The organism is Pantoea sp. B566 (assembly GCF_024793925.1).
In the GTDB taxonomy this organism is placed as follows: Bacteria; Pseudomonadota; Gammaproteobacteria; order Enterobacterales; family Enterobacteriaceae; genus Pantoea; species Pantoea ananatis.
Map to the genome: position 1 here is coordinate 4,537,567 of NZ_JANUQL010000003.1, position 57,341 is coordinate 4,594,907.

Annotated in this window: 55 protein-coding genes (2 of these 55 only partly in view); 24 read left to right on the forward strand and 31 right to left on the reverse strand. The window is 54.1% G+C overall.

Annotated features, from left to right (window positions below; all coding sequences use genetic code 11):
- A protein-coding gene (locus tag NYE92_RS22900; RefSeq protein ID WP_013025383.1) for a glycine zipper 2TM domain-containing protein crosses the window boundary here: on the forward strand, positions 1–259 show its final stretch. The gene continues 284 nt to the left of window position 1, outside the view; 259 of the gene's 543 nt are visible here — the last part of the coding sequence; the start codon falls outside the window, past its left edge; its stop codon occupies positions 257–259.
- A gap of 203 nt (positions 260–462) precedes the next feature.
- Here NYE92_RS22900 and NYE92_RS22905 read toward each other — a convergent pair whose 3' ends face one another.
- Positions 463–894 (reverse strand): MarR family winged helix-turn-helix transcriptional regulator, encoded by a 432-nt coding sequence (locus NYE92_RS22905; RefSeq protein ID WP_228526094.1) that lies wholly within the window; start codon positions 892–894, stop codon positions 463–465.
- A gap of 108 nt (positions 895–1,002) precedes the next feature.
- Between NYE92_RS22905 and NYE92_RS22910 the strand changes: the two genes are divergently transcribed.
- The gene (locus NYE92_RS22910; RefSeq protein ID WP_259019478.1) at positions 1,003–1,470 is read left to right on the forward strand and encodes a carboxymuconolactone decarboxylase family protein; all 468 of its coding nucleotides are present in this window, start codon (positions 1,003–1,005) and stop codon (positions 1,468–1,470) included.
- 114 nt (positions 1,471–1,584) lie between these two features.
- On the opposite strand, the gene mfd is transcribed toward NYE92_RS22910, so the two are convergent.
- Together mfd and NYE92_RS22920 are read right to left on the reverse strand one after the other, a co-directional pair.
- Complete coding sequence (gene mfd / locus NYE92_RS22915; protein WP_019105701.1) at positions 1,585–5,034, reverse strand: transcription-repair coupling factor; 3,450 nt, start codon at positions 5,032–5,034, stop codon at positions 1,585–1,587.
- Between the two features lie 23 nt (positions 5,035–5,057).
- Positions 5,058–5,225: a hypothetical protein gene (locus tag NYE92_RS22920; RefSeq protein WP_162471031.1), complete on the reverse strand. Its 168-nt coding sequence runs from the start codon at positions 5,223–5,225 to the stop codon at positions 5,058–5,060.
- 217 nt (positions 5,226–5,442) lie between these two features.
- Here NYE92_RS22920 and lolC point away from each other — a divergent pair, with 217 nt between their 5' ends.
- The 5 genes from lolC to pepT all read left to right on the forward strand — a co-directional run bounded on the left by lolC (position 5,443) and on the right by pepT (position 11,160).
- Entirely contained in the window at positions 5,443–6,642 is a 1,200-nt protein-coding gene (lolC, locus tag NYE92_RS22925) for a lipoprotein-releasing ABC transporter permease subunit LolC (RefSeq protein WP_014593442.1), read from the forward strand.
- Positions 6,635–7,339 (forward strand): lipoprotein-releasing ABC transporter ATP-binding protein LolD, encoded by a 705-nt coding sequence (lolD, locus tag NYE92_RS22930; protein ID WP_014606120.1) that lies wholly within the window; start codon positions 6,635–6,637, stop codon positions 7,337–7,339. The genes lolC and lolD overlap by 8 nt, the downstream gene beginning before the upstream one ends.
- A complete protein-coding gene (gene lolE, locus NYE92_RS22935; RefSeq protein ID WP_014606119.1) occupies positions 7,339–8,583 on the forward strand; it encodes a lipoprotein-releasing ABC transporter permease subunit LolE in 1,245 nt (414 codons plus the stop codon). The genes lolD and lolE overlap by 1 nt, the downstream gene beginning before the upstream one ends.
- A gap of 122 nt (positions 8,584–8,705) precedes the next feature.
- Positions 8,706–9,539, forward strand: a complete 834-nt coding sequence (gene cobB / locus NYE92_RS22940; protein WP_014593445.1) for a Sir2 family NAD+-dependent deacetylase — start codon at positions 8,706–8,708, stop codon at positions 9,537–9,539.
- A gap of 391 nt (positions 9,540–9,930) precedes the next feature.
- Positions 9,931–11,160 (forward strand): peptidase T, encoded by a 1,230-nt coding sequence (gene pepT / locus NYE92_RS22945; RefSeq protein WP_259019479.1) that lies wholly within the window; start codon positions 9,931–9,933, stop codon positions 11,158–11,160.
- A gap of 64 nt (positions 11,161–11,224) precedes the next feature.
- Here the strand turns inward: pepT and NYE92_RS22950 are convergent, their stop codons facing one another.
- The 8 genes from NYE92_RS22950 to rluE all read right to left on the reverse strand — a co-directional run bounded on the left by NYE92_RS22950 (position 11,225) and on the right by rluE (position 19,074).
- Positions 11,225–12,349 (reverse strand): cupin domain-containing protein, encoded by a 1,125-nt coding sequence (locus tag NYE92_RS22950; RefSeq protein ID WP_013025393.1) that lies wholly within the window; start codon positions 12,347–12,349, stop codon positions 11,225–11,227.
- Positions 12,350–12,406: 57 nt separating this feature from the next.
- Positions 12,407–13,873, reverse strand: a complete 1,467-nt coding sequence (gene phoQ / locus NYE92_RS22955; protein ID WP_033765901.1) for a two-component system sensor histidine kinase PhoQ — start codon at positions 13,871–13,873, stop codon at positions 12,407–12,409.
- 2 nt (positions 13,874–13,875) lie between these two features.
- Complete coding sequence (gene phoP, locus NYE92_RS22960; protein WP_013025395.1) at positions 13,876–14,544, reverse strand: two-component system response regulator PhoP; 669 nt, start codon at positions 14,542–14,544, stop codon at positions 13,876–13,878.
- Between the two features lie 107 nt (positions 14,545–14,651).
- A complete protein-coding gene (purB, locus tag NYE92_RS22965) occupies positions 14,652–16,022 on the reverse strand; it encodes an adenylosuccinate lyase (RefSeq protein ID WP_029569867.1) in 1,371 nt (456 codons plus the stop codon).
- 42 nt (positions 16,023–16,064) lie between these two features.
- Positions 16,065–16,706 (reverse strand): high frequency lysogenization protein HflD, encoded by a 642-nt coding sequence (gene hflD, locus NYE92_RS22970; RefSeq protein WP_259019480.1) that lies wholly within the window; start codon positions 16,704–16,706, stop codon positions 16,065–16,067.
- Positions 16,707–16,740: 34 nt separating this feature from the next.
- Positions 16,741–17,853: a tRNA 2-thiouridine(34) synthase MnmA gene (mnmA, locus tag NYE92_RS22975; protein WP_014606115.1), complete on the reverse strand. Its 1,113-nt coding sequence runs from the start codon at positions 17,851–17,853 to the stop codon at positions 16,741–16,743.
- Between the two features lie 39 nt (positions 17,854–17,892).
- Positions 17,893–18,366 (reverse strand): NUDIX domain-containing protein, encoded by a 474-nt coding sequence (locus tag NYE92_RS22980; RefSeq protein WP_019105694.1) that lies wholly within the window; start codon positions 18,364–18,366, stop codon positions 17,893–17,895.
- Positions 18,367–18,414: 48 nt separating this feature from the next.
- Positions 18,415–19,074 carry a 23S rRNA pseudouridine(2457) synthase RluE gene (gene rluE / locus NYE92_RS22985; protein WP_128392231.1) on the reverse strand — a complete coding sequence of 220 codons (660 nt, stop codon included), beginning with the start codon at positions 19,072–19,074 and terminating at the stop codon, positions 18,415–18,417.
- Positions 19,075–19,184: 110 nt separating this feature from the next.
- On the opposite strand from rluE, the gene icd reads away from it, so the two are divergent.
- Both icd and NYE92_RS22995 read left to right on the forward strand, forming a co-directional pair.
- The gene (icd, locus tag NYE92_RS22990; protein WP_013025401.1) at positions 19,185–20,435 is read left to right on the forward strand and encodes an NADP-dependent isocitrate dehydrogenase; all 1,251 of its coding nucleotides are present in this window, start codon (positions 19,185–19,187) and stop codon (positions 20,433–20,435) included.
- A gap of 698 nt (positions 20,436–21,133) precedes the next feature.
- A complete protein-coding gene (locus tag NYE92_RS22995; RefSeq protein WP_259019481.1) occupies positions 21,134–22,213 on the forward strand; it encodes a glycosyltransferase family 9 protein in 1,080 nt (359 codons plus the stop codon).
- A gap of 235 nt (positions 22,214–22,448) precedes the next feature.
- Here the strand turns inward: NYE92_RS22995 and NYE92_RS23000 are convergent, their stop codons facing one another.
- The 7 genes from NYE92_RS23000 to NYE92_RS23030 all read right to left on the reverse strand — a co-directional run bounded on the left by NYE92_RS23000 (position 22,449) and on the right by NYE92_RS23030 (position 29,559).
- Positions 22,449–22,634, reverse strand: coding sequence for a hypothetical protein (locus NYE92_RS23000; RefSeq protein WP_259019482.1), 186 nt, complete (start codon positions 22,632–22,634; stop codon positions 22,449–22,451).
- Positions 22,635–22,793: 159 nt separating this feature from the next.
- Positions 22,794–23,522: a fimbrial assembly chaperone gene (locus NYE92_RS23005; RefSeq protein ID WP_014606112.1), complete on the reverse strand. Its 729-nt coding sequence runs from the start codon at positions 23,520–23,522 to the stop codon at positions 22,794–22,796.
- Positions 23,488–24,783, reverse strand: a complete 1,296-nt coding sequence (gene stbD / locus NYE92_RS23010) for a fimbrial usher protein StbD (RefSeq protein ID WP_029569870.1) — start codon at positions 24,781–24,783, stop codon at positions 23,488–23,490. The genes NYE92_RS23005 and stbD overlap by 35 nt, the downstream gene beginning before the upstream one ends.
- A 37-nt stretch (positions 24,784–24,820) precedes the next feature.
- Positions 24,821–27,382 (reverse strand): fimbrial outer membrane usher protein, encoded by a 2,562-nt coding sequence (locus NYE92_RS23015; RefSeq protein ID WP_409035023.1) that lies wholly within the window; start codon positions 27,380–27,382, stop codon positions 24,821–24,823.
- Positions 27,354–28,115, reverse strand: coding sequence for a fimbria/pilus periplasmic chaperone (locus NYE92_RS23020; RefSeq protein WP_014606109.1), 762 nt, complete (start codon positions 28,113–28,115; stop codon positions 27,354–27,356). Before NYE92_RS23020 ends, NYE92_RS23015 begins: the two co-directional genes overlap by 29 nt.
- 58 nt (positions 28,116–28,173) lie before the next feature.
- A complete protein-coding gene (locus NYE92_RS23025) occupies positions 28,174–28,716 on the reverse strand; it encodes a fimbrial protein (protein ID WP_014593456.1) in 543 nt (180 codons plus the stop codon).
- 21 nt (positions 28,717–28,737) lie between these two features.
- Complete coding sequence (locus NYE92_RS23030; protein WP_029569873.1) at positions 28,738–29,559, reverse strand: hypothetical protein; 822 nt, start codon at positions 29,557–29,559, stop codon at positions 28,738–28,740.
- A gap of 658 nt (positions 29,560–30,217) precedes the next feature.
- Between NYE92_RS23030 and NYE92_RS23035 the strand changes: the two genes are divergently transcribed.
- The 3 genes from NYE92_RS23035 to NYE92_RS23045 all read left to right on the forward strand — a co-directional run bounded on the left by NYE92_RS23035 (position 30,218) and on the right by NYE92_RS23045 (position 32,538).
- Positions 30,218–30,481: a hypothetical protein gene (locus NYE92_RS23035; protein ID WP_019105685.1), complete on the forward strand. Its 264-nt coding sequence runs from the start codon at positions 30,218–30,220 to the stop codon at positions 30,479–30,481.
- Positions 30,482–30,603: 122 nt separating this feature from the next.
- The gene (locus NYE92_RS23040) at positions 30,604–31,806 is read left to right on the forward strand and encodes an FAD-dependent oxidoreductase (protein WP_116197378.1); all 1,203 of its coding nucleotides are present in this window, start codon (positions 30,604–30,606) and stop codon (positions 31,804–31,806) included.
- Between the two features lie 168 nt (positions 31,807–31,974).
- A complete protein-coding gene (locus NYE92_RS23045) occupies positions 31,975–32,538 on the forward strand; it encodes a TetR/AcrR family transcriptional regulator (RefSeq protein ID WP_259019483.1) in 564 nt (187 codons plus the stop codon).
- Between the two features lie 4 nt (positions 32,539–32,542).
- On the opposite strand, the gene NYE92_RS23050 is transcribed toward NYE92_RS23045, so the two are convergent.
- The 4 genes from NYE92_RS23050 to NYE92_RS23065 form a co-directional block, all read right to left on the reverse strand.
- The gene (locus NYE92_RS23050) at positions 32,543–33,121 is read right to left on the reverse strand and encodes a TetR/AcrR family transcriptional regulator (RefSeq protein ID WP_210453695.1); all 579 of its coding nucleotides are present in this window, start codon (positions 33,119–33,121) and stop codon (positions 32,543–32,545) included.
- Between the two features lie 217 nt (positions 33,122–33,338).
- Entirely contained in the window at positions 33,339–34,778 is a 1,440-nt protein-coding gene (locus NYE92_RS23055; RefSeq protein ID WP_259019484.1) for an efflux transporter outer membrane subunit, read from the reverse strand.
- The gene (locus NYE92_RS23060) at positions 34,778–37,939 is read right to left on the reverse strand and encodes an efflux RND transporter permease subunit (RefSeq protein WP_259019485.1); all 3,162 of its coding nucleotides are present in this window, start codon (positions 37,937–37,939) and stop codon (positions 34,778–34,780) included. The genes NYE92_RS23055 and NYE92_RS23060 overlap by 1 nt, the downstream gene beginning before the upstream one ends.
- A 1-nt stretch (position 37,940) precedes the next feature.
- Positions 37,941–39,089, reverse strand: coding sequence for an efflux RND transporter periplasmic adaptor subunit (locus tag NYE92_RS23065; protein ID WP_022623590.1), 1,149 nt, complete (start codon positions 39,087–39,089; stop codon positions 37,941–37,943).
- Between the two features lie 753 nt (positions 39,090–39,842).
- On the opposite strand from NYE92_RS23065, the gene NYE92_RS23070 reads away from it, so the two are divergent.
- The 3 genes from NYE92_RS23070 to NYE92_RS23080 are packed head-to-tail and all read left to right on the forward strand — an operon-like array spanning position 39,843 to position 43,117.
- A complete protein-coding gene (locus tag NYE92_RS23070; RefSeq protein ID WP_014593464.1) occupies positions 39,843–41,117 on the forward strand; it encodes a nucleoside permease in 1,275 nt (424 codons plus the stop codon).
- A gap of 10 nt (positions 41,118–41,127) precedes the next feature.
- Entirely contained in the window at positions 41,128–42,144 is a 1,017-nt protein-coding gene (locus NYE92_RS23075; RefSeq protein WP_014606100.1) for an ADP-ribosylglycohydrolase family protein, read from the forward strand.
- On the forward strand, positions 42,137–43,117 hold the full coding sequence (locus tag NYE92_RS23080) for a PfkB family carbohydrate kinase (protein WP_014593466.1): 981 nt from the start codon (positions 42,137–42,139) through the stop codon (positions 43,115–43,117). Before NYE92_RS23075 ends, NYE92_RS23080 begins: the two co-directional genes overlap by 8 nt.
- Here the strand turns inward: NYE92_RS23080 and NYE92_RS23085 are convergent.
- Complete coding sequence (locus tag NYE92_RS23085) at positions 43,104–43,847, reverse strand: GntR family transcriptional regulator (RefSeq protein ID WP_013025419.1); 744 nt, start codon at positions 43,845–43,847, stop codon at positions 43,104–43,106. The two genes, NYE92_RS23080 and NYE92_RS23085, sit on opposite strands and share 14 nt — an antisense overlap.
- 98 nt (positions 43,848–43,945) lie before the next feature.
- Here NYE92_RS23085 and NYE92_RS23090 point away from each other — a divergent pair, with 98 nt between their 5' ends.
- Positions 43,946–45,232, forward strand: a complete 1,287-nt coding sequence (locus NYE92_RS23090) for an MFS transporter (protein WP_105077739.1) — start codon at positions 43,946–43,948, stop codon at positions 45,230–45,232.
- Positions 45,233–45,267: 35 nt separating this feature from the next.
- Here NYE92_RS23090 and NYE92_RS23095 read toward each other — a convergent pair whose 3' ends face one another.
- From NYE92_RS23095 to NYE92_RS23105, 3 genes are all read right to left on the reverse strand, one after another.
- Positions 45,268–45,516: a YqjD family protein gene (locus NYE92_RS23095; RefSeq protein ID WP_013025421.1), complete on the reverse strand. Its 249-nt coding sequence runs from the start codon at positions 45,514–45,516 to the stop codon at positions 45,268–45,270.
- A gap of 227 nt (positions 45,517–45,743) precedes the next feature.
- Positions 45,744–46,310, reverse strand: a complete 567-nt coding sequence (locus tag NYE92_RS23100; protein ID WP_014606098.1) for a hypothetical protein — start codon at positions 46,308–46,310, stop codon at positions 45,744–45,746.
- A 65-nt stretch (positions 46,311–46,375) separates the two neighbouring features.
- Positions 46,376–46,705, reverse strand: coding sequence for a hypothetical protein (locus NYE92_RS23105; RefSeq protein ID WP_259019486.1), 330 nt, complete (start codon positions 46,703–46,705; stop codon positions 46,376–46,378).
- A 208-nt stretch (positions 46,706–46,913) separates the two neighbouring features.
- Here NYE92_RS23105 and NYE92_RS23110 point away from each other — a divergent pair, with 208 nt between their 5' ends.
- From NYE92_RS23110 to NYE92_RS23120, 3 genes are all read left to right on the forward strand, one after another.
- A complete protein-coding gene (locus NYE92_RS23110; RefSeq protein ID WP_033765874.1) occupies positions 46,914–47,093 on the forward strand; it encodes a hypothetical protein in 180 nt (59 codons plus the stop codon).
- A gap of 188 nt (positions 47,094–47,281) precedes the next feature.
- Positions 47,282–47,665, forward strand: a complete 384-nt coding sequence (locus NYE92_RS23115; protein WP_014606096.1) for a hypothetical protein — start codon at positions 47,282–47,284, stop codon at positions 47,663–47,665.
- Between the two features lie 22 nt (positions 47,666–47,687).
- The gene (locus NYE92_RS23120) at positions 47,688–48,101 is read left to right on the forward strand and encodes a GNAT family N-acetyltransferase (RefSeq protein WP_024470972.1); all 414 of its coding nucleotides are present in this window, start codon (positions 47,688–47,690) and stop codon (positions 48,099–48,101) included.
- Here the strand turns inward: NYE92_RS23120 and NYE92_RS23125 are convergent, their stop codons facing one another.
- Positions 48,102–48,761 (reverse strand): MBL fold metallo-hydrolase, encoded by a 660-nt coding sequence (locus NYE92_RS23125; RefSeq protein ID WP_064373535.1) that lies wholly within the window; start codon positions 48,759–48,761, stop codon positions 48,102–48,104. It abuts the gene before it with no gap.
- Positions 48,762–48,783: 22 nt separating this feature from the next.
- A complete protein-coding gene (gene ldcA, locus NYE92_RS23130) occupies positions 48,784–49,707 on the reverse strand; it encodes a muramoyltetrapeptide carboxypeptidase (protein WP_105079963.1) in 924 nt (307 codons plus the stop codon).
- A gap of 155 nt (positions 49,708–49,862) precedes the next feature.
- Here ldcA and emtA point away from each other — a divergent pair, with 155 nt between their 5' ends.
- Positions 49,863–50,495 (forward strand): membrane-bound lytic murein transglycosylase EmtA, encoded by a 633-nt coding sequence (gene emtA, locus NYE92_RS23135; RefSeq protein WP_014606092.1) that lies wholly within the window; start codon positions 49,863–49,865, stop codon positions 50,493–50,495.
- A 50-nt stretch (positions 50,496–50,545) separates the two neighbouring features.
- On the opposite strand, the gene NYE92_RS23140 is transcribed toward emtA, so the two are convergent.
- A complete protein-coding gene (locus NYE92_RS23140; RefSeq protein WP_064373539.1) occupies positions 50,546–51,493 on the reverse strand; it encodes a sugar-binding transcriptional regulator in 948 nt (315 codons plus the stop codon).
- 300 nt (positions 51,494–51,793) lie between these two features.
- Between NYE92_RS23140 and NYE92_RS23145 the strand changes: the two genes are divergently transcribed.
- From NYE92_RS23145 to NYE92_RS23155, 3 genes are read left to right on the forward strand one after another with little or no spacing between them, the layout of a single operon-like run.
- Positions 51,794–52,624 (forward strand): transketolase, encoded by an 831-nt coding sequence (locus NYE92_RS23145; protein WP_064373541.1) that lies wholly within the window; start codon positions 51,794–51,796, stop codon positions 52,622–52,624.
- Complete coding sequence (locus tag NYE92_RS23150; RefSeq protein WP_013025432.1) at positions 52,617–53,561, forward strand: transketolase family protein; 945 nt, start codon at positions 52,617–52,619, stop codon at positions 53,559–53,561. Before NYE92_RS23145 ends, NYE92_RS23150 begins: the two co-directional genes overlap by 8 nt.
- Before the next feature lie 2 nt (positions 53,562–53,563).
- Entirely contained in the window at positions 53,564–55,051 is a 1,488-nt protein-coding gene (locus NYE92_RS23155) for an FGGY family carbohydrate kinase (protein WP_259019487.1), read from the forward strand.
- Positions 55,052–55,103: 52 nt separating this feature from the next.
- Here the strand turns inward: NYE92_RS23155 and NYE92_RS23160 are convergent, their stop codons facing one another.
- A complete protein-coding gene (locus tag NYE92_RS23160) occupies positions 55,104–56,237 on the reverse strand; it encodes a mechanosensitive ion channel family protein (protein WP_072138690.1) in 1,134 nt (377 codons plus the stop codon).
- Between the two features lie 97 nt (positions 56,238–56,334).
- Complete coding sequence (locus NYE92_RS23165; protein WP_014606088.1) at positions 56,335–57,069, reverse strand: flagellar brake protein; 735 nt, start codon at positions 57,067–57,069, stop codon at positions 56,335–56,337.
- Between the two features lie 211 nt (positions 57,070–57,280).
- Here NYE92_RS23165 and NYE92_RS23170 point away from each other — a divergent pair, with 211 nt between their 5' ends.
- Positions 57,281–57,341 carry the 5' portion of a GlsB/YeaQ/YmgE family stress response membrane protein gene (locus NYE92_RS23170; RefSeq protein WP_013025436.1) on the forward strand. It continues 188 nt past the right edge of the window, so 61 of the gene's 249 nt are visible here — the first part of the coding sequence; the start codon lies at positions 57,281–57,283; its stop codon lies beyond the right edge, outside the window.

The following is a 57,341-nucleotide window of genomic DNA, read 5'->3' on the forward strand; positions in this document are numbered from 1 at the left end:
CGTCGCAACGGTAGCCGGTGCGCTGGCGGGCGGTTATGCGGGCAACCAGGTTCAGGGCGGTATGCAGGATCGCGATACCTACACCACCTCTGAACAGCGTTGTAAAACCGTGTACGACAAGCAGGAAAAAATGCTGGGTTATGACGTCACCTATAAGATCGGCGACCAGCAGGGTAAAATCCGCATGGAAAACGATCCCGGTACCCGTATCCCGGTTGACCGTAACGGACAGTTAATCCTGAACGGCGATAAAGCATAAGATCCAGGGCAAAGCTTGCCGCATTGCGGTCACACAGCACACCATGAAACACGAAAGCGCATCTCCGGATGCGCTTTTTTTATGGGTCACCATGAAGGCTTTACCAACCTGCGTGACCCGATGAAGCCGCCGGGCGAGCCGAACACAGCGATAAACCTTATTCTGCTGAGCGGTAAAGCGGTGCGCGCCAGACAACATCGCCCTCAGACCGGGTCAGTCGGTAAGGTCGCCACCTTCACCAGCCATCGCCGCACAGCGCCTTCATCCTCAGAAGACAGATCGGCAAGCAGACCCGCTTCGGCCGCCTTAACGGCCGCTTTGCTCCGGGTCAGAACCTGCTGTCCTTCATCCGTCAGGCCAATAATCTGAATTCGACCATGCTCCTCGTGAGGGCGACGGTGGATCAGGCTTGCCCGCTCAAGGTTGCTGACAATCACGCTCATGGTTTGTGGCGTCAGCAAGGACAGCCGGGCCAGTTCGGCACCCGATGCACCAGGGTAGGCTGCCAGCATCGTCAGCACGGAAAACTGGGGCAGAGTCAGGCCCGTGGTTTTCAGGGCATGTTCCATCCGCATCTTATGAACGGCATGCGCCTGACGAAGCAGATAGCCAATGTGGCCTTTTGTGCCGCGCATGCCTTCTCCAGGGCCGGGCAGCGACAGATTGTGCGATCCTGACTTGCGCATAATGTAAGAACTCTTATATTGTTGTTCGTGTTCTTATATTAACAGGCAGGATTGATTATGGCATCGTATTCTCACCACCGAAGCGACTGGTCTACATTTGAACAGGCTGCGCCCGAGGTCGTTGCAGCGCTGGGCATGCTGGGCAAGGCGGTTGACCACGCAGGCCTGGATAAAACGCTGACCGAACTGATCAAACTCCGGGCATCGCAGTTGAATGGCTGCGCATTTTGCCTTCAGTTTCATCTTAATGTGGCGCGTAAAGCCGGGCTGGCTTCAGCGAAAATCGATTTAGTCGCGACCTGGCGCGACGCGGGCATTTATTCCGGGCGTGAAGCGGCCGCTCTGGCATGGACGGAGGCGCTTACGCTGATGGCACAGCAGCCGATTCCGGATGCGCTATATGATGAGGTCAGTACCCTGTTTACGCCGCAGGAGATGATTTTCCTGACCTCGGCAATTGGGGTGATCAACGCCTGGAACCGAATTGCAGGTGCGCTGCAGTTTGCTCCGCCGCTGCCCAGATAAGTACAGGGCACGCCGTTCCGGATAAGCCTGTTTGCTCACGAGGCCGCCGGAAGGCAGGCATAAAAAAAGCCGCCCTGAGCGGGGCGGCTTCGCTTGATGCTGGTGGCGAGCGGGTTAAGAGGCGACCCGGTTTTCCATGAGCTGCGCCATAAATGACTGCACCCATTCCATACGCACCTTTCTTTCCGCCAGTTCACGGGTAAAGCGCAGGCGCGTTGGGCCTTCAAGCTTCCACTGCTTCGCATCTTTTTGCAGCAGGCCGATTAGCCAGGCAGGATCCACACTGTTTTGCGGCGCGAAATCAAAATAGCCACCTTTATCGCTGGCTTCGATTTTACGCACGCCAAGTGCTCTTGCCTTCATCCGCAACAGGGCAATGTCCAGCAGGTTACGGGCCGGATCGGGTAACAGACCGAAGCGGTCGATCATTTCCACCTTCAGCTCCTGCAACTCGTCTTCTGCTTCGGCACTGGCGATGCGTTTATACAGCGACAGGCGGGTATTCACGTCCGGAATAAACGCCTCAGGCAGCAGGGCGGGCATACGTAACTCGACTTCAGTTTGATTGCTGGTGAGATCTTCGAGGGAAGGTTCCCGACCGGCTTTCAGGGCATCGACCGCATTTTCCAGCAGTTCCATGTAGAGTGAAAAGCCCAGCGTTTCCATCTGACCACTTTGTTCTTCACCCAGCAGTTCGCCCGCGCCACGAATCTCCAGATCGTGCGTCGCCAGGGCAAAGCCTGCGCCCAGATCTTCCAGCGAGGCGATCGCTTCCAGGCGTTTTTGCGCGTCGGTCGTCATGGCTTTCGGGTGCGGCGTCAGCAGCCAGGCATAAGCCTGGTGGTGCGATCGGCCTACGCGTCCGCGCAGCTGGTGCAGCTGCGCCAGCCCGAAGTGGTCGGCGCGCTCAATAATAATGGTATTGGCCGTTGGGATATCAATGCCGGTTTCAATAATGGTGGTGCAGACCAGAACGTTGAAACGCTGATGATGGAAGTCATTCATCACTCGCTCAAGGTCGCGCTCGCGCATTTGCCCGTGGCCGATGGCGACGCGCGCCTCTGGCACCAGTTCCGTCAGGCGCTGAGCGGCTTTCTCAATGTTCTCAACATCGTTGTACAGGTAATAAACCTGACCCCCACGTAGGATTTCGCGCAGAATCGCTTCGCGGATCACCAGATCGTCAAATTCCCGAACAAAGGTTTTTACTGCGAGTCGACGCGCTGGTGGCGTGGCGATGATGGAGAGATCGCGCATTCCGCTCATTGCCATATTCAGAGTGCGGGGGATCGGCGTAGCGGTCAGCGTCAGAATATCGACATCGGCACGCATCGCTTTGATGCGCTCTTTATGACGCACGCCAAACCGGTGCTCTTCATCCACAATCAGCAAGCCCAGATCGTGCCATTTGATATCGCTCATCAACAGCTTATGCGTACCAATCAGAATGTCGATTTTGCCTTCGCTGGCTTCCTGCAGTATCTGGTTTTGCTCCCTGGCGCTGCGGAAGCGGGACAGCATTTCGATGCGCACGGGCCAGTTAGCGAAACGATCGCGGAAGTTATCATAGTGCTGCTGTGCCAGCAGCGTGGTCGGCACCAGCACCGCCACCTGCTTATTGTTTTCCACCGCCAGGAAGGCGGCACGCATCGCCACTTCTGTTTTACCGAAGCCCACATCGCCACAGACCAGACGATCCATCGCCAGCGGCTGACACATATCGCTTAACACGGCATTGATAGCCTGAGCCTGATCGGGTGTGGTTTCAAACGGGAAGCTTTCGCAGAAGAGCTGATACTGCTCGCGGTCGTGTTTAAAGGCATAGCCGCTTTTTGCCGCGCGCTGCGCATAGATATCCAGCAGCTCGGCGGCGACGTCGCGCACTTTCTCGGCCGCTTTCTGACGGGCGCGTGACCAGGCATCGCTGCCCAGCTTGTGCAGCGGCGCATTTTCATCGGCGCCACCCGCATAGCGGCTGATCAGATGAAGCGAGGAAACCGGCACGTACAGCTTGGCATCGTTGGCATAAGAGAGCATCAGATACTCGGCCTGGATGCCGCCGGCTTCAAGCGTGGTCAGGCCGATATAGCGGCCCACACCATGTTCAAGATGCACGACCGGCTGCCCCGGATGCAATTCCGCCAGGTTGCGGATGAGAATGTCCGGATTAATGGTACGGCGCGTATCCTGGCGGCGACGGCTGATGCGCTCGCCCAGCAGATCGCTTTCACAGATCAGCGCACGATGGCCTTGCGTATCCACAAAGCCACGCTCGCTGGCGCCGATCATTAGCGCATGCTCTCCGGCGCTGACTTCGCGCAGATGATGAATGGCCTTAGGGCGAATTTTAATGCGCGCCAGCAGCTCTTGCAGGCTTTCACGGCGGCCTTCGCTCTCCACGGAGAACACGACGCCGCCGCTGAACTGCTCCAGAAACTGACGCAGGTTATCCAGCGGGGCTTTCGCCTGGGCCTGAACCGATAAGTCCGGCAGAGATTCATAACCCAGGTTTGTGTTGGCCGCTTTGGCAGGCAAAACGTCATGGGTCATACGGATGCGCGGCCAGGCTTTCAGCTCGCTCATCAACGCATCCGGCCTCAGCCACAGCGTGGCGGGCTCAAGCAGCGGACGCATCGGGTCAACACGGCGATTTTCGTAGCGCGCGTTGGCATCATTCCAGAATCGGTCTGCGCCGCCTTCCAGATCGCCGCAGTTAACAATCAGCGTATTATCAGGCAGATAGCTGAACAGCGAGGGTAACGGCTGTTCAAAGAACAAGGGTTGCCAGTATTCAATACCGGCGGGCAGGGTGCCTTTGCTCACCTGCTGATAAACATGCTCGGCTTCACGGCGAACATCAAAAATTTCACGCCAGCGGCTGCGGAAGAGCTCTATAGCGGCTTTATCGCTGGGAAACTCGTGGGCCGGCAGCAGATTGATGGCGGGAACGGCTTCCAGCGTGCGCTGGCTGTCGACGTCAAACAGGCGCAGGCTGTCGATCTCGTCATCAAAAAAATCAATACGGTAAGGTTGCTCGCTGCCCATCGGGAACAGGTCGAGCAGGGCGCCGCGGGTCGCGTATTCCCCGTGCTCCATCACCTGGTCCACATGGCGGTAGCCCGCCTGTTCAAGCTGATCGCGCAGGCGATCGCGTGACAGTTTCTGACCCTGCTGCATCACCAGCGCATGGCCGTGCAGGAAGCTGTGCGGGCAAACGCGCTGCATCAGCGTGTTGACCGGCATAATCAGCATGCCGCGCTGCAAGGTAGGCAGTTGATACAGGGTGGAAAGACGGGCCGAAATAATGTCCTGATGCGGTGAGAAACTGTCATAAGGCAGCGTCTCCCAGTCTGCGAGATGCGTGACAGGCAAATCGGTAAACTGACGAATCTCGTCCAGCAGTCGCAGGGCGGTTTGCGTATCGGGTGTAATCATTAACACCGGACCAGCATGACGCTCGGTAATGCTGGCACACTCAACCGCGTGCGCAGCGCCAGTCAGCTGGCCGAGCTGGCGTTGATCGCCAGATTTCACGGGCAGGGTATAGCGAGTCGGTTCGGACATGTGATCTCGAGGTTGCTCCATTTTTACCAGGGCGTAATCATTCCATAATACGCCATGGGGATCACCTCTGCGGTAAATTTTTCTACCGCTTCGCCTTTGGGCAGGCGTGACTGAAGGGTTGCTGTGTGTAAATCTTTTTTGCGAACAAGGTCCGCAGGAAAGTCAAACGGGTACATCAGCGCGACGTTCATTGCCGTCATCACTTTAGGATACGGAGTATATCGGCTTCCGCGCTGAATAATCGTACGATTAACCCCCTCTTTGTAGCCTAATCCTGTGCATCGAACACTTTCCTAACCTATTCTGATACAACTTTGCAGCAGACTCAGAGGGTTAGTGGTTTCATAAAGTGGGCCGCTCCTTTATCATCCTCTCTACTTATTTTCCAGCAACTGCACATTGGATTCCATGTATCAACCTGTCGCGCTATTTATCGGTCTGCGCTACATGCGCGGAAGAGCCGCAGACCGTTTCGGTCGCTTTGTCTCCTGGCTCTCCACCATTGGTATCACGCTTGGCGTGCTGGCAATGATTACTGTGCTGTCTGTGATGAATGGTTTCGAGCGAGAGCTTGAGGGCAACATCCTGGGCCTGATGCCGCAGGCGCTGGTCACCAGCGACAAAGGCAGCATCAATCCTCAACAATTCCCGGCATCCGCTCTTAAGCTGAACGGCGTTAACCGCATTGCGCCGTTAACCACCGCGAACGTCGTGCTGCAAAGCCCACACAGCGTTTCGGTTGGGGTGATGTTAGGCATTCAGCCGGATGAAAAAGACCCGCTTACGCCCTACCTCGTTAACACCCAGCAGACTGTGCTGCAGCCGGGACAGTACAACGTTATCCTGGGTGAACAACTGGCCTCGCAACTCGGCGTCAAACGCGGAGATACGCTGCGATTAATGGTGCCGTCGGTGAGCCAGTTCACCCCGATGGGCCGCGTACCGAGCCAGCGCCTGTTTACCGTCGCCGGAACCTATGCGGCTAACAGCGAGGTGGACGGCTACCAGATCCTGGTCAATCAACAGGATGCCTCACGGATAATGCGCTATCCGGCAGGGAATATCACCGGCTGGCGTCTGTGGCTGGATAAACCGCTGCAGGTAGATACCGTCACTCAGCAACGCTTACCGGCGGGGATGGTATGGAAGGACTGGCGCGAGCGTAAAGGGGACCTGTTCCAGGCCGTGCGCATGGAGAAGAACATGATGGGGCTGCTGCTGAGCCTGATTATTGCCGTCGCTGCCTTTAATATCATCACCTCGCTGGGCCTGTTGATCATGGAGAAGCAGGGCGAAGTGGCTATTCTGCAAACCCAGGGATTAACCCGCCGTCAGATTGTCGCCGTCTTTATGGTACAGGGCGCCAGTGCCGGCATCATCGGCACGCTGCTCGGTGCACTGCTGGGCGTGCTGTTAGCCAGCCAGCTTAACAACCTGATGCCGGTTATCGGCCTGTTCCTGGATGGCGCGGCGCTGCCCGTCGATATTAATATGTGGCAGGTGGTGACTATCGCCTTCAGCGCAATGATTATTGCTCTGCTTTCCACGCTTTACCCTTCATGGCGCGCTGCCGCCGTACAACCCGCTGAGGCTTTACGCTATGAGTAACTCTCCTTTGTTGCAGTGCCGTGACCTGTGCAAACGCTATCAGGAAGGCAGCGTCCAGACCGACGTACTGCGCAATGTGACCTTTGATGTGCAACCTGGTGAACTGATGGCGATTGTTGGCAGTTCGGGTTCAGGTAAAAGTACCCTGTTGCACCTGCTGGGCGGGCTGGATGCGCCCACCTCGGGAGAAGTGGTGTTTGACGGCCGTTCGCTAAACGGGATGTCATCCTCTGCTAAAGCGGAGTTACGTAATCGTGAGCTCGGCTTTATCTATCAGTTTCACCATCTGCTGCCTGATTTCACCGCGCTGGAAAATGTCGCCATGCCGTTACTGATCGGCAAAGTGGCTAAAGGCGAAGCGCAGACCCGCGCGCGCGAAATGCTGGCGGCGGTCGGGCTGGAACACCGTGCGGCGCATCGTCCCTCGGAACTCTCTGGCGGTGAACGTCAACGTGTGGCTATCGCCCGTGCGCTGGTTAACCGCCCGCGCCTGGTCATGGCCGATGAGCCAACGGGTAACCTGGATGCGCGCAACGCCGACGCGATTTTCGAACTGTTGGGTGAACTGAATGTGCGTCAGGGCACCGCGTTTCTGGTGGTGACACACGACCTGCATCTGGCGAAGCGCATGTCGCGGCAGATGGAGATGCGTGACGGCCAGTTAAGCGATCGCATCGTTCTTGCGGGAGCGGTCTGATGGGATCGTCGTTATCGCTGCTGTTGGGGCTGCGTTTTAGCCGCGGTCGCCGTCGCGGAGGAATGGTTTCGCTGATCTCCGTTATTTCCACGATCGGTATCGCCCTGGGCGTGGCGGTATTAATCATTGGCCTCAGCGCAATGAACGGATTCGAACGTGAGCTGAACAAGCGCATTCTGGCCGTAGTGCCGCACGGGGAGATTGAAGCGGTTAATCCGCCGTTTCAGCACTGGCAGTCCATGATTGCGCCGATTGAGCAGGTACCAGGTATCGCCGCTGCGGCTCCCTATATCAATTTTACCGGACTGATTGAAAGCGGCACAAAGATGGAAGCGCTGCAGGTTAAAGGCGTGGATCCGGCGCAGGAACCGCGTCTAAGCGCGCTGCCGCAGTTTGTCACAGACAACGCCTGGGCAAGCTTTGCGCCGGGTAAAAGTCAGATCATCCTCGGCGGCGGCATTGCTCAGGCGCTGAACGTGAAGCAGGGCGACTGGATCACCATCATGATCCCTAACAATGATGGCGAAAATAAGCTACTGCAACCTAAACGCATTCGTTTGCAGGTGAGCGGCATTCTTCAGTTGAGCGGCATGCTGGATCACAGCCTGGCGCTGGTGCCGCTTGCGGATGCGCAGCAATATCTGGATATGGGCGACAACGTCACCGGCATCGCGCTGAAAATGAACGATCCGTTCCAGGCGGCCAAACTGGTGCGGGCGGCCGGGGAAGTCACGCACGCTTACGTCTATATCAAAAGCTGGATCGGCACCTACGGCTATATGTACCGCGATATTCAAATGATCCGCGCCATCATGTATCTGGCGATGGTGCTGGTTATTGGCGTGGCCTGTTTCAACATCGTTTCCACGCTGGTGATGGCCGTGAAAGACAAGAGCAGTGATATTGCGGTACTGCGCACGCTGGGGGCGAAAGACGGGCTGATCCGCGCCATCTTTATCTGGTATGGCCTGCTGGCGGGCTTACTGGGCAGCGTCAGCGGCGTAGTGGTTGGGGTGCTGGTGGCGCTCAACCTCACTTCGCTGATGAAAGGGCTGGAATCCCTGACCGGTCACCATTTATTAGCGGGCGATATCTATTTCATTGACTTCCTGCCGTCTGAATTACACTGGCTGGACGTGTTTTCGGTATTGATTACCGCTATTGTGCTAAGCCTGCTGGCAAGTTGGTATCCGGCGCGGCGCGCCAGTCGTATCGATCCGGCTCGCGTGCTGAGCGGCCAGTAATCAGCTCAGGCGCCCGCGCCTGACAGCAGGATGATGTAAACCTTAAACCGACCACCGGGCCTCATCGCCCGCTTTATATTGAACCGCGGTAGCTGCCTTTCGCTACCGCACCAGGAGACTTTATGCGTACACCTCGTCGCCGTTTACGACTTGCCCGCCTGAAGAAAACGCGCAGAAAAGTGCATCAGCGCTTTCGCCAGCGTATTTTCGAACGCGATCGTCAGGCCGAACTGGCGGCGCACCCGTTGCCGAGAATCGTTGTCTTAACGGGTGCGGGGATATCCGCAGAATCGGGAATTAACACCTTTCGTGCCGCTGACGGATTATGGGAAGAGCACCGGGTAGAAGATGTCGCGACGCCAGAAGGTTTCAGACGTGACCCGGCGCTGGTTCAGCGTTTTTATAACGCCCGTCGCCAGCAGCTACAGCAGCCGGAGATCCAGCCCAACGCGGCACATCTTGCCCTGGCGGAGCTGGAACAGGTATTGGGCGATAACTTTCTGTTGGTCACGCAGAATATCGATAATTTGCATGAACGCGCGGGCAACAGCCGCGTGCTGCACATGCACGGCGAGCTGTTAAAAGTGCGCTGCGCCAACAGCGGCCAGGTTATCGACTGGCATGAAGATGTCACGGCAGAAGATCGCTGTACCTGCTGTCAGTTCCCCTCGGTGCTGCGTCCGCACGTCGTCTGGTTCGGCGAAATGCCGCTCGGCATGGAAGAGATCTACCAGGCGCTGGAGCAGGCGAATCTGTTTATCGCCATTGGCACCTCGGGCCATGTTTATCCGGCCGCCGGATTCGTCCATGAGGCAAAACTGCAGGGGGCGCATACGGTAGAGCTGAACCTTGAACCGAGCCAGGTCGGTAACGAGTTTGCCGAAAGCCACTATGGACTGGCCAGCGAGGTGGTGCCTGCTTTTGTGCATAAGCTGCTGCACGCGCTACACAAATAACGCCTTGTGCCACCGGATGAATCGCGGGCTACTCGCCCGCTGTTCATCCAGACACGTTTCCAGCGTCCTTCTGTCCTCCTTCGTTTCAGCGCGATCGCCGTACCCATTTTTTCCGCCCGGTAACCATTGCGTGTCACCTGTCCGCAGGCTGCCAGCGGCCCCACGCAGACCCGCACAGCGGTCAAAAACAGGCCCAGCTTTAACGCTGCGGGCGACGGCCGTGAAAAGCGTGCGAAAATCGCCGCAAAAAACAGCAGTTGCATGCTTTTTAATGCAATTCGCCATTCTTAATTTGCCGCACAGGGACTAACCTGAAGGATAATGATTTGACGCAACGCGACCGCTTGCTCGTCTGTTAATAATAACGGGCGGCAAATTTTAAGGATGGCATATGAAGCAATTACTCGAACGCTTTTTGCGTTATGTGGCAGTGGAAACTCAGGCAAAACCTCAGGCACGTCAGGTGCCAAGCAGTGAAGGGCAGTGGATTCTGGCCCGCCAGCTGCAGGAAGAGCTGCTGGCGTTGGGCTTTGTTGATGTCAGCCTCAGCGATCACTGCTGTGTGATGGGCACGTTACCGGCAAATGTTGACTGGCCAACGCCGGTTATTGGCTTTATTTCTCATATGGATACCTCGCCGGATTTTACTGCGAAAAATGTCAATCCGCAGATCATCGAAAACTACCGGGGCGGAGATATTGCGCTGGGAAATGGGGATGAAGTGCTGTCACCGGTGATGTTTCCGGTGCTCCATAAGCTGACGGGGCATACGCTGATCACCACCGACGGAAAAACCCTGCTGGGTGCCGATGACAAAGCCGGTATAGCAGAAATCATGACGGCGATGGCGCGGCTGGCAGAGGGCGATATTCCGCACGGCGCGATTCGCGTTGCCTTCACCCCGGATGAAGAGATTGGCCGCGGCACATCGCATTTCGATGTTGAAGGTTTTGCGGCCGACTGGGCTTATACCGTTGACGGTAGCGATGTGGGCGAATTCGAATACGAAAACTTCAATGCGGCTTCGGCGCTGGTGAAGGTGGTGGGTAACAACGTTCACCCCGGCTCCGCGAAAAACGTGATGGTGAATGCGCTGGAACTGGCCACCCGCTTTAACGCCGCGCTGCCTGCCGGAGAGAAACCGGAGTGCACTGACGGCTATGAAGGCTTCTTCCATCTTCACCAGATGAAGGGCACGGTTGAAAATGCGGAGATGCACTACATCATCCGTGATTTCGATACGGCAGCCTTTGAACAGCGGAAAAATACGCTGCTGAAGGTGGCGGCGGAGATCAACAAGGGATTGCATCCGGACTGCTCTGTTACCGTGGAGATCAGCAACAGCTATCGCAACATGCGTGAGAAAGTCGAACCTTTCCCGCATATTATCGACCTGGCGCTGCAGGCGATGCGCGACTGCGGCATCAAGCCGGTGGTGAAACCAATTCGTGGCGGCACGGACGGTTCGTCGCTGTCATGGAAAGGGCTCCCTTGTCCTAACCTGTTTACCGGTGGCTATAACTATCACGGCAAACATGAATTTGCGTCGCTGAATATTATGGCGCAATCGGTTGAGGTTATCGTCCGTCTGGCGGCGCTGGCGGGGCAGAGAAAAGCCTGAATATAAAAGGCCGCGTTGCCCGACAGGGCAACGCGGCCGTTAAAACCGTGGCAACGGCAAGGCGTTATTCCGCGCTAAAGTACCAGTAACCGGCGTTGACCAGCCCGGCAATCTGCGCCAGTACCGCGGGATCGTCCAGCGCATCACCCAAATCCTCAAGCGCGATTTCGTGATTGTGCGCCAGCACAGCCATGACCGCCGGGTGCGCGCATTCAACGCGTTCGCCGTTGATATAGACGGCATTGCCCAGCGTCAGGACGCGTAAGCCGCCAAGGCGCGACAGCACATCGCCCTGCTGCAGCGCATCGTAGATTTCATCGGGCTGATAAGGCGGCTCCGGCGGCGCGACGTCGAGCTCATGTCGGGACTGCGAAATAAACTCACCCAGCCACTGTTCAAAATGCGCTGGCTGATTCACCACATCCAGCATCACCTTGCGCAAGCCTTCGACCTCCTGCGGCAGGATCAGCGACGGGCAGTCACGCGCGGGCACGTCCGGATCGCTGTAACGCAGGCTACCCAGCTCATTCGCCAGCGCGTAATCGGCAAAGCCGCTAATCAGCTCACGCCCGCTGGGCGCGCGGAAGCCCACAGAGTAGTTCAGGGCATTTTCCAGCGAGTATCCTTCGTGCGGAAATCCGGGTGGAATATACAGAATATCGCCCGGCTCCATCTCTTCATCAATGATGGCATCGAAAGGTTCGACCTGAAGCAGGTCAGGATGAGGACAATGCTGTTTCAGCGGTACTTTTTCTCCGACGCGCCAGCGACGACGGCCGGTGCCCTGAATGATAAACACATCATACTGGTCAAAGTGCGGGCCAACGCCTCCGCCGGGTACGGAAAAGGAGATCATCAGGTCATCTAAGCGCCAGTCAGGCAGAAAGCGGAAAGGGCGCATCAGCGCGGCGGAAGGCTCATGCCAGTGGTTCACCGCCTGCACCAGCAGTGACCAGTTGTTCTCACCCAGGTGGTCATAGCTTTCAAACGGACCGTGGCTGACCTGCCACTTTTCGTTTTGCTGGCTGACCAGACGGCTGTCGACCTCATTTTCCATAGCTAATCCCGCCAGTTCATCAGGCGAGATGGGATCGATAAAGTTCTTGAAGCCACGCTTCAGCACCACCGGGCGCTTTTGCCAGTAACGCTGAATAAAATCGGGCCAGTTGAGATCGAGCTGATAATCCATAGAGAGATTCCGCTAAGGGCTGTAAATACCCGCAAGTATAACAGCCCGCGGCGTGAACTACTCGCGGCGATGTTCCATTTCCTGCCGCTCAAACACCACTTCCATGCGCGCACCGCCTAACGGGCTACTGGAGGCAATCACCTTACCGGCATACTGTTCGAGAATATCGCGAACTACCGCCAGCCCTAGCCCCTGACCGGGACGTAAGGTATCGGCGCGCTGCCCACGCACAAATATCATATCGCGTTTGCTTTCAGGAATGCCCGGGCCGTCATCATCGATATAAAGATGCAAGGCATGGTCGGTCTGATGGGCGCTGACTTCAATAAATTCCAGACAGTACTTACAGGCGTTATCCAGGACGTTACCCAGCACTTCCATAAAGTCATTCTGATCGCCGAAGAAGGTGGTTTCCGGTGAGATATCCAGCGTGATTTCGACGCCTTTGCGCTGATAAACCTTATTCAGCGCTGAACACAAGCTGTCCAGCAAACCGGACACTGAATGCAGATCGCGCTGCAGCGGATTGTGATCGGCCTGCATGCTGGCGCGGTGCAGGTAATATCCCACCTGCTGCGAAATGCGGCTGATCTGCTCCAGCATAATCGGTTCGGCCTGTTCCACCGTCAGCTCTTTACCGCCGCGCAGAGAGCGCAGGGTAGTTTGCAGCACCGCCAGCGGCGTTTTCAGGCTATGGGTCAGGTCAGCAAGCGTGGTGCGGTAGCGGGTATACCGCTGACGTTCGTTGGTCAGCAGCAGATTAAGGTTACGCACCAGCGAGCGTAACTCCTGCGGCGGATTGTCATCCAGGTTTTCACGCTGTCCGGTTTCCAGCTCGCGCACCTGAAGCGTTAAATGCCCGATTGGACGCAGGCTCCAGTGGGCCGCCAGCCAGAGCAAGGGAACGATTAAAATCAGGTTGGCCGCCAGCACATAGCTGAACCATGACCAGACCACATCGGAATGCTGAAGCTCCTGCGGAATCGTATCGACCACGACAATGGTCAGCGCGGGCAGATTGGTTGTCGCGTCATAGCGGTTTACCGCTACCGAGTGGGTAAAGGTGTCCTGATCGTCATCGTCATTATCCCAGGCGTGGAGCTGCTGCTGAGCGGTAAGGTTATCGCCCATCGCAGCCCGGCTGGTGCTGTTGTTGGTATCTATCTCATAGAAGTCCGGCTTCAACAGCCATTCAGGTTGGATCTTTTCACGAATTTCCGGCACGTCGCGCTGCTGCCAGAGCAGTTTGCCGTGTTCATCATAAATAAATACCAGCGTTGGGAAATTGAGCATCGTGCGCTCAGGCTGGGCGATGGTGAGCTTATTATCTTTCCACTGTGCCAGGGTGAAAAATAAATTACTTTCTCCCCGCATCACGCGATAGGTATTTTTATCAAAACTTACCACATAGCCAATGACCGCAACCATGCCATAAGAAAGGGAAAGAATTAATACAATGGCGGCGGAAGCCAGTAAGAAGCGCGTCCGCAGCGAAATAGGGCGATAGCGTTTAAACCAGGACATCATCAGAGATCAAAGCGGTAGCCCTGGCCGCGAACGGTAGCGATGACTTCGTCAGAATGCAGCGCAAGAATCTTTTTACGCAGACGTCCCATTAAAACATCGATCGTGTGACTTTCACGTAATTCTGCATCGGGATAAAGCTGCAGCATTAAGGAGTCTTTACTCACCACTTTGCCAGCGTTGCGAATAAGGGTTTCCACAATCGTGTATTCAAATGCGGTCAGCTTAACGGGCTGGTCGTGAATCGTGAGTTCGCGACGGGATAAATCCACCTGAAAGGGGGCCATGGCAATAATCTGCGACGCATGACCGCTGTTGCGGCGCATTAATGCCTGCAGGCGTGCGGCGACTTCCTCAATATGAAAAGGCTTCGTCACATAATCATCCGCACCGGCTTCCAGGGCTTCGACTTTCGCCTGCCAGCCTTCGCGTGCGGTCAGGACCAAAATAGGCTGACGCACGGCGTCATTACGCCAGCGACGAATTAACGACATGCCATCTTCGTCCGGTAATCCCAGATCGACCAACGCAATGTCGGGCAGATGTTCCTGGAGAAAATAATCGGCTTCTTTGGCATCTTCGGCAGCATCAACCTGATGACCCATTTCTCGCAGTTGTACTGAAAGATGGTGGCGCAGCAGGGCATTATCTTCCACAACCAGAACACGCATAGGATTTCCTTTAGCATCAGATCGAAACGAATTTAAACAAGTATAAGCGAAATGAACTAAACAGCAGGTTAACGCAGACCGGCGGCAACCGGTCTGCAGGCAGGATTTTATTTCAGGTCATCAACCATCTGAATCGCGCGACCAATATAATTTGCCGGGGTCATCTGTTTTAAGCGAACTTTTTCGTCTTCCGGCAGCGCCAGGCTGTCGATAAAGGCCTGCATACCGGCCGCATCAACGCGCTTGCCACGGGTCAGTTCTTTCAACTTCTCATAAGGTTTTTCAATACCGTAGCGACGCATAACGGTCTGGATCGGCTCTGCCAGCACTTCCCAGTTATGATCCAGTTCGTCAAGCAGACGATCCCGGTTCACTTCCAGCTTGGAAATGCCTTTCAGGGTAGCCTGATAAGCGATCAGCGCATAACCCACGCCCACGCCAAGGTTACGCAGCACGGTAGAGTCGGTCAGATCGCGCTGCCAGCGGGAAACCGGCAGTTTGCTGGCCAGGTGCTGCATCACCGCGTTTGCCAGGCCCAGATTGCCTTCTGAGTTTTCGAAGTCAATCGGGTTTACTTTATGCGGCATGGTGGAAGAGCCGATTTCGCCCGCGATGGTTTTTTGTTTGAAGTGGTTGAGCGCCACATAGCCCCAGATATCGCGATCGAAATCGATCAGGATGGTATTAAAGCGGGCGATGCAGTCGAACAGCTCGGCAATATAGTCGTGTGGCTCAATCTGGGTGGTGTAGGGATTCCAGGTAATGCCCAGCGAGGTCACAAATTCTTCGCTTAACTGGTGCCAGTCGGCTTCCGGGTAAGCGGCAATGTGCGCGTTATAGTTGCCCACGGCACCGTTGATTTTGCCCAGCACTTCAATCTGCGACAGCTGGCGTAGCTGACGTTCCATGCGGTAGGCCACGTTGGCCATCTCTTTACCCATGGTGGACGGCGTTGCGGGCTGACCGTGAGTGCGTGACAGCAGAGGAATGTCACGGTATTCCTGCGCCAGTCCCTTTACCGCGGCAATCAGCTGCTGCCAGTAAGGCAGAATGACATCGCGACGCGCCGTTTCCAGCATTAACGCGTGAGACAGGTTATTGATGTCTTCAGAGGTACAGGCGAAGTGAATAAACTCAGACACCGCGTGCAGCGAAGGCACGTCAGCCACTTTTTCTTTCAGGAAATACTCAACCGCTTTCACGTCGTGGTTAGTGGTGCGCTCAATCGTTTTGATGCGCGCGGCGTCCGTTTCATTGAAACTGGCGACAATCCCATCAAGGAAAGCGTTTGCGTCAGCATCAAATGCAGGAACTTCCTTGATCTCTGCGGTCGCAGCCAGTTTTTGTAACCAGCGAACTTCAACCTCAACGCGGAACTTCAGCAAACCAAATTCGCTGAAGATTGCGCGCAGCGGGCTGACTTTATCGCCGTAACGACCATCGACAGGTGAGACGGCGGTCAGAGAGGATAATTCCATCAGTGCAACTCCTGATTCATTTACGGTGTTTGCCCCACTGACTCAGTAAGCCAGTGGCAGGCGGGATAAAAGGGCTTTGGCTTCGCGCAGCAGGCGCTGGCGCGAAAACATCAGCTGCAGTCGGCCTCCGCCGACCTGCTGCCAGAGTACGGCGGCACGAATACCGGCCAGCAACGTGGCGCGAACTTTACTTTGTAACAGGGAATTCTGCAGGACAGTCGGGGAACCGGTAACCTGAATGCGCGGCCCGAGCGGGCTGATGACATCCACATAAATACCGGCCATGGCACTCAGAATCGTGTCCGATTCCAGTTCGTAGTGCGCCAGTTGGCGATCGAGCTGGCTGATGCGCTGGGCCAGCGTATTCATGGCCTGATTGTTAGCATTCAGTTTGCGCTCCAGCACCATCAGACTCAGCGTATAACGGGTCAGCTCTGCGCTGGCGCCTTTACGGTTGCTGCTGTTCAGCACCGCCATCAGGGTTTCAAGCCCAAGGCGCAGGTTGGCTTCATTGTTGCCGAATACCGCCAGCGTGGAGGTGGGGTTGAGATCCAGCACGCTGCGCAGGGATACCGTCAGCGCTTCAGGCTGACAGTGACCCTGATTGGCTAACTGCTGCACCAGATGGGCAGCCTGGCAAATGCCCGCCAGCGCGAGGGTGATTTCCTGATAGTTTTTTGCCACGGTCACTCCTGTTTACGCGTTATTAGCGCCGGTATTATGCGGCAACCCAAGGCAAACGCTCTTCAATGATGCCGCCACCCAGGCAAACATCGCCAAGGTAGAACACCGCAGACTGCCCCGGGGTGACCGCGGCAACCGGTTCGTCGAACCGGACTTCAATTTTGTCATCGCCTTGCGGAATGATTTCGCAGGGGATATCGGTCTGGCGATAGCGGGTTTTCACCGTACAGCGCAGCGGGGCGCGGAGCGGCTGACGATCGACCCAGTGCAGTTGCTGGGCGATGAGGCCGACCGACATCAGACGCGGGTGATCGCCACCCTGCGCCACGATCAAACGATTACGCGCCACGTCTTTATCTACCACATACCAGGGATCGTCTTTGCTTTCTTTCATACCGCCGATGCCCAGCCCTTTGCGCTGGCCCAGCGTATGGTACATCAGCCCCTGATGCTCACCGACAACCTGGCCATCAACGGTTTCGATTTCACCGGGCTGAGCGGGCAGGTAGCGCGCCAGGAATTCACGGAACTTGCGTTCACCGATGAAACAAATGCCGGTGGAATCTTTTTTCTTAGCCGTGATTAATTCAAGCTCTTCAGCGATGCGGCGGACTTCGGGTTTTTCCAGCTCGCCGACCGGAAACAGGCTCTGGGCAATTTGTTCATGGCTGAGCGTATAAAGGAAGTAGCTCTGGTCTTTGTTTCCATCACGCCCGCGCAGCAGATGGCTGCGGCCGTCACTGTCCTGACGACGGACATAGTGACCGGTTGCGATAAAGTCTGCGCCCAGATCTTCAGCGGCAAACTCCAGAAACGCTTTGAACTTAATTTCTTTATTACACAGGATATCGGGATTCGGTGTGCGACCGGCCTTGTACTCTTCAAGGAAGTGCTCAAAGACGTTATCCCAGTATTCCGCCGCAAAATTCACTTTGTGCAGTTTAATACCCAGTTTGTCGCACACGGCTTGCGCATCCGCCAGATCGTCAGCGGCGGTACAATACTCCTCGCCATCGTCTTCCTCCCAGTTCTTCATGAACAGGCCTTCAACCTGATAGCCCTGCTGTTGCAGTAACCAGGCGGAAACGGAAGAATCGACGCCGCCGGACATCCCGACGATCACTTTTTTCTGGCAGTTATCAGACATCACAAGCTCGCAAAACAATAAAACAGGCGGCGCATTCTATCACGCTGAAGTCGGGTGCGCACCTGCATGAAACGGCCAGTTGAACGGGCTAATCAGGTCTAACGGGTAGCGAACCCCCTGTTGCCATCGACGTACGCTTTCTGCCACCAGCGGCGAACGCAGGTTAGATGCCGTCAGTATCTGCTCTGGCGGCAGCCACCAGCAGCGGTCAATGTCGCTGTCCTGCGGAGCGGTAGGCAGTGGCGCATCCAGATCCAGACCAAACAGAAACCGCACAAAAGGCGTATTATCGGGGGCTATCCACTGGTTGATTCCAATAAAATACTGCACCGCGGCGTCAATTCCTGTCTCTTCAACCAGTTCACGTTGGGCGGCTTCGAGGAGCGTTTCGTCGGCTTCAAGATGACCGGCGGGCTGGTTCCAGGTTGCCACACCGTTCACCTGTTCTTCCACAACCAGAAGTTTTCCCTGTGCCTGTACCAGGCAGGCTACGGTGACATGCGGTTTAAACATCAATCCTCCGGAATTGTTAACTTGAAGTTATGGAAATGATAACAGCATTCAGACTAAGGTGCTGATATCCCGCCATTCGCCGGGGGCCAGATTTTCCAGCTCAAAGTCACCCATCGCATAGCGCACCAAGCGCAATGTCGGGAAGCCAATATGGGCGGTCATGCGTCTGACCTGGCGGTTGCGTCCTTCATACAGGGTGATTTTCAGCCACTGCGTGGGTATCGCTTTTCGCTCACGAATGGGCGGCTGACGTGCCCACAACCATTCGGGTTCTGCTACTTTTTCGATACCGGCTGGCAGAGTAAGGCCGTCTTTCAGATTAACCCCATCCCGTAGGGGCTGCAGATCGCGCTCTTCTGGCGCGCCTTCAACCTGAACATAATAAATCTTGCCGGTACGCTTGCCGGGCTGGGTGAGCGCGGCCTGCAAGGCTCCATCGTTGGTCAGCACCATCAGTCCTTCACTGTCGCGGTCAAGACGACCCGCGGCATAAACCTCGCTCACATCAATAAAATCTTTAAGCGTCCGGCGGCCGGCTTCGTCCGTAAACTGCGGTAACACATCAAAGGGTTTATTGAACAGGAGCACGCGCCTGACGGCAGGCGGCGCTACCGCTTTACGTTGTACGGGGCGAGTTTGTCGGCTGAATCGTTTATTTGGTTGAGAAGTCTGATTAGTTTTTCGCATAAGCTTTGCAGTCTGAAACATTCAGCGCATTATAACGCGAAATTGCGGTGATTGGCGTGGCGTCAATATTCAAGTAGTATTGACGCGCATCTTACAAATCATTAACAAAAAATCGCTCGAAGGAGAGGTTAATGGAAAGCAAAGTAGTTGTTCCGGCGGAAGGTCAGAAAATCACCCTGAATCAAGGCAAACTGGTTGTGCCAAACAACCCGGTTATCCCTTATATCGAAGGGGATGGTATCGGTGTTGATGTTTCACCAGTGATGCTGAAAGTGGTTGATGCCGCTGTGAAAAAAGCCTACAACGGCGAGCGTAAAATCTCCTGGATGGAGATTTATACCGGCGAAAAATCGGTTGAACTCTACGGTCAGGATGTCTGGCTGCCGCAAGAAACCCTCGATTTAATCAAAGAATACCGCGTAGCGATCAAAGGTCCACTGACCACGCCAGTCGGCGGCGGCATCCGTTCTCTGAACGTTGCGCTGCGTCAGGAACTTGATCTGTACGTTTGTCTGCGTCCGGTTCGTTACTACACCGGCACACCAAGCCCGGTTAAACGTCCTGAAGATACCGATATGGTGATCTTCCGTGAAAACTCAGAAGATATCTATGCCGGTATCGAGTGGAAAGCGGGCACGGCAGAAGCCGACAAAGTGATCAAATTCCTGCGCGAAGAAATGGGCGTGAAGAAAATTCGCTTCCCACAGAACTGCGGCATCGGCGTTAAGCCTTGTTCGGAAGAGGGGACCAAGCGCCTGGTGCGTGCGGCAGTGGAATACACCATCACTAACGATCGTGATTCACTGACTCTGGTTCACAAAGGCAACATCATGAAGTTCACCGAAGGCTCATTCAAAGACTGGGGTTACCAGTTAGTGAAAGAAGAGTTCGGCGGCGAGCTGATCGATGGTGGTCCATGGATGAAGTTTAAAAATCCAAACACCGGCAAAGAGATCGTTGTGAAAGACGTGATCGCGGATGCCTTCCTGCAGCAAATCCTGCTGCGTCCGGCTGAATACGACGTTATTGCCTGTATGAACCTGAACGGCGACTACATCTCCGACGCCCTGGCGGCGCAGGTTGGCGGAATTGGTATCGCACCAGGCGCAAACATCGGTGACGAATGTGCCCTGTTCGAAGCAACCCACGGTACAGCACCGAAGTATGCGGGTCAGGATAAAGTGAACCCAGGTTCCGTCATCCTGTCAGCTGAAATGATGCTGCGTCATATGGAATGGTTCGAAGCCGCAGACCTGATTGTTAAAGGCATGGAAGGCGCAATCGCTGCCAAGACCGTGACCTATGACTTCGAACGTCTGATGGATGGCGCTAAACTGCTGAAATGTTCAGAGTTTGGTGACGCGATTATCGCGAATATGTAACACCAGCCTTGCCTGATCCAGCCAGCATAGATCTCAATTTATGCTGGCTTTTCTTTTCTCCAATCCTTTCCCCGAATCCTCCCCAAAACTGATTGTAAAACATGCTGCTCAGGCGGCTACAATCGTCCAGTCTTTTCCACGATCATCTTGGTATTTTGACGTCTACGGAGGTGAAGCGTGATCGATTTATTTCTATGTATTAAATCCATTAGCCTTGTAAGACTTTTCGAAAAGTGAACGTTGCCCACGAAATGCGGAGCTTTCTGAATTGGCCAAAAAAGGTCGGTATGATTTCTGACGTTTTCAACATATTCTTTGTATATCATCCGAAGTTTGCTGCATCAGTAACGTGGCGGTGAGCAAAAAGTGAACAAAGGACTCAGGCAAACCCTGTATTCTGGCGAAGCAGGCCGGAGGATGATATTGGTTTGACATTGACGGTTTTGTTTTTAACGAAGAAAAATGATTAAAAATGAACAAGACTGAACCCGAACAGTGCGTCATGGTCTCACCATCATAGTGTGTATCTAAACAGAGTAAACGGCTTCTTCGTCCCGGATAATTTATAATATATACTGTGGCCTGAGTGATGGCGTAATGTTAATGTGCATAAGATGCGTCTGGCAGATTAATTGCATCGGCAATGCTATTTATGGTTAGACCCTTAGGATGTTAAGGCTTGAGTCGGGACAATTTAAATGAGTAAAATCACAAAACAATTCGCTGCAAAATTATTTCTTTCCATGTGGAAAGTAACCGGCTATCGCGTAAGAAAAATTGCCCGTTTTTCTGAAAATGATAATCTTAAAAGCATTGCTATTATTTCAAATACGGCCTTGGGTGATTTTTTATTTAACACGCCTTCTATTCGTGCAATAAAAGAACGCTGGCCGAATGCCAAAATTACGCTGGTCATCTTAAAGAGAAATCATCCCCTGGTAGAAGGGAGTAATATTTTTGATGAGGTTTTATATTGGGGAGGAAAAGTTTCAGGTATGCTCTCTTTGATAAAATCATTAAGAAAAAATCAGGTTGAGGCAACGTTCATCCTTCATTCGCGAACGCCTTATGATATCCTTACCGCTTCGTTAGCAGGTTCTCGTTATATTTTTAAAGATGTTTATTATACTGATTATCAGGGCAGAAAAGACTTTATTCTGAAAACATGCTTGTCTTCGTTTTACGATAACAGAAAAAAAGGGAATATCCACTTTATTCGCCAAAAAACTGAAATGCTTGAATCAGTAGGCATTATGGTAAAGTCTGAATCAATGTTTATTCCCGCACCCTATAAACCTCAGCGCTATGATAAGACAGTTATTGGCATACATGCTGGGGCATCCAGTACAGAAAGATGCTGGCCTGAATCTGCTTTCTCACTGTTAATCAGTAAATTAATTAATGAGTATAGCGATTTGGTTATTGAACTCATCGGTGCTCCTAGAGAAAAAGCCCTAAATCAACGCATCATTGAGGGAATGGAATCGCAAAGTGACAGGGTGATCAACGTTGCAGGAAGTACAAATTTGATACAACTGGCTGAGAAAATAAGTGGTTTCACGACGTTAATTGTTGGAGATACAGGCCCTTTACATCTTGCTATCGCGGTAAAGACACCGACAGTTGCCTTGTTTCCTAACCAGAGCACGATAGACGGTGGCGCGCCCCTTCAAGACAAAGGTATCCATCAGGTTTTACATCCAGATGATGAAAAAAATGGATTGCGTGGAATCAACTGGACTCATGTATATGATGCGGTAGCGCGAAATCTGTCTTGAAAATATCTCAGGAGGAAGGGGTAAGCCGTCCTCCTTTTATCGATTTTTTACTTAATGGAGCTAATGTAAGCTCGTCATGAAAATAAAAAATAAATTCAATGGATTTTTATAAATAATCTTTCTATGGCTTCTCATTTTTGTTTGGCTTGAAATAATGGGTTTATAATGCTGATATAATATCGCCTAAGAAAAAATAGTGTTTTGAATTTTTTTTTGGCTGCTAACTCTGCGTGTTTTATAATTTATCTGTTTCTGTTTCTGTTTCTGTTTCTGTTTCTGTTTCTGTTTCTGTTTCTGTTTCTGTTTCTGTTTCTGTTTCTGTTTCTGTTTCTGTTTCTGTTTCTGTTTCTGTTTCTGTTTCTGTTTCTGTTTCTGTTTCTGTTTCTGTTTCTGTTTCTGTTTCTGTTATCTGATATGTCATGTTGCATCTTCTCACAATGCCGAAAGCAGAAAGCGTTAATTTTCTACTGTCTGAACAGAAGATCATTGATGAGGCATCAATGTTCAACGCCTTATTGAAGATTTACTACACTCCAGCGCGAGGGCATTTTATCCACTGTTCCGAATATGCTCCATTCAGCTAGTGAACGACGGTATCGAGAAGCGTACCGTGATACTTCTCAGCATTACCATTCTGATTAATGACTTCATAGGACACGATGGAGCCAGGATTAAGCGATGTGGAAGGGGAAAGCAGAACATAAGAATGCGGTTGCACCATAATATCCCTCAGCACAGCATTATCCACTTTCGCATTCAGGCTCATATACCAGGGCGTTGGATTTGTTATTTTTAGCTCTTGTCCCTTTAGGATAAAGTTCAGCTTCTTTGCATCCTCTGGCTGAGGCGCTCTTAACCCTGTTGGCCGTACGAACACTTTCAAACGCAGGCGCAGTGGCAATATCAGCTTCCGTGGGTTCTGACCATCGGATTTTTTGATCGCCGGTATCTGATAAAGGTTTAGCCAGTATAAGGTTTCTTTATCCGGGGCGAGCGCAGAACGTGTGGTCAGCATCAGTTTCACCGAACGGACTTCGCCGGGCTGCATGTTAAATATCGGCGGCATAGCCATCACAGGTGTTTTACTTTTATCGGGCGACAGATGGATATCACCTTCATCCGTCCAGATTTGCACAATGGCAGGGCTTTCTGCCTTGTTTATCAGGTTGACGGATTGTGCAGTGTCCCCAGCGTTAAAAACAATCCGTGTTTTATCGATATTCACGGCGGCCTGATTGACGCCCGGTAGCATAAACATCGACAGCAGCATGAATCTACTGAAAACTAACAACGACCTGTAACTGAGCATTGACGGTTCCTGCAGTAGTGATCTGTCCGGGAATGGCTTCAAGCGAGGCGGTGAAGTCTCCTTGATAGGTTTCACCATGACTTGAGGAAACCAGTGAGGTTAAGTCTTTATAGGCATACCATCCACGACTGTTTCCTGAGCCGGTGCTGGTAAAATCCGGTAATAAATTCATGGCTGTTCCATTGCTGTTGTAGATTTTAATTCCCACTCCTGACGCAACGTCGCTATTGCCATACCGGGTGTCCAGTAGCCAGGTTAAGCCGCCGCCGCTGGTCGTCAGGCCAAGGCTGTTCGCCTTTGCCACGGCATTGGGTTGATTGACCAGAAAGCCCATGGCGACATTCGCTGCGCTGCTGGTTGACGCGTTGATGCTGGAAATCGCGCCCGATTCGCACTGAAGCGCGACAGAAAAGGGCGCCTGGCTGCTACCGCCTGCGGCCAGCGTGGCGGTGCTGACGGTAGGAAGCAATACGACGGAAGGGTAATCTTTCACTTCACAGATTGCACCGCGGACATAGGTGACGTTTTTATATGTGCTCCAGCCGCCAGGCCAGTTGTTGTAAAATCCATTCCAGACAGTGCTACTGTCTTTGCCTTCATCAAGGTTATTTGTATCTAACCCTGGCCCTTTAAAAGCGATATATCCCCGTGGTTGTGCATGGCCATCGACGTAACGATTAGCGCTGTTTCCGTAATAGCTGGTAGAGTCAATTTTAAACATCTCATAAAGCACATTACTGAAAGCGCTGGCGGGGATATAAATATACTGTCCATCGGAATACCAGTCATCAGCGGTAAGTTTACGGCTCTTCCAGTAACGGCTGTAATATTCTCCTGTGGCAAGATTAGTCAAGCGAACGGCAACATTTTTCACATAGTCATAATAAGCACCGTCGACTTCGCTGGTGCTGTTTTTCCCGGCAAAAGGTGAATCACCGTTAGTGGCGTACATTTCATACAGCTTATCGGCATCGGCCTGCGCGCACCGATAAAGAATCTGATTCGGCGTGTAGGCTTTGTTAGTGGATGCTGTCAGAAAATTACCCACTGAACTCGCCAGAAGCGTACCTGAGGGTTGAAATGTATTACCCGAGTTGATGCTGATGATCGACGGCAGGCCCACATTGCCTGAGCAGGTATCGCAGGCACCTGACCACGAACTTGCCGTGTAACCTGCCTCCTTCGCCTCCGTTGAAAGTGAAGATGCGCTCGTTACCTTGCTGCAGTTTGCCAGGAGCGGCAGCGGCGTTGCGCACAGCATTGCGATGAAGAAAAAAGATCGATGTAAAGACACTGCATCACTCCTTGCTACACAGGCTGTCGAGGTGGATGATTTGGCTGTCAAACTGGCCGGTAATCTGATAATTAACCCGGCAGCGCTGCGGCCCGTTGTTATTCCAGCTTACGCGCAGCACCCCCGAGTCATGAGGCACGCGCGCATATAGCTGCCCCCCCTGGCCAACCACGCCGATTACCGTATTCTCTGCGTCACGGACCTCAGCGCCCATGGGCGGCATCTCACCGTTGGCTGTCTTCAGATTGATGAGGACCGCTTTGCCTTTGAGCGTGGCGAAATGCACCTGCACCACCGCACCGGCATAAGGCACCACGCGTTGACTTCCACCGCTCAGTTCCGCATCAGCCTGCATGTTAAGCGTGTCCAGACTGACGGTGTTTTCACGATAGGAGGTCAGAGAAGGTAAGATGGCATAGCCGAACGCATCCACAACAGCACCCTGACCATTACGCACTGTCGCGCCTTGCGCGCCCTCGGCTTTTATTAACGCAAACGTATCACTGGTATAGGGGCCCACCGTCACCCCACCGCGATGCACAACCAGGGTGCCTGACGAGCCTAATCCGACCTGGCGATAACTCTCGGCCTGCCCATAACTGGCGCGTACCGCACCCAGTCGGGTATTTTGTTGCAGATTGCCACCGAAACTCAGGGCACGATTGCGCTGCCCATCCCGGTTCTGATCGAGGCCAGAGTAGAGTGAATAAGATAAGTCACGGTTATCGCCTGCCGTTCCCGACAGCGACAGGGATGTGTTGCGATTTTGACTGGACTGGTTAACGTTATAAGCGACTGACGAGAGGCTTTTACCCCAGTCAAGCGGAATGGATACGTTGAGTGAAAAGGTATTTTCGGTGTATTTTTGCTGGCGGCTGTCATCCTGCTGTAGGGAAAAACCTGAATCATAGCGGTTGTTATACCAGACCGTACGCTGACGACCTATGTTGATACCGTAGCTGATAGTTTTCCAGGTGTTGCTATAGCCAAGTTGCAATTGCGTGATGCGCGACTGGTTATTGTAATAATCAGCAGTACTGGCACTCAAACTGATCAAACCGAATCTGTCCATGGACTGACTCAGTGTGGCAGTCAAACGGTTACGCTGATTTAATGAATCAGAATAATACTGAATGCCTGCGTCTTGCTGACGTCTCACGCCCAGAACATCCTGCAAATCACGGAACCCACTCGTTGAATACCGGTAGGCAGCCAGAACCAGGTTGGTGCCTGTGTCAAACGTCTTGCTGTAGTTGATCTCCGCGCGCCAGCCTGACGCTGTTTTGTTCTGTTCAACCCGCGCATGTGAAAAGGTGCTGTTCATTCCCAGTGCGCCGATCTCTGTTGCCAGCACGCCACCTAACAGCCACGCCTGATAATCGTTTGCCTGCCTGGTACCCGCCGTCGCCGTCAGGCGATTACTGATGCCCCGTTGCAGAATGCCCTCAAAAAAGGTGTTATTGACACGGTAATATTGGCGAACCCGTCCCAGCGCCAGCGAGTACTGCCAGTTGCCCGGGCGCACAGAGTCTGGAACGGAAGCATAAGGAACGGTAAAGGTCGAACGCTTACCGTTAGCTTCAATAACCTCAACAGCGAGGTCACCCTGATTGCGCGTGTTGTACAAGTCATCAATGACAAAAGGGCCTGGTGGCACTGTGGTTTCATAGATCACTTTATCCAGTTGTTTAATGACAACCCGCGCGCTGGAGGTTGCCACGCCCCTGACTTCAGGGGCATAACCCCGCCTGCCTTGTGGCCACATCCTTGGGTCGGTAGACAATTTAATCCCGTTAAAAGCCAGGCTGCCAAACAGGGAACTGTCGGTGGCATTGTCACCTAAAGACAGTATGCTGTTAAGCTGTTCCAGCGGGCGTTGTACCCAGCTTTTCACGGTGTTGTAACGGTATCGACTGCCGCCTGCACTGTCATTGAGATAGCGCGCATTACCCTGATGACGCAACTGCCACTTCATCAGATTGGTACCCGCGGTGATCCCACTCCATAAATATTGATAGCGATAATCAGACGTACGGTTTTCGGTCCAGGTGTAATTGGTGTTGTGCCGTAAAAATACTGCACTAATACCTTCTTCCCATTCAGATGTAGGGATGTAACCTCTCGGCTTCTTATCGAGGCTTGAGTTTGGGATCGTGAGCTGTAATTGCAGTGATGCCGGATCAAATTGCCAATGACCGTCTGATGACCAGTAACCCAGTGGATGACACTGCTCTTCAGGTTCAGGCGTGGGTGGCACTTTTAGCTGCAGCAAGGCAACAACCTTTGACGGAAGACAAGGTTCCGCATCCTGTTGGAGGTCAGACTGGATAAACGCGATTTTGACACCGGATGTAACCCGTTTATTATTGAGATAAATATCGACCAGATAATTGCCAGCAGGCGTGGCGTTCTGATTAAATTGTTCAATGTTCTGTCCAAATGCCGAGCCTTTAAACAGGCTTGAGTCAAAATAATAATCTTCGCAGTAAGCATGCTGAGAAAAGGAAATCGAAATGGTGAATGCAATTAATTTTGAGTTAATTAATTTCAACCTTATAGTTTTCACTTATTCTGGCTCCCTGATCGTTAACTGCAGCAACGGAGACAATGTTTACGCCCTGTAAACGTTTTTTATCCGTACTGAACCAAAAGGTTTTTTTGCTAAAAGGCGGAATCATATCAGCATCGGAATGCAGGTCTTGATTTGCCACCTTAAATGAAATGTCGAGTAATGAAGCATGCCAGGGTTGAGGGTTATTGATTTCAATGCCCAGCCCTTTATGATTATCGTGAACGATTTTAAGCGAGATATTCTTTAATATATTATTCGGGTTTCCCACTGAAACAGGACGGTAAAAGATTTTAAGGCGGTTTCGTAACATGACCATCATGGCATTTTGATTATTTTCATTTTTCAGATTCGCAGGGGGGATCTGCAATGTGTTAAACCAAAAGACAGACTCCCGATCCTGAGGGAGAGGCAGGCTACCGTTGAATATAATTCGTGCAATTTGGCCAGTCTTGGGCTGTATACGAAAAACGGGTGGTGTCACAATAAAGGGCGTTTGACTGCTTTGCTCAGGTTGAGAATTGGCATCGCCGTTATCAAACCAGGCCTGAATAACATAGGGGATATCACCGTTGTTTTTTAACTGCACATCAACGGTTTTGGCACTGGCAGGGTAAATGAGACGGCTACCAAGAATAGTCACGTTCGCTCTGGCGTTATTTACTGCAAGTAAGAACAGGAAAGTAATGAAAAATAATTTTAGCGCAAACACCAGCCAGCGGTTTTCCATATTTGATTCCTCAAAAAAAACGTGCGCCCCATAATAACCGTGGCGCACCCGAACAGAACTAACGGTAAGTTATGGCATACTGAATGGAGGCAGCGACCGTACCGGATGTTGCCACCCCGGTTGAAAAGTATTGCGCGCCATAGGTCGCTGACTTTTCAGTCTCATTCGCGGATAAACTTAAGTCGCCGCTACCGGTAAAGCCCCCCGTCAGGTTGATTACCGTACCCGCCGTATCCAGCATCTGAATCTCAACATTTTCAGCCGACCCGGTGTTCGTCAGGTTACCTGCTGCGCTCACGTTATTGCCCACGAATACCGTTGAGATTTGGGTGGTGGTCGCTGAACCGCTGCAGCCTGTCAGACCGACGGTAAAGTCAGTTTTACCTGCCGTCTTACCACTGGTATCTAAATCCGCTTTACTTACGGTAGGAAGCAGTACAACGGGTGAACTCTCATTGCCGTTAATGGCAACTGAACAGGTTTCATCAGAGACTTCGCCCTGAAAATTAATGGTATTAGCAGAATCTGCTTGTGCATATCCTGACAGCAGAAAGGCACTCACAATCAGAGACAAGCTAAATTTATTGGTGTGATAAGTCATTTTATCTTCCTTTATGATCAATTAACTGGAAAGTAACTGATTAAGATTGATTCCAGTTTTCCTTCTGACAGCGTCTTTAATGATGTAAACCTTCTTAACGCCAAGTTTCATTTCGCTGGAAATTTCACCCAGCGAATGGCCATAATTGGCAAGGTCCAAAAATTTAACTTCTTCCAGCGTCAAAGCGTTGACGCGTTTCCTTTCACCTCCCTTTAATCCGTAATAACAGGCATTAACCGCTTTTTTAATATCCTCAATTTTACCGTCCGCATAAATCACAGTATTTATCGTGGGCTCCTGTCTCCGCCAAAATGACGCCAGAGATTCCATTCGGCGATCGCTGATGATAATAATGGCAAGGCCGGTTCCTCGCAGATAATCCATCCAGTTTTTGCTGGTAAAATAACGGAGGTTATGAATCGAAAAGTCAACAAATATACATCCTCTGCAGAACAGGCTTTCGTATCGTCCGGCGACCAACGACAAAACGCCTTTTATCAAAAAATGATTATTGCCTGGCCATACGGCAATCTTTTGAATTGGGCATCGTAATATCTCTTCCTGAGTATTGCTCGTCAGTTGGCAACAATATTTACAACTTGAGCAGCGAACATCCTCTTTGGTTATCCTTCTCATCAGCCGATTTCTACCGCTTGTTAAGAAAGTTGACCTATCATAACAGTGGGTTTCCTTTTCCTTCAACGGGTTAAAAGAAAGAACGGCTTCTTTAACCAAGAAAATTCTGATGTCGGTTACGGACAATTGTGATGCTTCATTAAGCGGTAATCTTCCTGAGAATGTTAAAATTACGATGATTAAATGATTATCTTGTACAGTTTCCATTTAAGAATATTTACGGTCGCCCAGGATTATTCCCGTCCTCAAGGGAAAAGGATCAATAAAAAAACAGCACAAAATGATAAATTCTGCGGCATTTATCAAAAAGTTAAGGTTTATCGTTGTGCAAAATTAAACGCTCTGTTCGGTATGTTCATTAAATTATTACAATTCTTTGTTAAATTGAGTCTGCTGTTTTTTACCTTGCGTAGAGTTTTCGGTGCCTTATTGTGCAACATGTAGAGTACCTAAAGTTGATTTTTTATATTTATCCTAAAGTGTACCTTCACAGTTAAATGATAGTTGTTTAAGTGTTTTGACAATTTTATTTGTTTGTCTTCCAGCGACGTTTTCACAGGGAATCATCACGGTGATGTTAAATAGTATAAATATAGCGGCCTGGCTTTTTTATGTCGGCGATTACGCACTCAGAGAAAGGGTGGCTGAACAGGATTTAACGCCCGCCGGGCGCCTGAATATGTGCAGACAAGCGGGCAAAAGAGGTGTCTCATGCTTTAAAAAAGACCGATGCCGATTTGCGCAGGAAAGGTTTAGTGACGCTGAGGTTTACTAAGGTCAGCAACGTTTTTGATAATTTTTAACTATCACAGTCAACACCCAAAATGTCTGGCTAATGCAGCTTTGCATAGCAATACTCGTCACTATGACCACATATCGCATTAAAGTGGGTTATCACAACCCCTCCGCACTTACGTTCATGCAGCTGGACGAGCAGCTTGCTGACCATGCTTTCTACAGCGCGCGCGCCGATGCTGACAGCGGCGGCTTTCGCTATTTTCAGGAGTACGAGTATCAGTCAGATTCTGCCGATTATTGCTCCGTATGCTCCATGGCCTATCATCACGCCTGCCAGGTCAGAAAATGTCCGCTGGTGCTGGTAGAGATAAAAGAAGAGAACGCCAGATGACCACGCTGTTGCACTCGTGCACCTGGTCTGGCCGGGACAACAACGCTTATCCCTGTCGTTCCTCGGTACTTAAATCATCCGCAGTGGCATACACTTACCACGCATATTATGAGGGGTAAGCTATGCCATCCACTGAACACGTTATCTCTGACTGCTGTATCGTCGGCGGCGGCCCGGCCGGTTTGATGCTAGGCTATCTACTGGCCCGCGCCGGTTTACAGGTTGTCGTGCTGGAAAAACATGCCGATTTTCTCCGCGATTTTCGTGGTGACACGATCCATCCTTCTACGCTGGAGGTCATGCATCAGCTGGGCCTGCTGGACGATCTGCTGAAACTTCCTCATCAGCGTGCGGAAAAGCTGCAGGCGGAAATGGGGGGCGAGGAGGTCACGATGGCCGATTTCTCGCGCCTGCCGCTGCAGTGCCGTTTTATCGCCTTCATGCCGCAGTGGGATTTCCTGAATTTTCTGGCGGAACAGAGCGCGCAGTTTCCCGGCTTCACCCTGCTAAAATCCACCTCGTTAAGCCAGTTGATCATCGAAGAGGGTGAAGTTCGGGGTGTTCTGGCCTTACAGTCGGGTCAGCCCGTTGAGATACGTTCCCGCCTGGTGGTGGGGGCTGACGGGCGTAACTCTGCCGTTCGCGCACAGGCCGGACTGGTGAGCCAGCATTTTGGCTCACCACGCGACGTTTTGTGGTTTCGCCTGAACAAACAGCCAGAGGATCCGCAGTCAGGGATGGGCCACACTGGCCCGCGAAATAACGTTATCGTGATCGACAGGGGCGATTACTGGCAGTGTGGGCTGACGATTGAAAAAGGGCAGTTTGAGGCGATCCAGGCCCGTGGGCTTGACGCGATGAAACACAACATTGCCACCGTCTCCCCTTTTAGCGTCGAACGGCTGGCGGAAATTGACAGCTGGGAGAGTTTCAAACTGCTGTCAATCCGTATCGACAGGTTGAATCAGTGGGCAAAACCGGGCGTGCTCTGCATCGGTGATGCGGCTCATGCGATGTCACCCATTGGCGGAGTGGGGGTTAATCTTGCCATCCAGGATGCGGTGGCCACGGCGAATCTGCTTACCCGGCCTTTGTTAAAGAGGAAGGTCACGTTCAGGGATCTGAAAAAAGTACAGCAGCGCCGTCAGTTTCCCACCGTTGCGACGCAGTTCCTGCAAATAAAAATGAGCAGTAAAAAGAAACCGGGTGGGGAAGGCAAAAGCAAAATGCCCGGCATCATCCGTAAATATCCCTTTTTACGCTTTATTTTTGGCCGACTCATCGGCATGGGATTTCGTATGGAAAAGCCACGCGCAGTTCGTTGAGCAACGCCCGTTCGCCTGATGGAAGACAACCGTCAGGCAAACGGACGCAGGAAAGGGGGTTGTTTCATCACGCCGAATACGACAGGACGTGAAATGCCTTACCCACTTGCCATAGCTATTGGTAATGACAGACAGTAAAGTCATTTCTTTTATCTTGTGAGTATCCTGATGAATCGCAGCGAAGAAATTCTTGATGCAGCCGAATACTGCATGCGACAAAAAGGGTTTTATCAAACCTCCATTCAGAGTATCGCCAGTCAGGCAAATGTCAGCATCGGGCTGATTTATAAATATTATAAAAATAAGGAAGCGATCGTTGAAGCACTGGTCACGAAAGTGGTGCAGCGTATGATCGTGTTACTGAAAGCCGACTTCGAGAAAATGGCGAACGCGGGGAGAGTGACGCATCTGCCGGGAGATTTGGCGTCACCAGAAGTCGAACAAAGCATTGTGTTGCTCATCGAGATATCATCCGAATCCACGCGTAATGCGCGTATTCGTCAGATTCTTCACGATGCCTGGCAGGTTTTAAAAGAGAATTTTATTACTGAGCAACAGGCGCTCAATCCTGCACTGGAGGAGAACATCATCCATGCACGATTGCATGTGGTTTCCCTGGTAATAGACGGCATGATCATTCGCCGTTTTATGAAACGCCGCGAGACAGAAGACAGCTTTATGCCGTTCTTTGAGGCGGTTAGCCATGACATCCACCAACCGGATGCTGAGTAACGCATCAAAACAGGTGACGGTCGAGTACAGCATTGATCCGGCTCAGTTCCTGCTGATCCACATTTTTATCTCCATATGCACGACAGGCGACGCCATCCACCAGCATCAGCAAAAACTGGATACGGTTGCTGCGCTGGAGTGGACTTTCTGTCGGCATTTTCTGCCTGAATAGCCTGTCCAGATCTGCGACCAATAAGGCTTCCTCGCGGGCCAGCATTGAGCGCACTGATTCATGACGTGAGGCTTCGGAATACATTTCCAGTAATAAACACCGGTCCTCAGGAGACCAGTTCTGCCAAAAGGGCGAATCGGTATCAATAATATTGGCGGTGTGCGTTTCGTGCGTCAAACTATGCAGCAAAAACGTCCGCCAGTTTTCTGCGATACTTTTTATGGTTTCACTGACAATCACTTCTTTACTGTTAAAGTAGCGATAAAGCTGACCTGCACCTAAACCGGATTCACGACTGATATCGGCCATACTTGCACCGTGAAAACCGGAACGGCTGAAGCAGTTCTTCGCGGCTGAAATGATCAGTTGCTGCCGCTGCTTAAAAAACGTTTCATTATCAGGCTTGCTCAAAAAACTCTCCTGAATACAGGCCGATATGCGGCCCTTTTTATTGACTTATTCTGGCATGGTACGCGAGGCTCCGGGGCGAGGGAATCGCCGTCACACATTCTGACACAGAATGGCCTGATGTCCGTGTATCGGGATTTGCCCTGTTCCACTATTGAGGGCAGCGCGCGATGTTATTGCGCGCAGTTTGTCGGGTGCGCATCCCTGCGCATTTGGGCGTTCAACGCACATCTACCGTTTGTTCAGACGCCTGTCGCGCCGAGCCGCCTCCCATCACCTTGTAGAATGTATTTAGGTTTTGGTAGTACGCCTGTTCCACGCTGACCAGACGGGTTCTGGCGGAGTAGAGCGTTCGCTGGGCGGTTAACGCATTCAGCCAGGTATCCACGCCGCTTTGATAACGCAGATCGGCCAGATGCGCGTAAATCTGTGAGGCTGCCACATTGTTACGCTGGCTGGTCAACTGATCGTTGATGGTGCCGCGCCGCGCCAGGGCATCCGCGACTTCGCGGAAAGCGGTCTGCACCGACTTTTCGTACGCCGCCACGTAGTACTCCTTCTGCGCTTTGGTGTAATTCAGGTAGGCCACGTTGTAGCCGCCCTTGAAGACAGGCAGCGAGATACTGGGGGAAAACGACCAAATTCCCATGCCGTTTTTGAACAGCGAGGCGAGATCGGCACTGCCAATGCCACCGCTGGCGGTCAGTGAAATGCTGGGGAAGAAATTGGCCCGCGCTGCCCCGATGTTGGCATTCGCCGCCTTCAGGTTGTGCTCAGCCTGCAAGACATCAGGACGATTATTGAGGACATCCGACGATATCCCTGCGGGCACATCGCGCAACGCATGGCCAATCGATTCAAGATTTTGCGGCAACAACGTATCGGGTACAGGTTTTCCAACAACCAGATCCAGCGCATTCTTATCCTGCGCCACGCTGGTAGTATAGCTGGCCACATCCGCCTGCGCAGACTGATAGGTGGTTTCCGCAGACGCCACATCAACCATCGAATCCACACCGTTTTGCATGCGCTTGCGCGTCACGTCCAGTGACTGCCGCGCACTCTCAGCTGTCTCTTTCGCAATGGCCAGATTGCTGCGATCCGCCGCCAACTGAAGCCAGTAATCAATGGTGTTATACAGCACCGTCAGGCGCGTACTCCGCGCGCCCTCCAGGGTACCAAGGTAGGTTTCATACTGCTGGCGCGACAGGCTTTGATTCTTACCAAATAAATCCAGTTCAAATGCGCTGACACTGCCTTCGGCAGAGTAAGAATTGCCCAGCGCCGTTTGATTGCCTTCGCCCGTCAGGGCACGTGAGCGCGTCCCGCTGACACCGGCGCTCAATGACGGGAAGAGATCGGCACGTTGCTCAGCGTATTGCGCATGCGCGGATTTTACACTCGCCACCGCTTCACGTAAGTCGCGGCTACTGTCCAACGCCATGCCGACAACCTGATTGAGTTGGCTGTCCAGCACATAATCCTGCCAACGGATAGCGCGATAATTGACGGCAGTCCCTTGCAGGTTAGGGTAGGCTTCCCCGGTCGGGTTTGTCGCCTTCACGGCATCCACAGGACGATCATAATGCGGATCCAGCGACACGCAGCCCGCAAGGAAGCAGGGTAAAAACACGGTGAAAAGTTTTGCAGTCATGGTCATTATTCCTTCACCTTCGCTGCTGAGTCGGTTGGCCGGGCCGTGTCATGCGGCTGTGCCGGAAAGACCCGGCGGACCAGCACAAAAAACAGCGGTACAAAGAAAATAGCCAGCAGGGTGGCGGTTAAGGTGCCGCCAATAATACCGGTACCGATGGCGATACGGCTGTTGGCCCCCGCGCCCGTGGAGATCGCCAGCGGCAGTACGCCTGCGGTAAAGGCCAGTGAGGTCATGATGATGGGACGCAAGCGCATCGTCGCCGCATGAACCGCCGCGTTTATCAGGCTCTCGCCCTTGCGGTAGTGCTCTTCAGCGAACTCCACAATCAGAATGGCATTCTTCGAGGAAAGTCCGATGATCGTGAGCAGCGCAACCTGAAAGTAAACGTCATTTTCCAGGCCACGCAGCGTAATCGCCAGTAGTGAGCCGATGACGCCCAATGGCACCACCAACATCACCGAAAGCGGCACTGCCCAGCTCTCATACAGGGCGGCCAGGCACAGGAACACCACAATCAGTGAAATGCCATACAGCGACAGCGCCTGATTACCGGAAAGTTTTTCCTGATAAGAGAGCCCACTCCAGGCGAAGGTGGTGCCCGCAGGCAAGGTCGCCGCAAGTTTTTCCATTGCGGTGATGGCATCCCCGGAGCTTTTCCCTTCGGCGGCCGATCCCTGAATTTCATAGGATGCCAGGCCGTTGTAACGTGAAAGCACATCCGGACCATAGGACCATTTCGACGAGGCAAAGGACGAGAAGGGCACCATGGTGGTGTTATTGCTGCTGTCTGTTCCGCGGACATACCATTGATCAATATCCTCTGGCTTGCTGCGGAACGATTGATCGCCCTGCATATAGACTTTCTTCACGCGGCCGCGGTCGGAGAAGTCATTGACATAACTGCCGCCAATGGCTGCGCTGAGCGTATTATTGATGTCGCTGATGGTCAGGCCCAGTGACTGTGCTTTCGCATCATCGATACTGACATCCAGCTGCGGCAGGTCCGGCAGCGAGTTGGCACGTACAGCGCTGAGTTCCGTATCCTGATTCGCTTTTGCAATCAGCTGATCGCGCATTTTCAGCAGTTGATCGCGTGCGGTAGCACCACGCGCTTGCAGCTCAAACGTGAAGCCGTTGGATTGACCCAGCCCGGAGACGGCGGGCGGCGACAGCACAAAGATCTGGGCATCACGAATCCGCGACAGCGCCGCCATGGCGCGGCCTGCAATCGCATCAGCACTGTTCTCACTGCCTTTACGGTCACGCCAGTTTTTAAGCGAGATAAAGCCGACCCCCGCATTCTGTCCGTTACCGGCAAAACTGAAGCCGTCTACCAGCATGCTAACGTTAACGTTATCTTTCTCCTGGGTGGCGAAATACTGCTGGACCTGACGACGGACTTCACGGGTGCGATTTTCCGTCGCGCCCGGTGCCAACTGATACTGCACCATGATGTAACCCTGATCTTCGGTCGGCAGAAAGCCGGTTGGCAGGCGCATATAGAGTACGGCACAGCAGATCAACAGCACGCCGTACAGCAGCAGATAGCGCACGGAACGGTGCATGACCTTCCCGACGCCACGTTGATAGCGTGCCTGCACGTTTTCATAGCGCTGGTTAAACCAGCCAAAGAAACCGTTGCGACCGCTGTCGTGATTGTGCGGTTTAAGCAAGGTGGCACAGAGGGCGGGCGTCAGCGTCAGCGCCACAATCACCGACAGCACCATGGAAGAGACGATGGTGATAGAGAACTGACGGTAAATCACGCCTGTTGAACCGCTAAAGAAGGTCATCGGCAGGAACACGGCAGAGAGCACCAGCGCGATGCCAACCAACGCACCAGTAATCTCCCTCATCGATTTCTCGGTTGCTTCTCGCGGGGGTAATCCCTCTTCGCGCATCACGCGTTCGACGTTTTCAACCACGACGATGGCATCATCGACGAGCAAGCCAATGGCGAGCACCATGCCGAACATGGTAAGCGTGTTAATCGAATAACCAAAGAAAGACAGCACACCAAAGGTGCCCAGGAGAACGACCGGAACTGCAATCGTGGGAATCAGCGTGGTGCGGATGTTTTGCAGGAACACAAACATCACAATCACCACTAAAATGACCGCTTCGACCAGCGTTTTCACCACTTCTTCAATCGAGATTTTAACGAAGTCAGTGCTGTCGAGCGGATAGGCTATTTCATAGCCCGCCGGCATGCTGCTCCGGAATTCGTCAATGGTGGATTTCACCTTTTCGGCGGTGGAGAGTGCATTAGCGCCAGATGCCAGTTGGATAGCCATACCGGATGCCGGATGGCCGTTCGCCATGACATTGGCACTGTAGTCTTCATCGCCCATTTCTACGCGTGCGACATCGCTCAGACGGACCACAGAACCATCGGCCTGGCTTTTCAGCACAATGTTGCGGAACTGCTCAGGGGTTTGCAGGCGTGAACGCGAACGTACCGTCGCCACCAGTTGTTGTGTGTTGCTGGACGGTTGCGCGCCCAACTGCCCGGAAGACACCTGGGTATTTTGACTCTCAAGAGCGGTGGTGACATCAGAAGGCATCAGCGAATACGACGCCAGCTTGCTGGGATCGAGCCAGATACGCATCGCGTACTCGGCGCCAAAAACCTGTACGTTACCGACGCCTGTCACGCGCGCCAGCGTGTCTTCCATGTTGCTGACCATATAGTCGGCGACATCGGAAGAACTGCTTTTATTGCTTTTATCGTACACCGCCAAAATCAGCAGAAAGTCGCTCTGGGCTTTCTGCACGGTCACGCCCTGTGAGGTCACGGCGCTCGGCAAGCGGCTCTCGGCCTGCTGTACCTTATTCTGCACCTGGACCTGAGCAATATCGGGATCGGTGCCCTGTTTAAACGTGACATTGATTTTCACCTGACCGGTGGATGCGGTACTGGTCGAACTGAAATAGAGCAGTCCATCCAGTCCGGTGAGCTGTTGCTCAATAACCTGGGTCACGCTGCTTTCCAGCGTTTCCGCCGATGCGCCCGTATAGGTGGCCTGAACACTGATTTGTGGCGGTGCCACATCGGGATACTGCGCCACGGGCAGGCTGCGAATACTCAGGATACCGAACAGCATGATGCAAAGGGCGATCACCCAGGCAAAGACCGGCCGACGGATAAAGAACTGCGCCAACATATCAGTGACCCTCGCTGGTCGGAGCGTTATCGCCCGAAGAGACGTCTACCGCTTTCACCTGCATGCCCGCCTGAACTTTTGCGGTGCCTTCAACAATCAGCTTGTCACCCTGGTTTAGGCCGGAAGTAATCAGCCAGTTATTGCCGATTACGCGGTCGGTCACTACGTCGCGACTTTCGACTTTGTTCTCTTTATCGACCACCAGCGCGGTAGCATTGCCTTTCGCATCACGGGTGATGCCTTGCTGAGGCGCCAAAATGGCATCGCTTTTCACGCCGTTGGTGACGCTGGCGCGCACGTACATGCCCGGCAACAGTTCATGTTGGGGATTGGGGAAAATCGCACGCAGCGTCACAGTGCCCGTCGCCTCATCCACCGAGACCTCGGTCAGTTCCAGCTTGCCGGGATGATCGTAGGTCGTACCATCTTCCAGTTTCACCGTCACGGGCACGCCATCTTTGTTCTGCTGCAGTGACGCCTCTTGGCGTCTCAGTTTGAGCAATTGCACGCTGGATTGCGTGAGATCGACATAGATAGGATCCAGTGCGCGAATCGTCGCCAGCGCAGTGGTCTGGCTGGCGGTCACCAGCGCGCCTGGCGTAACCGATGAAATCCCAATGCGACCGCTAATCGGCGCTTTGATTTGGGTGTAATTCAGGTTGATGCGCGCACTTTCGACGGCAGCACGGTACTGATCCACGGAAGCAACGTTCTGTTGATACGTTGCCTGCGCATCATCCGCATCCTGACGTGAAACGCCGTTATCTTTCACCAGTGCGGCATAGCGTTCGGCTTTCAGTTTGCTGCTCTTCACCAGGGCCTGCGCATTCTTAAGTTGTGCGACGGCCTGATCGTAGCTGGCCTGATAGCTGGCCGGATCGATCTGATACAGCACCTGTCCGGCTTTCACCTCATCGCCTTCGGTGAACAGACGTTTCTGAATGATCCCATCCACCTGCGGCCTGACATCAGACGTCATACTGCCGGTGACGCGCCCGGCAAGCTGGCTGTCCAGTGTCACCGATGCGCTTTGCAACGTTTTTACCCCGACTTCGGTGGTCATGTTGGCATCGGCGGGAGGACTGTTTTGATCGCAGCCCGCGATCATCACGACCAGCCCGACGATCATAGTGCGCTGAAAAGTTTTCATGAATTACCCTGTAATGAACGTTCATTCTCAGAGCGCAGTGTAATAAATGCACAAGAATCTGTATGTCAGCAAAGCGAAAAGAAGGATGTCCAGAAATGAGCAGCGCGGCTGCATTGTTCAGAGACGCGCCTGGAGAATGAGCCTGAAGGCGAGCGAATTCCGCCGACTTACAGCCTGGTGGCGTGTTTCTGCGCGGGCTCCATTTCATACCACGCTACATGAAATGCTTGAGATGCGTTATTTGTGGCAGCGGCCTGTCCGAATGGAAAATACTCAACGGGTGAGTTTTCTCGGCCAGGAACCGCATACGTTGTTAGAGGATGCCGTGCGGGCCGCATTGTGGTTGCCTGCGGCCCGGAGCCCGAAGCCCGAAGCCCGAAGCCCGAAGCCTGAAGCCCGAAGCCCGAAGCCCGAAGCCCGAAGCCCGAAGCCCGAAGCCCGAAGCCCAAAGCCCAAAGCCCAAAGCCCAAAGCCCAAAGCCCAAAGCCCGAAGCCCAAAGCCTACGGCCGGTGGCGTGTTTGTAAGCCCGAACCGCCTGCAAAGACGCGCTGCCTTTCCAGAGCATTAAGTGCTCAACGTCTCGCATCCGGCGGTCGGGTGAGACCAGACAGAAGACGCCACCGTTTCCCGTGGCGCGCATAAAACCGTTCTCACCGAGAATGGGAGGTAGCTCAAAATTCCACCCAAAGGTATTATAAAGGTTATGTTTGTGGTGTTAGATTGGCCTTACCAACACCGGGGAACACACCATAATGAAAACGAAAACGGCCAGCCTGTCATTGATGATGTTTGTGGAATGGTTTATCTGGGGCGCGTGGTTTGTCCCGCTCTGGGCCTTCCTTAGCAAAAATGGTTTCACGCCCGTCGAGATTGCGTGGTGCTATGCCTGTACCTCCATCGCCGCCATTCTGTCGCCCATTCTGGTGGGATCGCTGGCAGACCGCTTTTTTCAGGCCCAGAAAGTGCTGGGTGTGCTGATGATCGTGGGTGCCGGGCTGATGTACTTCGCGGCGCAGCAAACGCACTTCAGCGGTTTCTTTCCCCTGTTGCTGCTGTATGCGCTGACCTATATGCCTACGATTGCCCTCACCAACAGCATTGCGTTTTCGCATGTAGCAGACGTGGAGCGTGATTATCCGCGCATCCGCGTGCTGGGCACGCTCGGCTGGATCGCATCCGGTATCGTCTGCGGTTTTCTGCCGTCGTTACTGGGCTTTGGCGATATCTCCGCCAGCAATGTGCCGCTGCTGATTACCGCCGCCAGCTCGCTGCTGCTGGGTATATTCGCCTTTATGCTGCCCGCCACGGAGCCTAAAAGTACCGGCGCCTTTAGTGTGCGAACCGCGCTGGGCCTGGATGCCCTGCATCTGTTAAAAGATCGCAGCTTCCTGGTCTTTTTTGTCTGTTCCTTCCTGTTCAGTATGCCGCTGGCGTTCTATTACATTTTTGCCGAGGGCTTCCTGACCGAAGTGGGCCTGGCGCACGCCACGGGCTGGATGACGTTAGGGCAGATGTCCGAGATTCTGTTTTTACTGGCGCTGCCGTTCTTTATCAAACGTTTTGGTATCGGCAAGGTCTTGCTGCTCGGCCTGGTGACGGCCGCGCTGCGTTATCTGTTTTTTGTTTTTGGCAGCGATCAGAACCTGCTCACCTATGGCCTGTTATTTATGGGCATTCTGCTGCACGGCGTCAGCTATGACTTTTACTTTATTACTGCCTACATCTACGTCGATAAAAAATCCCCTGTGAGCATGCGCAATGCGGCGCAGGGATTAATTACCCTGGCCTGTCAGGGAATCGGCAGCCTGTTAGGTTATCGCCTGGGGGGCTATCTGATGCAGGAGATGTTTGCCTATGGTCAACCGCGCAACGGCCTGACGTTCAACTGGGCGGGAATGTGGCTGTTTGGCAGCGTGATGATCATATTGATTACCGTGGCGTTTATTCTGCTGTTCCGCGATACGAAAAAACGCAGCGATGAGCTTAACGTGGTTGAGCCTGCCGCCGCGACGGAAAGCCAAAAATAAGGAAGAGAAGATGATTACCGTACAACAAAGGATCACCGGCGCATTTTATGGTCAGGCGCTTGGCGATGCCATGGGCATGCCGTCAGAACTCTGGCCGCGAAGCCGCGTGAAAGCACATTTTGGCTGGATTGATCGTTTTCTGCCCGGCCCGGCAGAGAATAACGCCGCCTGCTATTTCGGCCGCGCCGAGTTCACCGACGATACATCGATGGCGCTGGCGCTGGCCGATGCCATCATCCGTCATGACGGAGAGATCGTCGCTGAAACCATTGGTCTTAACATCCTGCGCTGGGCAGAAGGGTTCGACGCGTTTAATAAAAATGTTCTGGGGCCCACATCAAAAATCGCGCTGCGCGCATTACAGGCCGGCCAGCCGATCAGCGCGCTGGAAAACAACGGCCTGACAAATGGGGCGGCGATGCGTATTGCCCCGCTGGGCTGCCTGTTACCCGCGCGAGATTTGCACAGTTTTATTGATGCGGTTGCGCTGGCTTCCAGCCCCACCCACAAGGCCGACGTCGCGATTGCCGGGGCAACCGTGATTGCCTGGGCCGTTTCCCGGGCGATAGAGGGCGCAGGCTGGAGACAGATTCGTGACGCGCTGCCTGCCGTCGCGCGTGCGGCGCAGGAGCGGCAGATAACCACCTTTAGTGCGGCCATGTCTGCGCGCCTTGAGCTGGCGTTTTCGGTGGTTGAACAGGGGCGCGGTGTTGAATCCACTATGGAGAACATCTATGCCCTGGTGGGAACAGGCACCAGCACCATCGAGTCCGTGCCCGCCGCCATCGCGATGGTTGAACTGGCAGGAACCGATCCCAACCGCTGCGCCATTCTTTGCGCCAATCTGGGCGGCGACACGGACACCATTGGTGCGATGGCGGTTGCCATTTGTGGTGCGCTTAACGGTATTGATGCCATTGACCCTGCGCTCCGACAGCAGCTGGATAGCGTAAATAAACTGGACTTTGAAAGCTACGGCCGGGCGTTTACCGCTTTTCGCCTCAAGCGGGAGGCGGCGCATGGTTGATTCCCAGAGCGTGGCAACATTAGGCAACCGGGCCCCGATCGTCGTACTGGGCGCCGCCGTCGTGGATGTCATCGCCCGCGCCGAGCAGCTTCCCCAGCGCGGCGGCGACAGCGCGCTGCAGCAGCAAAGTATCAGCGTGGGAGGCTGTGCGTTGAACGTGGCGCTGGCGCTGCACCGCTTAGGTATGGATGCCGTTTCTGCGTTACCGCTCGGCCAGGGCGTCTGGGCTGAGCTACTCCGGCAAAAGCTTGCGGCCTGTGGACTGACCAGCGTCACGGAAACCCACAAGGGCGACAATGGCTGGTGCCTGGCGCTGGTTGAACCCGACGGAGAACGCACGTTCCTGTCGGTGGCCGGGGTGGAGAACCAGTGGGATGAGGCGATGCTGGCCTCTGTTCCGCTTCACGCAGAAGGCTGGCTGTATCTGTCGGGTTATCAGCTCATCGGCAAGAATGCGGAAACACTGCTGTCCTGGCTGGAAGGGCTGGCAAACAGGCCGCGGCTGGCGATCGATTTTGGGCCGCGTCTGCCTGCGATCGCGCCGGATCACTGGCAGCGCGTGATGGCGCTGCAGCCGTTGATTACGCTTAATCGCCAGGAAGCCGAACACGTCTGGCACCAGCGTTTGCAGCAGGACGGGTCTTTTAACGCGCAGGCGCTGATTACCCAGTGGGCAAAACATTTTGCCAGCCCGCTGGTGGTCAGGCTGGATAGCGAAGGCGCAGGCTTCAGCCATCACGGACAGTACGGCTGGATCGCAGCATTCAAGACGGCGGTGGTCGATACGATTGGGGCCGGTGACAGCCACACGGGAGGATTACTGGCTGCGCTCGCATCTGGCTGGCCACTTGATAACGCAGTGGCGCTGGGGAATGCCGTCGCATCATTCGTGGTTGCGCAGCGTGGAGGCGATACCGCCCCCGACCGTGCAGCGCTGATTCGCCACTGGCAGCAGTGCCTTACTCGGCAATAAACACGTACAAATCACTGCGACAGTAGCTGATGCTGTATTCCAGAGGACGATCGCGCGCATCCAGCGCCAACTGCTTAATCACCAGTACGGGAATCCGCTCGGGCAGGGCAATGAGGCGCTGTAATTCCGCATCCGGCATTTGCGCACTGACGCGACTTTGCGTTTTCACCGGCTGGATCTGGTGGCGGCGAAAATAGTCGTACAGCGAAATACCGATGTCGCTGGCATCGTTGATCAAATCGCACGGCACCCAGGACGTTTCCACGGACACGGCCTGTTGATCGACATAACGCAGGCGCTTCAGCAAATAGACCTCACTGTCCGGGGGCAGCTGCAGCTTCTGCGCAATGTCATCTTCGCAACGGATACGATGTTTTTGCAGCCATTCCGTATCGGGCTTTTTACCCCGTAATACGACCTGCTGTGAAAATCCCTGCGGCTCTTTCAGTGAATATTCCAGTGCGCGACAAATCTGCGTGCCATAGCCACGCGAGCGATGAACAATCCCTTCCTGAGAGAGCGCATCCATCGCTTTACGCACCGTGATGCGGGAAATCCCCAGAGAGTGAGAAAATTCGCGCTCGCTGGGCAACACCTCTTCGTGACGCAGCAATCCGTCGCGCACGGCGTCTTTAATCACCTGCACGAAACGTTTATAGAGCGGGGTTTTGCTCTCGGCGCTGAGCACGCTGCTCAGATGACTGAAAAGGGCATTATGCTGTGATGTCATTATTCTCGTCTGGGATACATAACCTTATCTGCTGGAATTCTATACTATCTCTCTTATCGCCGTACTGCTTTTGCAGGCTGCAAGTTGAGGATAGTCAAATGGAAACCTATTCACCCCAGGTAAAGCAACATAAACGTGCGCTGGTTGCGGGTTCGGTTGGCAACTTTATTGAGTGGTATGAGTTCGCCATTTACGGCTTTCTCGCCACGCTGATTGCGCAGAACTTTTTCCAGTTACAGGGCGAGTCGGCCTTGAGTGGGCTGATTCTCACCTGGGCCTCCTTTGCCGTTGCATTTTTCTTTCGGCCACTGGGTGCGCTGGTGTTTGGCCGTATCGGCGATCGCATCGGCCGCAAACCGACGCTGATTATGGTGCTGGTGTTCATGACGCTGGCGACCACGGCCATTGGCCTGGTGCCGACCTATGCCTCAGTGGGCATCGCAGCACCGTTAATCCTGACCGGGCTGCGTATCCTGCAGGGGCTGTTTGCCGGAGGAGAATACGGCGGTGCGGTCTCCCTGATGACGGAATTTGCGCCGCGAGGCAAGCGCGGCCTGTATGGCGCGTGGCAGTCGCTCACGGTGGCGCTGGGCCTGCTGGCTGGCGTCGGGCTGGTGGCGCTGTTGTCGTTTACGCTCAGCCCACCAGCCATGCTGGCCTGGGGCTGGCGCATTCCGTTTATCCTGGCATTACCGCTGGGCATGGTGGCGCTCTGGCTGCGGCTGGCAATGGACGAAACGCCCGGCTTTGTCCGTCAGCAACAGCAGCAGAAGGGGGGCAAAGCCGCACCGCTCCAGACGTTGAAAACCATTCTGCTGGCCGTGGCGCGCGTGATGCTGTGGTCAGCGGCGGGTTACACTTGTCTGGTCATTATGCCAGCCTACCTTCAGTCCGCCCTGCACACCGGACTGCACCAGGCGCTGGCGATCGCCGTGATTTCCAATCTGGGGTTTGCCTTGACCATTATTCCGGCGGGGATACTCAGTGACAGGATAGGGCGACGCCGGGTGATGGTGGTGGCCAGCGTACTGTTGCTGTTACTGGCGATGCCGCTGCTGAAGGTGCTGCAGGCGGAAACGGTGGCGTTACCCAGCAAAGCGCTGGTGGTGTTTATTGCAGGCGGTGTGGTGGGCTTACTGGCAGGGCCGGGGCCGGCGATGCTGGCCGAAATGTTTCCCACACGGGTTCGCTACACCGGACTGGGATTGGCTTATTCGCTATCGAATGCCGTTTTCTCGGGCTGTGCGGGGTTGATTATTACAGGGCTGGTCAAGCAGACGGGCAATCTGGATATTCCGGCGTGGTACATGATGGCAACAGCGTTGGTAACAATACCGGCACTGATGACGTTAAACAAAGACGATCATCTGCGCGATCTGGTATGAGGGTAAAACGGGAGCCAACGCTCCCGTTTTGAGACTTATTTGCGGCCCAGCAGGAAGCCAAGTACCACGCCAACGCCAGCGGCTACGGCCAGACCCGCGAACGGGTTAGACTGCACCTGATCCTTGATGCAATCAGCGGCATCACGTGCGGCGTAGGATGCCTGATTGGTGTAGCGGCGTGCTGCACCACGGGCACGGTGACGCGGGGAGTCGGTAACTTCACCCCATTGTTGCTCTGCGGCACCGGCGACTTCTTTCACTGCATCTTCAATTTTTCCTGACATGCTTCATCTCCTTGGTTATCACAGTCACCTAAAGCGTAGCAAAGCTTAGCCGTCGTGCTGCCCCAGGGCGCATTAATCTTCTGTTCAGGAGGCAAAGGTCAGGGGAAAATATCTGCCACCGCGTCATATCGCTGGCCTGAGAGGCGCGCAGGCAGAGGCGTGAAGCGGGGAAATGCGGCAACTCGCCAGTGGCTAATGTGTGCAGGGAAAAATCATTACCAGCTGTTTCACAAAACGGCATTGCCCGGAGCGGAGATGTACTGAGGGTACCAGCTCACCAGAAAGTGGCGAATATGGTCGAAGCACCATTCCGCATCCTCCGACTGAGGGCAGTAGTACTGGATTGTGATTTTTTCATAGCGGCGCTGACGTTGCTGCAGCGGCGACCAGCCCCAGTCGAGTACAGCACGGGCATAGTTGACCAGCGCATCCGCTGCCAGCCCATGCTGTTGCGCCTGCTCTTTGAGATAGGTGTAAAACGCGGTTTCCAGCTGCAGCGTCTCAGCATGTGAATGGCCAGGCAACTCGGGACGAAAGGCGATATCAATAAACCCGCACACCGCGTTTTCCTGCTGTTGCCAGTCGCAGGCCAGCGTCATGAACAGCCCGTCCTGAAGATTCACCTCTTCCACCAGACGCTGCAGGTTTGCTGAGTGGCGCAGCACCGCAACCTCTTCAAGGCGCTCTGTTTCCAGCGTTAAGTCGATGCCGCAGGGATTGACCGTACCGTCTTCATTGCGGGTCGCCGGGAAGGGAAAATCGATATAGCCGTTGTTATCCAGACGCTTTTCCATGTGAAGGATGACCTGTCTCTTGACGTTTCCTGACACTATACCATTCTGCGCCCGGATTCACCCCTCTACGGGCAGGTCCAGGTGATCAGGGTATCCTGATAGGGATTGATGAGCCGGAACTGCTTGTCCGACAGGCGTTGCGCATAATAACCCTCACGCGTGACGGCGGAAGGAATGTACTGGAAGCGATCCTGCGACTGCAGCGGACCGCTCTGCACGCTTGCGCCGTCCCGACTGACGCTAAATGAGGTGACCAGATCGAAAATCGTCCCCTGGGTCTGGCCCAGCGACTGACCGTAAAGGGTGCTGAGCTCGCCCGGGCATTCCACGCCTTTCGGCGACGATGAGCAGCCCGCAAGCAGTGCCATAAAAATGAAAACTACCGATCGCAACATATCCTGTCCCTGCCCAAGTCCATGAAAGCGGTGAACGATTCTATCCTGTTGCGCCGCAAATAACATGATCATAGCAGTTCTGCGACACAGGCTGATTTGTGCTTTGCTCAAAGGTTAAGCAACAGAAATGCAAAAGATGACTTTGAGGTGGAATAAACGTTATTCTTGCCATCTTTGCGCATCGCTTAAGCAAATTCAGGGATAAATGATGAAAGAAGAAGAAGCCAGCCTAATGATTATTCGCCACGCCATCGAATCGCTGGATGCAGAAAAAAGGCAGCAGGTCATTGCCTGTGCCGCTGAAATTCGCGATGTGATGAGCAGCTTCGACAGCGAACACGCCGACCTGGCGTTAATGTTGGTCGCAGCAGAAGTGGCTGCAGACTAATTGAGCCGTGGTTTACCCGATGCCATCCCGCCCGTTCGGTTTTCTGGTGGTGCGCAGGGCAGGTGAGCGGCTGTCTCTCCGGCACGCCTGAATCCCTGCGGCAACCTGTCCCGTCCTGCTCTGCCTGGCTTTTATTGTGATAAACTCCCCTGACAATGGGAAATGACGTATTCAGCGGAGGAAATCAGATGAAAGCAGTCCGTCTTGCCCTGTGCCTGTTGGCCTGTTATAGCGCGTCAGCGTGGAGCGAAAGCGAATTCCAGATCCATTGTCCCGGTCGGCCTACCATGACCATTTCACGCGCTGAATATGGGCTGAGTACGCTCTCCTGGCCCAAACAGCACTTCCAGATTGCGGCGGGGCAACTGAACACGCAGATTGAGGGCGGTGACAAAGTGGCCATTACCCGCTTCCGCAACGGCGATCAGTTGATCGTCAACAAAAGCAATCTCGACACCTTCTTTGTCTACCATGACAGCGACGCGCTGGTGCCCTGCAGCCGCAGCGCGAAGCGTGACGTGGACGTCCTGAGCCTTGAGCGCTACGACGACAGACAACGTAACGACTCCTGATTTGCCGCGATAAGGAATGCCAATGCAGATTACCCTCACTGATAAGGTGACCAGTAAAGATCAGGATGAACTCCGGCTGGGCCTGAATGCGCATAACAGCAAATTTTTTGACGTGGACCTGATTAAACCGCTGGGGCTGTTTATCTGTGATTCTCAGGGTAAGAAGCTGGCAGGGTTAACCGGTACGACGACAGGTAACTGGTTACGCATCGATTTGCTTTGGGTCAGCGACAGTCTCCGGGGGCAGGGCACGGGAAGTCAGTTGGTGCTGGCGGCAGAAAAAGAGGCGCGCCAGCGAGGATGCCGTTTTGCCCAGGTCGATACGGCCAGCTTTCAGGCTCGGCCCTTCTACGAAAAGTTGGGCTATCACGTCCGGTTAACGCTTGGCGACTATATTCACCATCACCAGCGCCATTATCTGACCAAAATCCTGTAACTACAGCACCGCCTGCTGGCGCAGATCCAGCGGGTGCAGCTCTGCCTCGTCGATAGCGGCCAGCCAGCCGGACAGGGTCACTTTTTGCCATGAAAGATGGCCGCGCGTGGTGCTCATCAGCACCACGTCAGGGCGCAGAGTCCGGTAGAGCTCCAGCGAAGCGGCCAGTTCGGCAGGATTGCTCTCGGGCACCAGCACGGTTATCCAGCGGTCATGCTGACGCGTGAGCGTATCACCGACAAACAAGTAGGTCAGGCCGTTAGGGGAAGCGTAAAGATAGCTGCAGCTGCCGGGCGTGTGACCGGGCGTCGGCAACAGGTGAAAATCACCAAAATGCGTTTCCTGCTGCGTGAAGGTATCGTCAGGTTCGACAAAGCGGCTGATCTGCCCCAATGAGCGGCTGTGGCAGTAGAGCGCGCTGTTAAAGCGCTGCTGGATACGCGCCGCGCCGGGCGCGGATTCATGCCAGTGGGTCAGGTAATGCCGGATTATGCCGTTATCGTCCGCCAGCACTTCATGATCCAGCGGGTTTTCTACCCGTCCAATCAGTAAATTGCCGCGCGGATGACGCAGCAAAAAACCATGCATCATAATGTCTTCGGTACCTTCGGCCGGAAACTCCGGCGTTGAGATCCACAAATCGTCATACAGCGGCTTCAATGTCGATCTCCTGCAACTTCAGCTATGTGCGCAATACGGGATGTCCGCTCGCCTGTAATACAACCTGACCCTGATTCACCTGCAGCGTGGCCGTTGCACCCAGAGGTAAGGTGACGGTATCCGGAGCGTGACCGAAGTCCAGGTCGCTGATAACCGGCAGGCCGCTGACCTCGCGAATGTGCTGCCAGACCGTAGGGAAATCAAATCCGTTGTCGTACTCCGACAGAGCGGTACTGGTGAAACTGCCGGTGACAATTGCCTGCTGTCTGGCCAGCACGCCGCATTGGTGCAACTGCAGCAGCATACGTTCAATACGGAACGGATGCTCATTAACATCTTCGATAACCAGAATGCCGTTCTCAATCTGCGGCAGCCATGGCGTCCCGATTAGCGAGCAGAGCATCGCCAGGTTGCCGCCCCACAGCGTCCCCTGCCAGTGGCCGTTATCGGGTGTTTCACTTTGCCAGGCCACCTTGACTGTAGGTGATGTCAGCGCATGCCAAAAGTGCTGCAGGGTAAATTCGGATAAAACCTCAGCGCCAAAATTGCCCGCCAGCATTGGTCCACTGAAGCAAATCAAACCGGCATGTTGTAGCAGCGCTAACTGCAACACGGTGAAGTCGCTGTGCCCACAGATGGCCAGCGGCTGGTGCGCTAAACGACGCTTCAGGCCGGCATAATCCAGCGACGGCAGCAGCCGTGTTGCGCCATAACCGCCGCGCACCGCCAGCACAATATCGGGAAGGGTTGCTAAGTCAGCCAGTTCATTAATATCGCCTGAGCGCGCTTCGTCGGTGCCAGCAAAGCGCTGGAAGCGCCGCGCGATGACGGCGTCATTGTCCACGCGATGTCCTTCCGCACGCAGGCGTTCAACCCCGAGCAGGGCCGCAGGTTGATTATGGCAATAACCTGAAGGGGCAATAAGACGGATAGAACGTGACGTCATAGTAAATTCCTGAAATTAGTCAGTGACAGACTTCACGATAATGACGAAAAACCGTAAATAAGTCATCAGACTGCTGTAATTAGGATAAACGGTAATTTTGCAATTCAGCCGGCTCGGTATGATAGCTTCCGCCACTTCTGCGACGAGATAAAAAATTGCTAAAAATTCGCTACTTTGTCATTTCAGCCTTGCTGCTGACGGGCTGTGCCAGTGAACCGCCGCATACTTACGTTAAAGAGAAGAATACGCCGTTAACTCAGGCACCGCCTTCACGCATCAGTGGAACCTGGTCACTCTTTACCGAAACGGCCGCCAGCCAGTATGGCGTGGATGAAAAACTGATCAGCGCCATTATCAATGTGGAGTCCGGTGGGAACCCTGGCGTGGTCAGCCGTTCTAATGCGGTGGGATTAATGCAGATCAAAGCCTCAACCGCGGGCCGGGAAGTGTACCGCACCCAGGGGCGCCACGGTCAGCCGAGTAACGCAGAGCTGCGCGATCCGGCCAGAAATATTGATATTGGTACCGCGTACATCAAAATTCTGCAGCAGTCCGCGCTTTCGGGCATCCGCGATCCCCTCACGCTGCGTTACGCCACCATTGTTTCCTATGCAAACGGTGCTGGCGCGTTACTGCGCACCTTCTCCAGCAATCGCGATCGGGCCATTGCCATGATAAATGCCATGACGCCGGACGAGTTCTATCAGCACGTACAAAACAAACATCCTGCAGCCCAGGCGCCACGTTACCTGTGGAAAGTCACCACGGCTTACCGCGCTAACAGCTGATCCTCATGTTTTCTCCTCACCTTCCTTTTTGGCAGGTGAGGAGAGAACAGTTAAGCGGTCAGCAGCCTTGCCGTGGGATAATCTACAATCAGCACATTCACATAGCCACCCCGCAGCGCCCCGCGAATCGCCTGTGCTTTCTCTTTGCCGCCTGCCAGCGCCACCACCTGCGCGCACTGTCGCACCTGTTCCAGTTCCATGCCAATGACCGGATCCTCATCGGCGTTCAGCACGGGTCGACCCTGTTCATCAAAATAGTGCAGGCAAATATCCCCCACCGCACCGCGCCCGGCCAGGGTGCGTAACATGGTTGCGTCGTAGTAGTTACCCGAATTGCGCAGCAGCGCAGAAGGTTCAAGATCGCCAATGCCGACAATGGCTAAGTCCACCTCATTAAACTTATTCAGCACTTCGGCGACGTCGGGATTGGCGGCCAGCCGCTGGCGATCCGTGACCGAGTGTTCAATGGACTGAGAGGGCAGCAGCCAGGCGGGGCAATTCAACAGCGCGGCAAGATTTTGCGTCAGTATCGTAGCCTGGACGTTTCCGTTGGCCCCCACGCCGCCCAGCAGCTGAATCACCCCTTTACAGGCGTTATTGAGAGGATGCAGGGCATCCACCATTGCACGAATGGTGCCGCTCCAGGAGGAGATGCCAATAAGTTCGTCCGCGCGCAGTCGGGTTTCCAGATAGTGCGCCGCCGCCGATCCAATCGCCTGTTTGATCTCGCCAGCGGACGCCTGTTCTGGCACATCCACCACAATGGCCTGCGGCAGCTGATAACGTTGCTCAAGCGCTTTTTCCAGTTCCGGAAAGACATTCGCAGGCGGCACCACGCTGATTTTTACCACGCCTTCTTTCACGCTGCGGTTCAGAATGCGCGATACGAACGACTGAGACAGCTTAAGTAGCTGTGCAATATCGGACTGCTTCCTGCCTTCGACATAGTAAAGTGTGGCAATTTTTACCATGAGCCGCTGTTCATCCTGCTTCGCCATTGGTTTTTTTCCTCTCGTGTTCTGCCTGCCATTGTTAACCACCCACGTAAAAATCACAATCCACGGCAATTTGTGATCATTTTCGCTTTTTATCACTTCCTGTCTGGACGGCGTCACCCGCAAGGCGCATAGTGGTTTTGAATATAAAATCATTATTGAATATATATTCATAAAGGAAAAGGACTTTGGTCTGGCAGCGCATGTAAGTGTGAGACTTTCACGCATTGCCTGTCAGCACGGGGCAATAACACCCAGCCTGAATATATATTCAGTGTGGACTTAAAATTCAATAGGTGAGCTATGAATCCTTTTATGCTTTCTGTAAATGAGCTTGAAAAACGAGCTCGGTCAGTGCGCCGCCGCATTATTCAGCTTAACGCGGGCAGCCCGGCGGGGGGGCACACCGGCGCGGACCTGTCGCAGGTTGAAATCCTGACTGCGCTCTATTTCCGCATCCTCAACTGTGCGCCCAACCGGACGGCAGATGACGAGCGTGATATCTATATCCAGTCAAAAGGTCATGCCGTGGGAGGATATTACTGTGTGCTGGCGGAAGCCGGGTATTTCCCGCTGGAGTGGCTGGCGACCTATCAACATGCACACTCCGCTTTACCGGGGCATCCGGTGCGGCAAAAGACGCCGGGCGTCGAACTGAACACGGGCGCGCTGGGGCACGGATTGCCCGTGGCGGTGGGCATTGCGCTGGCGGCGAAGAAGAGCAACAGTCGGCGGCGTATTTTTGTCGTGACCGGCGACGGCGAGCTGGCAGAAGGCAGTAACTGGGAAGCGGCGCTGGTGGCAGCCCATTACGGGCTGGATAACCTGATTGTGATTAACGACAAAAACAAACTCCAACTGGCGGGATCGACGCGTGACATCATGAACACCGATCCGCTAGCGGAGAAATGGCGTGCCTTTGGTCTGGCGGTGAGTGAATGCCAGGGCAATGACATGGCATCGGTGGTCAGCGCACTCGAACAGCCGCCGGTAAGCGGCAAACCGCGGGTGATTATCGCCCACACGGAAAAAGGGTTTGGTATCTCCTTTATCCAGGGCAAAGCTGAATGGCACCACCGGGTGCCCAAGGGTGAAGAAATCGACCGGGCACTGGAGGAGTTAAAAGATGAGTAAGGCACAACATCTGGCAGAGGTCATGGTAGAAGCATTGATGGCGGCGGTTGATCGCGGTATCGATGTGGTTCCGGTGGTGGCTGACTCCACCTCAACTGCTAAAATCGCGCCGTTTATTAAGGCGTTTCCCGGCCGGTTAATTAACGTGGGCATCGCCGAGCAGGCGCTGGTGGGCACGGCTGCCGGGCTGGCGCTGGGCGGAAAAGTGGCTGTAACCTGTAACGCCGCACCCTTTCTGATCTCCCGCGCTAACGAGCAGGTGAAAATCGACGTCTGTTATAACAATACTAACGTTAAGCTGTTTGGGCTGAATGCAGGAGCCAGCTACGGCCCGCTCGCCAGCACGCACCACAGCATTGACGACATCGCCATCCTGCGTGGATTTGGCAATATTGAAATCTACGCGCCTTCCTGTCCCCTTGAGTGCCGCCAAATCATCGACTATGCCCTTGATCATGTGGGGCCGGTTTATATTCGGCTGGATGGCAAGGCGTTGCCGCAGTTGCATGACGACGAATACCGCTTTACACCTGGGGCGATCGATCTGCTGCGCGAAGGCCATGACATTGCGCTTGTTGCCATGGGCTCAACGGTACATGAGGCCGTTACCGCCGCAGAGCAGTTGGAAAAGCAGGGGGTTTCCGCCGCGGTAATCGCCGTGCCTTCTCTTCGTCCCTGTAACACTCAGCAATTGCATAATCTGCTGAGTCACTACCGTAGCGTCATCACGGTTGAAGAGCACAACATCAATGGTGGCGTAGGCAGCCTGGTGGCGGAGGTCCTGGCCGAGAACGGCTTGCCGGTTAAGCTGTTGCGTCTGGGCATTGCGGATGGCGAGTACGCCATCGCCGGCGATCGCGCCTCTACCCGGGCCTGTCATGGCATTGACGCCAGCAGCGTGGCGGCCCAGGCGCTGCGCCTTTGCACAGGAGGCTGACGATGCATGAGTCCGTGATTCTGGCTATTGATGAAGGCACCACCAACGCCAAAGCGGTCGCCGTAAATCGTCAGGGAAAAGTGGTGGCGCGGGCCAGTCAGGGCCTGACGCTGCAGCATCCGCAACCCGGTCTGGCCGAGCAGGCCCCCATGGCCATCTGGCTGGCCGTCAGGCAGGCGATAGCCGACTGTCTTGCCCAGTGCGCCGACGCACCGGTCGCGGCGGTTGCGATCAGCAATCAGCGTGAATCGGTTTTGATATGGCAGCGTCGGGACGGCATGCCGCTCACCCCGCTGGTGAGCTGGCAGGACCGCCGTTCGGAATCGTTTTGCCGCGATCTTCATCTGTCTGGACTGGCCGGGAAGATTACGGCGCTAACCGGGCTGGCGGTCGATCCTATGTTTCCTGCCGCCAAGCTGACTGGCATGCTGGCGTCACTGCCTGACGGTTTTGCCAGAGCGGCGGCGGGGGAGTTATGTATTGGTACAGTGGACAGCTGGCTGACCTGGCAACTGTCGGCGGGAGAGTGCTTCGTTACCGACCATGCCAATGCGGCACGCACGCAGCTTTACAGTCTGCACACCAACGACTGGGATGATGAACTGCTGTCCCTGTTCAGCCTGCCGCGCGCTGCGTTGCCGCAGATTAACGCCTCAGCGGGTTGTGCGGGCGTGGTTGCCTTAACTGATATTGCCGGTCTGGCACCTGGCACCCCGATCCTGGCACGCATTGGCGATTCCCATGCGGCGCTTTATGCCCAGCGCCGTGACGAGGCGGAAGTGGTCAAGGCAACCTATGGCACGGGCTCCTCGCTGATGATGTCGATGGCAACGCCGATCCTGACCGACAATGGCCTCAGCACCACCGTGGCGTGGCACGACGGTCAACCGCGCTTTGCGTTTGAAGGCAATATTACCCACACCGGTTCAGGTGCGGCCTGGCTGGGAAAAATGCTCGGCGTCACCGATCCCCGGCAGCTGACGGCAATGGCCGAAAGCTGCGATGACAATCAGGGCTGCTATTTTGTCCCGGCCCTGTCCGGATTGGGCGCGCCCTGGTGGGATTTAAAAGCCCGCGGCATGCTGTGCGGCCTGACCGATGCGGCCACCCCGGCGGTGCTGGCGCGGGTCGCGCTGGAGTCGATTACCTGGCAAATTGCTGACGTCTTTTTCGCCATGGAACAGGCAAGCGGCGACACATTACCTGCGCTGTGCGTTGACGGCAGTGCGACACAAAATCGCTGGCTGATGCAGTTTCAGGCTGACGTCCTGCAGCGCCCGCTGCATTGCGCGCCTACCGCTGAAGCCTCCGCGCTGGGGGCGGCACTGCTGGCAGGTAAACAGCTGGGATGGTGGCAACAGGGGAGTGATATGCAGGCTCTTCAGGGCGGCAACGTCGTGATGCCGCGCAGGCAGCTGGCGCAGAAAATGCAGGACGGCTATCAGGGCTGGTTGAACGCCGTTGCCCGCTGTCGCTATCAGCCCGCATAAGGGCTGCAAGAGGATCGGGCAGCGTGCCGCGATCCTCCGTTCGTCCCGGCGCTTAACGATTCGCGCGGCGTAGCTGGGCCGCGTCGTCATCGGGAACCGGCTTAAGATCGACCGGCGGCAAACTGCCCCCGCTGAATTCGACCTGACGGATCGGGAAGGCAAAGCGTATATTGCGTTCTTCCAGTGCCGCCATCAGCTGCAGGTTAATCTCCTGTTGAATATCCATGTACTGGTTGTAGTCGGCGCTCAACACAAAATAGACCACTTCAAACGTCAGCTTCGAATCATCGAACGCCAGAAAATGGGCGCGGTCAAAGCGGGTCATCTCGATGCCCTGAATGATGGTTTTCACCTGTTCACTTATCTCACGTACCTGCTCAGAAGGGGTGGCATAGCTGATACCAAACCTGAACACGATACGGCGCTGCTGCATACGTTTGTAGTTGTGAATCGTTTGCTGCAGCAGAATGGTGTTGGAACAGACGATCTGTTCACCACTCAGGCTGCGCAGGCGGGTGGTTTTCAGGCCGATATGTTCGATGGTCCCCGCGATGTCGCCAAAGACAATAAAATCACCGTGTTCGAAAGGCTTATCAAAGCCAATCGCCAGTGAGGCAAACACATCACTCAGCACCGTCTGAATGGCGAGGGCGATGGCAATACCGCCCACGCCCAGGCTGGCAACCAGCGCCGTAATGTCGATGCCCATGTTCGATAAAATGGCCAGCAGCATCATGACCCAAACCAGCACGCGCAGCAAAATGCCCATAATCACCGTGGTGACAGGATTGCGCACATGCTGCGGATCGCGCAGCAGGCTCTTTAACCACAGACGGATACCGCCGTCGATCCACAGCGTAATCTGCACAATCAGGGCCAGGAACCAGCTGTGCGAGATCGTCGCGCGCCAGGCGTCAGGGAGATCGATAAAGCGCAGGGCGATTAGAAAGGAAAAAATCAGCAGCAAGAGCTGGCTGGTGCTGCGCAAGATCTCGACCAGAATACCGGTAAACCGGGCGTAGCGAACTTCGCTGTAGTGGGCAATATGGTTAGAGGCAAAGCGAATCAGGCTGCGCAGCAGCCAGTAAATGACAAGGGTAGCAACGATAACAACAGCGCTGTTGATCCAGAGTGTTTGATTGAAAAAAATGGACTGAAAATGACGTGAACTGAGCCAGTTTTCCATTGGGGAGATTCTCCTTGCTGGTTCCGGTTAAACGTGAAAGCAAGGGAAAGCATAGCCTGGATGCGCCGCCGGTGCGCGGCGCAGGATAAAGGGCGGATTACTGGAAGCGTTGTGCTTTGTCGCGCGCCTGGCGCTCTAAGGCAAAAATAATCTGCTGCAGCTGCCGCTCCTGATGGGGCTCAAGTGCGGTAAAACGGAAGCTCAGGCGAGGCGTCACTTTCGTCTCATTTTTATTGGTGATAATGCTGCGTTCGCCAATGTGCATAAGCTTAGCGCTGACGTTGAACTGGCCAAATTCCCCCAGTTCGACCTGCAGGCTGTTGAAATCGTCCCCGCTTTTCAGCCCTTCCGGCATCGCTTCTTCCACCAGAACACCAATGCCGCCCAGGGAGAGATCCTGTAAGCGCAGGCGCGCGGCCGTGCCGTCAGGCCACTGGCAATGGCACCAGAACTGCGGCTCCATAGGGGCGCTGATGCGGAAAAATTCCCGACGCTGGATTTGCCACAGTACGTCCGGCAGGGCGGCCTGAAAAGCAGGTAACCCCTCAAAGTCGGTTTTTTCCAGTGCCCCAAGGGCAAATTCGATTTTGGCACCGTGGGTTTCGGCGAAGACCGTGATTTCATTGCAGTGCAGCGCGTAGTCGTTATCGAGGTTATTGCTTCCCAGATCAAACACAATGCGCGTTTCATCGGCAGCCAGCATACGGCTAATAAACTGCCCGCGCGAAAAATTCACCAGCAAAGGTGTTTGTAACTGAAGCAGGTCCTTCATCACGCCAAGCACGGCCAGCGTGCCACGTTTCAGATACTGTTCTTTATCGGTTTCTTTCACTTGCTGGCTCCAGATGAGCAACGTTTTTTCACGTAATTATCCTGTTACTACCCGTTCGTTATCGGCGCACAATAATAAAGCTTTAACACAATAACCACTATCATTAACTGCTTGCGCTACATTTTTGGAAAAACGCGACTATACTTGGCGCAGTGAACCGCTTGATTAATCAGGCGATCGCCATTGACTAACCAAAAGGAAGGAGTAACGGATGGGTATTATTTCATGGATCATCTTTGGTTTAATCGCCGGTATCCTGGCGAAATGGATCA

Coding starts and splice junctions, on each gene's coding strand:
- NYE92_RS22905 (WP_228526094.1), bottom strand. CDS start 894: ATGCGCGGCACAAAAGGCCACATTGGCTATCTGCTTCGTCAGGCGCAT.
- NYE92_RS22910 (WP_259019478.1), top strand. CDS start 1,003: ATGGCATCGTATTCTCACCACCGAAGCGACTGGTCTACATTTGAACAG.
- mfd (WP_019105701.1), bottom strand. CDS start 5,034: ATGTCCGAACCGACTCGCTATACCCTGCCCGTGAAATCTGGCGATCAA.
- NYE92_RS22920 (WP_162471031.1), bottom strand. CDS start 5,225: ATGAACGTCGCGCTGATGTACCCGTTTGACTTTCCTGCGGACCTTGTT.
- lolC (WP_014593442.1), top strand. CDS start 5,443: ATGTATCAACCTGTCGCGCTATTTATCGGTCTGCGCTACATGCGCGGA.
- lolD (WP_014606120.1), top strand. CDS start 6,635: ATGAGTAACTCTCCTTTGTTGCAGTGCCGTGACCTGTGCAAACGCTAT.
- lolE (WP_014606119.1), top strand. CDS start 7,339: ATGGGATCGTCGTTATCGCTGCTGTTGGGGCTGCGTTTTAGCCGCGGT.
- cobB (WP_014593445.1), top strand. CDS start 8,706: ATGCGTACACCTCGTCGCCGTTTACGACTTGCCCGCCTGAAGAAAACG.
- pepT (WP_259019479.1), top strand. CDS start 9,931: ATGAAGCAATTACTCGAACGCTTTTTGCGTTATGTGGCAGTGGAAACT.
- NYE92_RS22950 (WP_013025393.1), bottom strand. CDS start 12,349: ATGGATTATCAGCTCGATCTCAACTGGCCCGATTTTATTCAGCGTTAC.
- phoQ (WP_033765901.1), bottom strand. CDS start 13,873: ATGTCCTGGTTTAAACGCTATCGCCCTATTTCGCTGCGGACGCGCTTC.
- phoP (WP_013025395.1), bottom strand. CDS start 14,544: ATGCGTGTTCTGGTTGTGGAAGATAATGCCCTGCTGCGCCACCATCTT.
- purB (WP_029569867.1), bottom strand. CDS start 16,022: ATGGAATTATCCTCTCTGACCGCCGTCTCACCTGTCGATGGTCGTTAC.
- mnmA (WP_014606115.1), bottom strand. CDS start 17,853: ATGTCTGATAACTGCCAGAAAAAAGTGATCGTCGGGATGTCCGGCGGC.
- NYE92_RS22980 (WP_019105694.1), bottom strand. CDS start 18,366: ATGTTTAAACCGCATGTCACCGTAGCCTGCCTGGTACAGGCACAGGGA.
- rluE (WP_128392231.1), bottom strand. CDS start 19,074: ATGTTTCAGACTGCAAAGCTTATGCGAAAAACTAATCAGACTTCTCAA.
- icd (WP_013025401.1), top strand. CDS start 19,185: ATGGAAAGCAAAGTAGTTGTTCCGGCGGAAGGTCAGAAAATCACCCTG.
- NYE92_RS22995 (WP_259019481.1), top strand. CDS start 21,134: ATGAGTAAAATCACAAAACAATTCGCTGCAAAATTATTTCTTTCCATG.
- NYE92_RS23000 (WP_259019482.1), bottom strand. CDS start 22,634: ATGACATATCAGATAACAGAAACAGAAACAGAAACAGAAACAGAAACA.
- NYE92_RS23005 (WP_014606112.1), bottom strand. CDS start 23,522: ATGCTCAGTTACAGGTCGTTGTTAGTTTTCAGTAGATTCATGCTGCTG.
- stbD (WP_029569870.1), bottom strand. CDS start 24,783: ATGCTGTGCGCAACGCCGCTGCCGCTCCTGGCAAACTGCAGCAAGGTA.
- NYE92_RS23020 (WP_014606109.1), bottom strand. CDS start 28,115: ATGGAAAACCGCTGGCTGGTGTTTGCGCTAAAATTATTTTTCATTACT.
- NYE92_RS23025 (WP_014593456.1), bottom strand. CDS start 28,716: ATGACTTATCACACCAATAAATTTAGCTTGTCTCTGATTGTGAGTGCC.
- NYE92_RS23030 (WP_029569873.1), bottom strand. CDS start 29,559: ATGGAAACTGTACAAGATAATCATTTAATCATCGTAATTTTAACATTC.
- NYE92_RS23035 (WP_019105685.1), top strand. CDS start 30,218: ATGACCACATATCGCATTAAAGTGGGTTATCACAACCCCTCCGCACTT.
- NYE92_RS23040 (WP_116197378.1), top strand. CDS start 30,604: ATGCCATCCACTGAACACGTTATCTCTGACTGCTGTATCGTCGGCGGC.
- NYE92_RS23045 (WP_259019483.1), top strand. CDS start 31,975: ATGAATCGCAGCGAAGAAATTCTTGATGCAGCCGAATACTGCATGCGA.
- NYE92_RS23055 (WP_259019484.1), bottom strand. CDS start 34,778: ATGACCATGACTGCAAAACTTTTCACCGTGTTTTTACCCTGCTTCCTT.
- NYE92_RS23060 (WP_259019485.1), bottom strand. CDS start 37,939: ATGTTGGCGCAGTTCTTTATCCGTCGGCCGGTCTTTGCCTGGGTGATC.
- NYE92_RS23065 (WP_022623590.1), bottom strand. CDS start 39,089: ATGAAAACTTTTCAGCGCACTATGATCGTCGGGCTGGTCGTGATGATC.
- NYE92_RS23070 (WP_014593464.1), top strand. CDS start 39,843: ATGAAAACGAAAACGGCCAGCCTGTCATTGATGATGTTTGTGGAATGG.
- NYE92_RS23075 (WP_014606100.1), top strand. CDS start 41,128: ATGATTACCGTACAACAAAGGATCACCGGCGCATTTTATGGTCAGGCG.
- NYE92_RS23080 (WP_014593466.1), top strand. CDS start 42,137: ATGGTTGATTCCCAGAGCGTGGCAACATTAGGCAACCGGGCCCCGATC.
- NYE92_RS23085 (WP_013025419.1), bottom strand. CDS start 43,847: ATGACATCACAGCATAATGCCCTTTTCAGTCATCTGAGCAGCGTGCTC.
- NYE92_RS23090 (WP_105077739.1), top strand. CDS start 43,946: ATGGAAACCTATTCACCCCAGGTAAAGCAACATAAACGTGCGCTGGTT.
- NYE92_RS23095 (WP_013025421.1), bottom strand. CDS start 45,516: ATGTCAGGAAAAATTGAAGATGCAGTGAAAGAAGTCGCCGGTGCCGCA.
- NYE92_RS23100 (WP_014606098.1), bottom strand. CDS start 46,310: ATGGAAAAGCGTCTGGATAACAACGGCTATATCGATTTTCCCTTCCCG.
- NYE92_RS23105 (WP_259019486.1), bottom strand. CDS start 46,705: ATGTTGCGATCGGTAGTTTTCATTTTTATGGCACTGCTTGCGGGCTGC.
- NYE92_RS23110 (WP_033765874.1), top strand. CDS start 46,914: ATGAAAGAAGAAGAAGCCAGCCTAATGATTATTCGCCACGCCATCGAA.
- NYE92_RS23115 (WP_014606096.1), top strand. CDS start 47,282: ATGAAAGCAGTCCGTCTTGCCCTGTGCCTGTTGGCCTGTTATAGCGCG.
- NYE92_RS23120 (WP_024470972.1), top strand. CDS start 47,688: ATGCAGATTACCCTCACTGATAAGGTGACCAGTAAAGATCAGGATGAA.
- ldcA (WP_105079963.1), bottom strand. CDS start 49,707: ATGACGTCACGTTCTATCCGTCTTATTGCCCCTTCAGGTTATTGCCAT.
- NYE92_RS23140 (WP_064373539.1), bottom strand. CDS start 51,493: ATGGCGAAGCAGGATGAACAGCGGCTCATGGTAAAAATTGCCACACTT.
- NYE92_RS23145 (WP_064373541.1), top strand. CDS start 51,794: ATGAATCCTTTTATGCTTTCTGTAAATGAGCTTGAAAAACGAGCTCGG.
- NYE92_RS23150 (WP_013025432.1), top strand. CDS start 52,617: ATGAGTAAGGCACAACATCTGGCAGAGGTCATGGTAGAAGCATTGATG.
- NYE92_RS23155 (WP_259019487.1), top strand. CDS start 53,564: ATGCATGAGTCCGTGATTCTGGCTATTGATGAAGGCACCACCAACGCC.
- NYE92_RS23160 (WP_072138690.1), bottom strand. CDS start 56,237: ATGGAAAACTGGCTCAGTTCACGTCATTTTCAGTCCATTTTTTTCAAT.